This window comes from Maribacter sp., assembly GCF_039968975.1.
In the GTDB taxonomy this organism is placed as follows: Bacteria; Bacteroidota; Bacteroidia; order Flavobacteriales; family Flavobacteriaceae; genus Maribacter.
Genome location: NZ_JBDVOT010000024.1, coordinates 1 through 50480 on the forward strand (window position 1 = coordinate 1; position 50480 = coordinate 50480).

The following is a 50480-nucleotide window of genomic DNA, read 5'->3' on the forward strand; positions in this document are numbered from 1 at the left end:
AGTTATTGGAGTCTCAAAATTCAGAAATAGAAGAGCAAATTTAATCTACGCCAATAACACTACTACGTCGTTCAAAAAGTAGATTGTCTACCCACTTGCCATGTAATTTTCCAATACGCTCTCGTTTACCTATCATTCTAAACCCTGTAGCTTGGTGGACTTTTATACTGCCATAGTTTGTGGGGAATACGCCGGACTGTAGCGTCCAGATGCCTTCTTGTTCGCTAGTGGCAATCACATGTTCCAATAATAATTTGCCCAAACCTTTGCCTCTGCTATTTGAAGAGATATAGACACTTATTTCTGCGACACCACCATATACACATCTATTAGAAACAGGAGATAGTGCAACCCAACCTAAAATATCATCCTTATTTTCTGCAACGAAACGGCAAGTGCTCATATGTGCCGAATTCCAAGTTTCATACGTTGGTACGTTTGTTTCAAAAGTGGCAATGCCGGTTGCTATACCTTCTTGATAAATTTTGGCAACAGACTCCCAGTCAGTCGACAGCATGGTTCTAATTGTTATATCATTCATAGTACATTCTATTAGCAACAGTTACTTTTAGTGGTGTTAAAGAAAGAATTCAATAGGTCTTGTATTAATGCCCATTTTTCTAAATTAATACAATAGCATACTTTTTTACCTTCTATTTCACCTCTAATTAAATCTATACTCTTTAGTTCTTTTAAATGCTGTGAAATAGTAGGCTGAGCCAAACCTATTTCATCGACGATATCATTGCATATACAAGCAGATTGCTGACTTATGTATTGTAATATGGCAATACGGGCAGGGTTGGACAGTACTTTGAAAATGACTGCGAGCTCATTCTGCTCTGTATTGAATATTTGCGTTTTGGTTATTCCCATTTCAAATTTATATATTGCTATATTGCGATGATAAATAATATAAAAAAAGCCAGATGAAATTTCAACTGGCTTAAGTGATTTAGAACCAAGGTTTTTTACCTACTTGGTACGTATTGTAAAATTCTTCATCTGATTTTGTTAGGTATATGATACCTTCTATTAATCCTACTATTGCAGTAGCCGTTAATATGAAGCCTCCAATTACGAAGCAGACAGTAATATAGCCTATTGCAGTAGCTCCTAATAAAATAAACCCTTCTTTTTGATAACCTAGTAAGAATTTATGAACTCCTAAAGAACCAAGAATAATAGCTAAAATTCCAACTAAAACCTTTTTGTTTTCACCTCCAGCTCCACTGAAAGCTTCTCTTGCCCCTGCTGTAAATTCATCTGCGGTTTTTTTAGCTCCATCGCTAAATTCTTTTGCAGATTCTTCTGCCTTATCTCCGAAATCTTTGTTTTCTTCTGACATTTTAATTGTTGTTTGGTGATTATTTATGAGGGATAAATGTAGCGATTATTTTAACATCATAAAAACGCTTTATCTATTGGTTCCCAAAGTTCTAGCTTATTTCCGTCGGGATCTAAAATCCAACCAAATTTTCCGTATTCAAATTCTTGAATCTCACCGACGACAGTTACTCCTTCTTTTTTTAGCACTTTCAATAGTTCAACAAGATTTTCAACCCTAAAATTCATCATAAAACTAGATAGACTTGGTTTGAAATATTCTGTGTCTTCATTCATAGGGCTCCACTGTGTTGAGCAGTCGTTGCCTTCTTTGTCTTTCCACCAAAAAGTACAACCGTATTGGTCAGTGTTTAATCCTAAATGCTTGTTATACCAATTTTTAGAATGATTTGGGTCTTTTGTTTTAAAAAAGAATCCGCCTAAGCCTGTAACTCTGTTTTTCATAACTGTCTATTTTTTGATGTTATTCTCGTAAAAAGCAATCCACTGTAGGGGAGTCATTTTGGTGCATAGTTCTGCAATTAGTTTGAAAGGGATATCATCCATACTTTTAAATCGAACACAACTTTTGCCCATATCTAGTTTGCGTTTGCAATGTTTAGGGTATTCGCTCTTAAACCAGTTCATTAAAGTAATATCAGCATATATGCCAGAGTGATACAAGGCGATAAAATTCTTTTGTGAACCCAAATTAATAAAGGGTAACGGTAGTTCTGAATTAACATGATAACCTGCCGCATATATAGAATGTGGTACAACATAGCCCAACATGCCATAACTTAATTGCTCTTGAAAACCTTTGGGTAAATTCTTTAAAATAATACCTCTTAGTTTCTCAATTACCACTTTGCGTTCTGGTGGTAATTGGGCAATATAGTCATCTGGTGATCGGGCTTCGTATTTCATATCACTCTAAAAATTCAGCTTTTACTTTATCTACTACTGTTTGGGCTAGTTTTATTTTACTTTCTACCGTCCAACCTGCTACGTGTGGTGATAGAATTACTTGATCTGAGTTAATTAGATATTGAAATGCTTCGGGCAAATTGTCATCGGTAAACATGTTTTCAAAAGAAGCCTTTTCATATTCCAATACATCTAAACCGGCACCAAGTACCTTGCCCGATTTTAAGGCGTTGACCAAATCTGTGGTAACTATACATTTGCCTCTAGCAGTATTGATGATCCAAATAGGATTATTGAATTTTTCTAAAAATTCAGCATCTACCATACCTATGGTCAATTCTGTTTGTGGTACATGTAGACTTATAACATCAGCTCTATTTTGAAATTCCATAATACCTACTTGGCGTGCATTTTCATCTTCTACACCACCTTGAATATCATAACAAATAACCTCTTCTACATCAAAACCCTGTAATTTTTTAGCAAAGGCTTTGCCCATATTTCCATAGCCTATAATACCTACAACTTTGCCCTCTAATTCAATACCACGGTTGCCTTCACGGTCCCATTTGCCATTTCTAACTTCTTTGTCTGCGCTGTTCAATTTATTAAACAACGACAGTAACATACCTAAAGCATGTTCACCAACGGCATTGCGATTACCTTCTGGGGCGGCAGCAAGAAAAATACCAAGAGATTTGGCATGTTTTGTATCTATATTTTCGAGTCCGGCACCTAAGCGCCCTATAAATTTCAAATTCTTCGCCTTGTTTAGAAACTGCTCATCTATACTGAACCTACTACGAATAATTAGACCGTCATAGTCGCTAATTTTGGCTTCTATCTGTTCTTTGGTTGAACTATAATCTTCATCGTTCTGAAAACCTAGTTCAGAGAATTGTTCAATGATTAATGGGTGATTTATATCTACGTGTAATACTTTCATTTATGTTTAATTATATTTTGGGGTACTCTGTTTTAGTTTTTTCGTCTTTAATGTTTCCGGTGTGGGAAGTACTTAATTTTTCAAAAAGCATTATCTGTACTTCTTCATCGTTCTTGGTCATAGGACAATGCTCAACACCTTTGGGGACAATGATAATTTCGCCTTGTTGTACCTTTTCTATTCGATCTCTAAACTGCATGTACAAGGTGCCTTTTACTACTTGAAAAAGCTCATCTTCATTGTCATGGGAATGCCAAACAAATTCACCTTTTATCTTAGCCAGTAACACCTGCATATTATCTACAACACCTATTTGGTGTGGATGCCAATAACCATCTACAGCTTCGTATTTTTCTTTAAGATTGATGCTCTTCATGGGTGTGTCTATACTATCCTGAACTTTGAAGGAAAGAAAATTAATATAGTAATATACGGAAAGCCACAGTATTCTAAAAAGAAGACGGGCAGTTTATTATATACCTAAGATTAACTTGGCAATAGAGAAGTAAATTAAAATTCCAAAAATATCATTACTAGTAGTAATGAACGGGCCTGTTGCAATGGCCGGGTCAATACCTCTTTTGTCCAAAAATAATGGAACAAAGGTGCCAATGAAACCGGCAACTACGATAACTGCGATCAATGAAATGGAAATTGCTAAAGAGGTAAGAAAATCTCCTTTCCAAATCCATGTAAAAATCAATAATAGGCATGAAAGAATGAATCCGTTCAATAATGCCAAAAGCATTTCTTTAATTAATCTGCTACTTATACTTCCTCTAATATCATCATTGGCCAAACCCTGAACAATTATGGCGCTAGACTGTACACCAACGTTACCTGCCATTGCGGCTATTAATGGGGTAAATAAAAATAGTACGGTATATTCACGAAACATCTCTTCAAAACCGCCCATAATCAAAGCGGCGCCCGCACCACCAAAAAGACCTAAAATTAACCATGGTAAGCGCGCTTTTGTAAGATCCCAAATACTATCATCAGCTTCTACATCTTGTGATATACCAGCTGCCATTTGGTAATCTCGCTCTGCTTCTTCTTTGATGACATCTACAATATCATCAATAGTAATACGACCAACTAGTCTACCTATTTCATCTACAACAGGTATAGCTTCTAAATCATACTTACTCATGATTCTTGCTACTTCTTCTGGATCTTCATTAACATTGACAGAATCAACATTTTTAATGAAAACGTCTTTTATGTGGGTTTTGGTCGATGTAGTCAATAAATCTTTTAACGATAATCTTCCTTTTAATTTATCTTGGTCATCTACCACGTAAATGGAATGTACACGCGTAACATTTTCTGCCTGAGTACGCATTTCCTTAACGCAAGTAAGCACATTCCAGTTTTCATTGACCTTTACAAGCTCTTTTGCCATAAGACCACCAGCGGAATCATCAGCATATCTTAAAAGGTCAACAATATCTTTTGCGTGTTCTCTGTCTTCAATTTTAGAGATGACGTCTTGTATCTGGTCCTTAGGTAACTCGCCAATTATATCTGCGGCATCATCGGTATCTAGTTCCTCTAATTCGCCAGCAATTTCTTTTGTAGATAGGCTGCTTAATATGGCTTCACGAACATCTTCATCTAACTCGGTAAGAACATCCGAAGTTTTGTCACTGTCCAATAGCTTAATTAGATAGGTAGCTTTATCCTTATCCAATTCATTGATGATTTCAGCAACATCGGCATAGTGCACAGTACTCAACATAGAGTTCAGTTCAGTATCATTGTTTTGTTCAATGAGCTGTTCTATCTCTACTACAAGTTCTTCTGTAAGCTTAAAGGGTGTCATCTGCTATTTTGTTCGTCAATGCTATAAAATCGTCAACCGCCAACTGTTCTGGTCTAAGGCCAAATATAGTGTCTTCTCTGAGATTATCTGATAATGAAAATGTTTTTAAACTGTTACGTAATGTCTTTCTTCTTTGGTTAAAAGCTGTCTTTACTACTCTATACAACAATTGTTCATCGCAAGAAAGCTCAAAGTTAGCTTTACGCGTTAATCTTAAAACGCCGGATTGTACCTTTGGTGGAGGGTCAAAAACATCTGGTTCTACCGTAAAGAGATACTCCGCGTCATAGAATGCTTGTACTAGAACCGAAAGTATGCCATATGCCTTGCTACCTTCTGATGAGCAAATACGTTGCGCCACTTCTTTTTGAAACATACCCGAGAATTCAGGAATTTGATTTCTAAGCTCCAACATTTTAAAAACAATCTGTGTAGATATATTGTATGGAAAGTTGCCAGTAATGCCAAATTGCTCATCACCGAACAAAGTAGAAATATCAAAGTTTAGAAAATCAGCTTCAATAACTTTAAAAGAGCCTTCGCCCTCAAATGCTTTTGGGTGTTCTAGAGGGAAGGTTTCGTTTAGGTAGGTTATAGACTCTGTATCTAGGTCCATAGCCACCAAATTGCTATTGTTTAGCAAAAGGTATTTGGTCAAAACTCCCGTACCCGGACCAATTTCTATTACATTCTTATATCCTTTTTGTAATAAGGTTTCGGCAATTTTTCTTGCTATGTCCTCATCTTTTAGAAAATGTTGACCTAAATGTTTTTTAGCTTTTACAGGACCTTTTTCATGATGCTTTTTATGCGCATACTTATCACCTTTGTTCTTCTTTCTTTTTGTTCCCATACATCTTTTTTAACGACACCTTATTTTGCAATATAGGCCCAAGCATTTTTTCCGGACACCAATTGGATCTGAATTCTTTCATAAGCTTCCCCCTCATACTTATCAGCTTTTTGTAACTCTTGATGCGTAAGGGTATATACTTGACCTTTAATAGCATCTTCTTTTGACCCGGTATGTTGTAATGTAGGGTAGAGGTCTGCTACTTTGTTATCAGATATGGTATACAAAGGTAATTCGTCTTCAAAACCATTTAAAGGTCTGGCGAATACCCCAAGTTGTACATCTCTTTCTTGTAAAGTACCGTAGGTGAATAAAAAGTGGGTAGCCGCAGCTCTTTGTACAAAAAACTCATCTACAACTTCTAATTCAGTTTTAAAGGAAACCAACTGACCTGCAAATTTCTTTTGAATACTTTCTATCAATGCCGGGGCATCTTCTTTGTAATATCTTTCTAATGTGGCTTTGTCCGGTACGGTATATTGAACAGAGTATGTGAACCCTCCCATATCTTCTTCAACCAATACTTTGGTGAATTTTGCGCTTAAGAATTTACCTGTTGAAAGTACTTGCGGTATATGGCTTTCTTTCATCCATTGCAACCAAGCATCATGGGCAGATTCTTCTATATTGGTGGTAACGTTATAAATATACATGCGTTATATCTAGTTCTATTTGAATTGCAAAGTTAGTTCAACTAGGTCTTATAACGAATTGGATAACGTGCGATTTTAATTTATGGCGTCTCCTCTTAAAATTCTAAAGTTTTTTCTTGCTTCAGGAAAGTAGTAACTGTCTTGATAATTGTAGATAATTTTCTCGTACTGCTCTTTTGCTTTAGTAGAATCGTTGAATTCTTTTCGGTAAAGTTCTCCCAGTGCATAATACGCATCATCGGCAAGAATACCATTACCATAAAACGTGATGATCTTTTGATAGTTTAATTGGGCATCTTCGTATTTCTTTTGCCTTTCATATAGCTGTGCTTGTTTTAAAAGCGCCTCGTCTTCAATTTTTTCTCCCTTATGGTTTTCTAAAATATCGCTTAACGCAGTAATGGCTTCATCGGTTTTGTTTTGGTAGGCTAAAAAGTCTGCCCTTGCAAATTTTTTTAAGGCGGTTTGCGTAGAATCTTCTAGCGAATTATCCGATATCAGCAAGCTTAGCTGCATGGCATCGTTTGCAATTAATTGAGAAGTAGAGCTTCGTAATACTTTTAATTGTGTTAAGGCCCAGTCAAAATCTCCTTTGTAGAAACTTGTTTGCGCCACCTTAAAACGGGCATCTTGACCTAATACATCGTTCTTTAATTTCGATTGTATCTGTGAGAAATAGATGAGTGCTTCGTTAAATTTTTTATCATACACCAAAATATCGCCCAGTGCCAATTTTAAAAATGCGGTACCTCTATCGCTTAAAGGTAGTTCTAGACTATTTTTTAATAATTCCTCTGCAGGTGCTGGGTCATTCTTTTTAAAGGTTAGAAAATTTGCGTAGGCTACTTGTAATTGAAGTGATTGTGATTTGTACCCATAAACATCTACAAGTGCATCGTACTTTTTTTGAATAGCATCTAACTGTCCGTTTGTAGCATTTATTAAATCAATATCAATAAGGCTTAGCTCAGCATCTAGTATGGTTATTTTGTTACTGGTATTTTCAATGATATAACTAAAGATATCTTTGGCTGCCTCATATTCTTCGTTGTCTAATGCATCTTTACCTAAATTTTCTAATCTAGTGGTTGAACTGCCGTTCATGCGTTTATAAATGGCTTTTTCCTGTCTAAATGCGCTGCTGTACTGTTTCTGTTGAATAAAAAGCCAACTTAAAAGTTCGTTTAAAAGTATATCAGGATTTTTCTGAGCACGCTCTAAAAGTACTTTTTTGAAAAGGATGTTATTTTTATTCTCGGCATCTTCAGAAATGAAATCGTCTATGCTTCTTAGAATGTTAGATTTAGATGTTTTGCCATCAATAACAAGGTTTAAGTATGAATTGTACATGGCTTCAACATTACCCTGCTCACCGTAAATTCTTGCCATCTGGAAATTGAAGTTTAGTGCGGGATTCAATTCCATCGAATTTTTAAATGCCTTTATGGCTAGGTCTAAAAGGTTATATTTTTGAAATTGTAGCCCTAAAGCATATCCGTAATTGGGGTTTTTTGAGATGACGTCCAGTGCCTTATCATAATAGGTCTGTGCCATTTTCTCATTCTCCTGAAGCGTATAATTATAGCCCAGGTCAATTAATAGCGTAGGATATGGATTGCGGTCTTTTAGACGTTCGTTCAAAAATTCTTCTGCAACTTTATAGCGTTGTAATTGCTGGTAACAGGCAACCAAGTCTTGGGCATACTCAGTTCTTCTGGGATTTTTTTTAACTAATTTTTCATAGAAAACTACAGCTTTTTCAAAATCACCATCAGCAAAATATTGCTTTGCCAAAAAATCATCTTGGGCAAAGGCGAATGTAGATAACGTAATATATGCAAAAATAAAAATGATGAACCGCATATTCAAAGATACATAGAATGCTGTAAGATGTTGTTAATGCTTTGACAACATAAACAGTAGATACTAGTGAGATACTACTTTTAAACCAATAATAGAACCTATTAATGTGGTGATAAAAAGAATACGTAAAAACGTTGCCGGTTCTTTAAAGATAAATATGCCTACCGCTCCAATACCTGTCCAAACGGCATAAGCTGTGCCAATGGGCAAGGTTAGTGCTGTTTTTGCTCATCTTTTAAGTGAAAAATGACCAGTTATTACAGTATTGCTTTTGGCTTCAATGAACTTGTACCAGTAGTCGCTGGCAGGTAATCTTTTGCCGTTGAAAGTACCGTTCCAACCTCCATTTTCGGCATCGAATTGATAAAGGAGTTTTCCGTACCGGTCATATATAGTTATGGTTCCTGTTAAGATAAAATAGTCTTGGTCAACTTTCCATATATCATTAGTACCGTCTTCATTTGGAGTAAAGAAGTTCGGAAATTTTAGTTTAATGGCTTCATCAGAATTTTCACAGGCTATTAGATCTATAGTTACTTGAAAACTTGATTCTGAAAAGCAAATATCATTTTCATTATAAATGTATATTGTTTGGGTTTCTGTAATCGTGTCACCACTATTTAGTGCGATACCTGCACCATTACTTTCTGTAAAGTAATTGCCATTGTTAATTTGCGGTAAAATATAAACACCACATTCTGTTACGTCATCTAATTCATCTACAATAGCAGAAGGTTCTATAGTAATTGTAAAGTTAGATTGGTCGGCGCAATCACCACTTCCGGCATATATATAAATGGTTTGCGAACTAATTATGTTATCACCTGCTTGTAGTCTTGAGCCACCGGCATCTTGTTCGGTGTAAAAATTATTATTTGCACTTAATTCTGGTAAAATATAGTTATCGCAAGCTTCAACATCAGATAATATATCTGCTTGCGCTGGTGGTGAAGCAATAAGTTCAAAGTCTGTTTCCTGGTAACAACCACTTATGTCAGATACTCTGATGGTGACCAACTGTCTTTCTGCCGTTGTGTTGATGTAGTCTTGAGTTAAGGTAATCGGGTTTTTTAAAGTGTCATAATAAGAAAATAATAACCCTGTTTGATTTCCTGCAGCTTGAGATTCAATAGCGTTTATATCTACATTGAAATTAGTAAATCCGTCACCATCTAAATCACAGCCATAAATGTCATCTACGGTATAAGCAGTTGGTGCATTTTCGTTTACCGTAAGGGTAATAGGGTTACGTTCTAATGTTAACCCTGTAACTATAGTGCTTGTAATTTGACAAGTGTATATACCATCGTCCGATAAAATTAAGGGGTCAAACGTTAAGTTCTCGTTGGTTGCGCCAGTTATTGCGGTACCATTTTTGAACCATTGGTAAACATTTGCTGTGCCACTAACTTCAGTTGTAAGCGTGATACTAGATCCTGAACAGCCTTCAAAGCTTTCAATATCATTTACTTTGGCTTGGTCATTGTAGAAAAATCCGAAGAGCTCTTCATTATAGTGATTAAACTCATCTTCAAAATCTCCAAATTGAAACCTGTTATTGTTTATTTGTATGAATTCTCCAGATGAAGTATTGGTAAGCACTGCTGTAAAATCTGGTACTGTCCCTTCAAATTGGTTGTATTGAAAGTTAAGACCTTGAATATTGGTCCAATTAGTAAAACTCGGAGATAGAGTGCCACTAAATTGATTATGACCTAAATTAAAAATTTCTAAATTGACAAGATCGGCAAACGTATCTGGAATTTCGCCGCTAAATTCGTTATAATGTAAGGCAATAAATGTTGCACTGATCCAATTTGAAAAGAGAGGCGATAATTCTCCAGAGAGATTGTTATAGGAAACCTCAAAATTGGTCATATTAGTAAAGTTGGAATAACTTTCAGGAATTGCCCCGCTAAGTTGATTTGACCCTGCTTTAAAGGTTAATAATTGACTCCATTGTCCAAAGTCAGGCGACAGTTCGCCTGATAAATCATTATTGAAAACCTCAAAATTTCTTAATTGTGTAAGATTCGAAAGTGTGTTTGGTATTGTACCTGTGAGACCATTTATATAAAGACGTAAACTTTGTAATTGAGTAAGGTCTCCGAAAGATTCTGGTATGCTGCCAGATATATTAGCATCACTAATATCCATCGTCTCTAAATTACTTAGGTTGCCAAGATTGTCTGGTAGCGTACCGTTAAAATTGTTTCTGCCAATATTTAAAAACCTTAAACTGGTCATATTTCCAATCTCCGGTGGTATTGTTCCAGTAAGTGAATTACCAGATAAGTAGAAGGTTTCAAGATTTATAAGGTTTTCATATTCAGGATATAAAAAGCCTGTTAGTTGGTTAGAAGAAAGTTTTAGTGTTCTTAATTGAAGCATGTTAGTCAATTCAATAGGAATTTCTCCAGAAAGGTTATTACCTGATAGCTCTATGGAAACAAGATTGGTAAGTGTTGTTATTGAAACTGGAATTTCGCCTTCAAAATTATTATCATAAAGCTGTAAAGTGTTTAAGTTTACTAGTTGAGATATTTGATCGGGTATTTCCCCTGATAAGTTGTTTGATCTTAAATTAATAAAAACTAGGTCAGATAAATTAAAGAAACTATCAGGTAAGTTACCTGATAAGTTTTCTGCAGCTAAATTAATTGTGTTTAGAAATGTTAAATCGCCAATTTCATCAGGAATAGTGCCAGTTAAATTGTTTCCTTCAAAAGTTAAATTACCTGGGTTCATGTTGATGCTAATCACATTACCTCCAAAAATTGTTATGCCTTTCCAATTATCAGTTACAGGACCGGTAAAGTCCCAGTCATTTGTTAGGTCTGCATCATTTTCGCTAATCCAATTTGGTCCATCGGTAGCATCGTAAAAAGCTTGAAGTGCCGCTCTTTCTGCTGGGGTAACTTGGGCATGTGATAAGTGCACAAATGTTATAGCAATGAATAATAAGCAAAATCTCATGTAATTACGTTTGAATTCGTTGTAAGTAAACAACGTGAGTGAGCACAAGTTACAATTTTCAATTACTAATCTTTGTAGGGATTATCTTAATTTATTTGAGAGTGTAAAAAATTCGATGAACCGTTCGCATCTTTAGTTTTGCCAGTTTAAAAAGAAATTAAAATCAACATATATTACCATTAATCTTCGTCCAAATTGTAAACACAATCAGACCGCTCAAAATATATTTTAAGCCATAAAGTAAAGTAAAAAGAACTGGTATTAGTTAATCATATCAAAACCACAATAAGGTACTAATACCTCAGGAATTTTAATTCCGTCCGCAGTTTGGTAATTTTCTAGAATTCCAGCTAAAACACGCGGTAATGCCAAAGAACTACCGTTCAAAGTATGTGCTAGTTGGTTTTTGCCATTTTCATCTTTAAAGCGCAGCTTTAATCTATTGGCTTGGTATGTTTCAAAGTTTGAGACAGAGCTAATTTCTAACCATCTATCTTGTGCAGTTGAAAACACTTCAAAGTCAAACGTAAGTGCAGCTGTAAAACCTAAATCACCACCACAAAGTCTTAGGATACGGTAAGGTAATTTTAATTCTCTAAGAATATTTTTCACATGCTCGACCATGCCGTCTAATGCGTCGTAAGATTTTGAAGGATGTTCTACACGTACAATCTCAACTTTGTCAAATTGGTGTAAACGGTTTAAACCACGTACATGTGCTCCATAACTACCTGCTTCTCTTCTAAAGCAAGGTGTGTAACCTGTATATGTAATTGGGAAATCATTTTCGTTGACAATAACATCTCTAAATATGTTGGTTACAGGAACCTCTGCCGTTGGTATCAAATAAAGGTCATCTGCGGTTACGTGGTACATTTGTCCTTCTTTATCTGGCAATTGACCTGTGCCATAACCAGATAGTTCGTTTACTAAGTGTGGTACCTGAATTTCAGTATAACCTGCTTCTGTATTTTTATCTAAGAAATAGGCAATTAAGGCACGTTGTAAACGAGCGCCTTTTCCTTTATAAACTGGGAAACCTGCACCGGCTATTTTAACACCTAACTCAAAATCTATAATATCATATTTTTTTGCAAGCTCCCAATGAGGTAAGGCACCTTCTACTAATTTAGGTACTTCGCCTTCATTGAATATTTCTTCATTGTCCTCTTCTGTAGAGCCCTTTTTTACAGAAGAATGCGGAGCGTTGGGTAATTGGTAAAGTAGCGTTTGTAATTCTTCTTCCGCTTTGTTAAGATCTTCACCTAATTGTTTAGATTCTTCCTTTAATTTTACGGTTTTTTCTTTTAACGAATTGGCTTCTTGAGCTTTTCCGGTTTTGTACAATACGCCAATTTCTTTGGAAATTTTATTCGATTCTGCCAATACATTGTCCAAACTTGTTTGGGCAGCACGTCTATTTTCATCTAATTGAAGCACTTTTTCAATTAAGGGCTGTGCGTCAATGTTTCTTTTTCCAAGGGCAAGGATAATATCTTCTTGATTATCTCTTATGGTCTGTATTTGTAACATTGTAAAATTATATTTGACTGCAAATTTACATTAATCCTGCATTTATAAAGGGCACTTTCAAGTACTAAAAACGTATTGTACTAATTTTTAGAGTTTTCAAGGTTTGACGGTAGAATCCAGTCATGATGTTTTGTTCTGTACCAAGTCTCGGTAGCTAAATCTGTTTTAGCATCTATAAAGGGGACATACGGTTTGCGGTTGATACTGATTTTTGAATTTTCTAAATACACAGAAACGTTTCTGTTATCCTGTTTAAACTCCTTTTTTAAGTATTGGGCAAACTGCCAAGCAAAATCTGGATAGGCAAATATTTTACGCTCTTGACCTCTAGATACATAGTCTTTAGGTTTTATAATAAATACCTCTTTAGTTTCCTTGTCAACTACTTTAAATCTGCCTTTACCTTGCCTGCTGCGTAGCATCATTCGCCAGCTCATTCTATGACCTTCTTCCGTCCAAAGAACATTATCGTTAATTGCATGGTGCCTTACGGGCAGTAGTAGTTGTATTATAAAGTAGATGGTAGCTACTAGCAGCAATTTGTTTTTATGGTTTGGTAATGCTGTGTATGTTGCTGCAAATGCTGGTTTGTTTTTGAAAAATATTTTACGAATAGTTTCTGGTTCAAAAAAGAAAACACTGAACGCAATTGATAGGTAAGGGAAAATGCCAATTTGGAATATGATAGAGTTGAAAAGGTGAAAGAACAATGAAAGAAAAAATGCGGCTCTTCTAGTTGGTTTCCAAAGTAGTGCAGGTACAATGAGTAAATCAAATAAAATACCAACAGATCCAATGATACTATGGATCCATGGTTCTTGTAGAATATCGCCCACTAGCCAGTAATTCTTCTTGGAATGCATTAAGACGGCTATGGTACTAAAATCTAACCAGTCTCCATAAATTTTTGCGACAGATGCATATACATAAACGATGAATAATTGTAAAACAACTATCCATTTTATATAAGCATACATAGCGTTACTTTCTAGTTTAGGGTTTATTTTAACATCATATGACCGACTTCTTTCCGCAGGAAAGAAACACATTAAGAATGATATTAATATAAGTAAGTAGTAATGATTGTTGTACGCCGTTTTTTGCATCAAATACGTTGCGGTCCATAATACTGTAAATGATATGATGCTTGCTCGGTATTTGAAGCCGACGGCAATGCAAAGGCCAAGTAATCCCATTAATATAAAATAGAAATACATGCCGTTACCGGGTAATGGCTGTAAAAACTCAAAATCTATAAAAGGAAAAGTGTATTTAGGGGTGATTAAATTTCGTTTTACCCAACCCGTTGCAATAGCACCAAAACATTCAAGGGAAACGAGAATGCCAAAAAATATTCGGAAGATAATTAAAGGGCTATTATCTATGCGTTGAAATAATAACCGGTTGAGCATATTTACTTATTAATATAGTGTAACGATTTTTCTTTGTCTTTTGCCAATTGAGCTTTTAAAGCTTCAATAGATTCAAATTTATGTTCATCTCTCAAGCGAACCAAAATATTAACTTGAATTTTTAAGTTATACAGATCTGCGTTAAAATCGAAAAAGTTGATTTCTATAGATTTTTCAGTGCCATTTACGGTTGGGTTGTACCCAATATTCATCATACCGTAGACAATTTTACCATTCAATGAACTGTTTACTATATAAGCGCCATTTTTAGGTATTAACTTGTAGTCTTCAGCTATTGAAAGGTTTGCTGTTGGGTATCCTAATTGTTTGCCAATTCCTTTGCCTTTAATGATTGTGCCGGTAAGCATATATTCATAGCCTAAGTAGCTATTTGCAGTTTCAATATCACCGTTTTCTAGCGCTTTTCTAATTTTTGTTGAGCTAACAGAAACGTCGTCAATTTCTTGAGCAGGTATCTCATCTACAGTAAAATCATAAGTGCTTCCAAATGTGATTAAATCTGTGATGTTGGCATTTCTATTACGACCGAATCTATGATCATAACCGATAATTACTTTTTTAATCTTTAAAGTATTTACAAGTATATCACGAACAAATTCGGTTGCCGTAAGTCTCGAGAATTCTTTGGTGAAAGGGTGAATAATAAGTATGTCAAGACCAAGTTTCTCTAAGATACCTATCTTTTCTTCTAACGTATTCAATAATTTTATATTGGTGTCTTTTTGCAACACCATTCTTGGATGCGGAAAAAATGTAAGTACCGAAGATTTTAATTCGGTATTCTTGGCATGGTTTATGATTTTGTTAAGTATTTTCAAGTGACCTATATGTACCCCGTCAAAGGTGCCTATGGTAATAACCGTAGGGTGTTCTTCTTTGTATTTAGAAATGTTGCGGACTGTAATCACTTATGATAGAAAATAAAAAGACTTATATTTGATTTTGAGTTAAAAGCCTCTTAATGATTGCGAAATTACGCCTAGTTTTTACAATTACCATAGTATTTCTTTCCTTTTCCGGTTTGGCTCAAACTGTTTATTGGAAAAATACTGAATTAAACAGTACGGCGAAGCAATTCACTAAACAACAGTTAAAAGTAAATAAAGGATTAGGTTTTACCCTTGATCAGCAACAGTTTTTAAAAGCACTTACAAAGAAGGAAATTTCTAATATTATTTACTTTCCAGATGAAACCGGTAAGTTAATTCCGTTTTTAGTGGAAGATGCCCATCTATTTTCTGAAGGACTTGCGCTAAAATATCCGTCTATAAAATCATATAAAGGTATTGCCTTGTATGATGCTACTAAACAAATTAGGTTTAGTGTTTCTCAAAGCGGTATTCAAAGTACCATGATGACTTCTGGTGAAAATGGGGCGTTGTTTATGCAAAAATCTGCTGATGATACATACGTGTTGTATCGTAGAACAGATCAAGATGAACAAGATGTTGACTTTGTATGTAAAACTGTGCCCGAAATCAAAGAATATTCGCAAAATCTTACTGCTAAATTGGTAGATGATCAAACATTGCGAAAGTTTAGGGTTGCCATTTCAGCTTCAGGTGAGTATACAGAATTCCATGGTGGTACAAAGGCAGATGCTCTTGCGGCGATAAATGCTACGCTAACAAGAATAAATGCAGTCTTTGAACGAGATTTGGCAATAACTTTAGAGTTGATAGCCAACACTGATCTTGTAATTTATACAAATTCAGAGACGGATCCTTATACTGGTAGTTTAAGTTCACAGGTACAAAATACGTTGAGCAGCGTAATTGGTGAGGCTAATTATGATATAGGGCATCTTTTTAATCAGCAGGATAATACATTAGACGGTAATTCGGGTTTTATTGGTGCCGTTTGTATAGATAGTAGAAAGGGTAGTGGGTACACTACATTGTCTTCTCCCGTTGGCGATGCTTTTGATATTGACTTGGTTGCCCATGAAATGGGACACCAGTTTGGGGCAAATCATTCATTTTCTCATATTTCAGAAGGTACTACCGTTCAGGTAGAACCTGCTAGTGGTACCACCATTATGGGTTATGCAGGTATTACGGGGAATAACAATGTCGCTTCTAATAGTGATGATTATTTTCATTATGTAAGTATAGTCCAGATACGCGATTACCTTGAAACTATATCATGTGGGGAAACCGAGGTACTTTCTAATAACCCTCCTGTCATTACTCCTTTAACAGATTATGTAATACCGAAAGGTACTCCCTTTGTTCTTACAGGCGAGGCGACAGATGCCGATGCTACAAACGTATTGAGTTATACTTGGGAGCAAGTTGATAATGGAATAGTTACGCAAGCTACTTTTGGACCGGATAACCCTGCCGGAGCTAGTTTTAGATCATTGCCGCCTAAATTGACACCAGAAAGATATTTTCCCAATTTAAATAGAATTTTAAGTGGTGAGTTGACGCAAACAGTACCAACCTCTGGATCCGCTTGGGAAACCCTTTCAAATGTGGGTCGCGATTTAAATTTTTCATTGACCGTAAGAGATAATGCCTTAAATGGCGGACAGTCAGATTCTGACGAGATGACGGTATCTGTAAGTAATGAAGCTGGTCCTTTTTTAATTAGTTCACAAGCTACAGAAGAATCGTTTGAAGCGGGATCAATACAAACTATTACTTGGGATGTTGCCAATACTGATATTTCGCCGGTAAACGCTGAAACCGTTTCAATATTCTTATCTACGGATGGTGGTCTCACTTTTTCTGTCGCGCTGATTGAGAACACCTTGAATGACGGTAGCCAGACTATAATTATACCAAATATTGCTACAAGTACGGGTCGTATTATGATCAAGGCAGATGACAATATTTTCTTTGCTGTTAATGATGTTAATTTTGCTATTACTCCGTCAGAAATCGTACTTGATTTTGAAGAGGTGGTCTTTGATATTTGTAAACCAGACGATTTAAGTATAGATTTTACTTATGAAACTGATTTAGGCTTCGATGAAGAAAGTACCTTTAGTGTACTTGATTTGCCAATAGGTATAACGGCAACATTTACACCCGCAGTTGCAGATACCGATAATACTTTGGTTACCGTTGACTTTGAGGGGATATCTAGCGTAGATGCCGGTATTTATCCTATTAGGGTTTTAGCTACTGCTGCCACGGTTACAAAAGAAATTACATTACAGTTAAGAATTTATGACGACAACTTTGAAGAAGTAGTTTTAGTTTCTCCTGTAGATAATTTTGAAAATGCATCTACAGATGTATTATTGGAGTGGGAGACATCTATAGGCAATACGCAGTACGATGTTGAAATTGCAGATGATGTTAATTTTATCAATGTTATAGAGTCAAGTACTGTTAATGGTAGTTCGTTCTCGCCCACACTAATAGATAATAATAGTAGTTATTTTTGGAGGATAAAACCAAAAAATGATTGTGGCGAAGGTGTATTTAGTATTCCGTTCAGCTTTTCTACAGTGCAGTTCAATTGTACTACAAAGAGTGCTACGGGTATGCCAATTACTATATCAAGTAGCGGTACGCCAGTGATTACTTCTAAAATCGTATTTTTTGAAGATTTACCTATTGCGGATATTAATGTGCAATTAGATATTGAACATACTTTTTTGGCTGATTTGGTTGTTAGTCTAACATCGCCCGCAGGTACAACGGTGACCTTGGTGTCTAATTCTTGTGGAGATTCGCGCAATATCAACGCCATTTTTGATGATGATAGTCCTGCATTTACGTGTTCAGTAAGTCCAGGTATTAGCGGTTCAGTTAAGCCTTTGGGTAGTTTAAGTTCGTTTAATGGGGAGTCTATTCTTGGTGAGTGGACATTAGAGGTTAAAGATAATGCCCCTTCTGATGGTGGTAGTTTAAATTCTTTTGTTCTTGAGGCATGTGTAGAGGGAGAATTTAGACCAGATGCTGATAATGATGGAGTTTTTGATGATGGTGATGATTTGTGTTTAGGAACACCAATAGGTCAAGAAGTCGATGCTTCCGGTTGTGCTATATACCGTTTTCCGGTAGAGAATTTCATTGTAAGTCTAGAAAGCGAGACGTGTAGTGATAATAATGATGGTTCGTTGTCTATAGTGCCAAAGTTGGCACTGGACTATGAAGTAATTGTTACTGGTAATGGATTAAGTTTAACGCAGAGTTTCTCGAACGCTTTTAATTTAGCCAATTTAGAATCTGGTACTTATACTTTGTGTATAACTGGTACGGACGGTATTGTTGCCTATCAAGAGTATTGCGTTGAGGTACAGATTACAGAGCCTTCGCCGTTAAGTGTAGTTTCTAACGTTGCTGTAGATGGCTCTCTGGTATCACTTGAATTAAATGGCTCATCATTTTACACCATAGAATTGAATGGGATTGCCACACAAACCGAAGAATCAACTATAGCATTAGAATTGAATAAAGGATTGAATACATTGAAAGTATATACAGATATACCGTGTCAAGGTATTTATGAAGAACAAATTGGGTTCTATGTAGAGCCAGTGGTATATCCAAACCCAGTAAAAGATATTGTCGAGGTATATTTAGGTGCTCAACAAGAAGAAATTACCGTAAGTGTGTTTAGTGCAGATGGTAGATATATTTCAAATAGAACGGTTATGGTGTATGCCGGGGTAATGCAACTAGATTTAAGTTCACTTTCTACTGGTATTTATTATTTGAAGTATGAGGGTAAAACTATTAAAGGAACTTCTAAAGTAATTAAGGAATGATGCGTTTTTTAGTGCCTGTTTTGTGTTTGTTTATGGCTTTAGCCAGTTGCAAAAAGAAAAGTGATGGAAACCCGCCAGAAGCAGTTTTTTTAGTGTTTCCTGAAGAAAATTCTGAATGTACTACGGGTGTTAGCTTAGGTGAAGAAACCAGCCAGGTAGAGTTTAGGTGGAATTTAGCGGATAATACCGAGACGTATGAATTACGAGTTACTAATATAGCAACAGGTACTGTTCAGACTATAGTAACCGCTTCAAGTACAGCTAAATTACCTTTGGCTAAAGGTGAGCAATTTTCTTGGTTTGTACGTTCAAGAAATAGTGAAATAGAAGAAACTGTTTCTAGTCAAGAATGGTATTTTTATAATGCTGGTTCTAGGTCTACTTTTGCTCCGTTCCCTGCTACTATTATTGCTCCGGCGTCTTCAGATAATGTGTTTAAGGATATTAATAATGAGGTAGAACTATCTTGGTCCGCATCTGATTTAGATGATGATATTGCTAGTTACGAAGTCTATTTTTCTGTAGAAACACCACCAATAGATTTAATTAGAGAACTATCGTCAACTGCAACAAGCGTAAAGGTTTCAGTGACATCAGATACTGTGTATTATTGGAAAGTCATTGTAATTGACGAAGAGGGTAATAGATCAGATACTGGGGTATATAGTTTTAAAGTACTCTAAGAGTTATTGAATTGATTCATGGTTCTTGCTATTCCGGCAAGAGCAAATGAATTAATAATTTCTGTAGATTTTTTTAAACGTTCTGGCATCAATGTTTTTTCTTCATCGTTCCATTGCCCCAATACGTATTCAACTTGTCTGCCTTTGCCAAAATCTGCACCAACGCCAAATCTATATCTATTATAAAGAATAGTTTGGAGAAACAGCTCTACATCCTTTAATCCGTTATGACCTCCATTGCTTCCTTTTGTTTTTATACGAATAGTTCCAAAAGGTAAATTAATATCGTCGGTTATTACTAAAACATTGCTTTGAGGAATTTTTTCTTTATCCATCCAGTACTTTAGGGCTTTACCGCTACGATTCATATAAGTAGATGGTTTAAGGCAAATAATTGTTCTGCCTTTAATTTTATATGATCCTATATCACCAAGTTTGGCAGTTTCAAAAGTAAAGCTGTTTACTTTGGCTACTTCGTCCAGTACTTTGAAACCTATATTGTGACGGGTTTCTGTATATTCCTCTCCTATATTACCAAGGCCGACAATTAAAAATTTCTTCATGGGGTCTTTTTCTTCTGTAATTATGTTCTGTTTATTAAAAAGAGATTTTAAAAACTGGAACATTGGTAGTTTTATTTAGTGTGTAAAAATACAAAAGCATCCTGATACAAGTACCAGAATGCTTTAATGTATAATTTAGACTGTTAAGACTATTCTTGAGCAGCTTCTTCAGAAGCACCTTCAGCACCTTCTTCTCCATCTTCATCTTCATCGTCAGTAACAACAGCAGTACGCGCAGTTTTAACTTGAACAACAACTTGACTTTCTGGATGTAGAATAGTGAAATCTTCACTCATCAACGATGCTACAGAAATATTTTGACCGATTTTCAATTTAGAAATATCGACGTTAAAGAAATCTGGTAATTTGCTTGGTAGAGCTTTAATGGAAAGTTTACGTTTTCTGAACAATAAACGACCACCATTACGTACACCTGGAGAATTTCCTTCCAATGAAACAGGAATATTCATAGTAACCATTTTGTCATCGAATAATTGATAAAAATCAATATGGATGATTGCATCTGTTACTGGGTGAAACTGGATATCTTGCATAATAGCTTTTACCGAAGTTCCGCCATCCAATTCAATTGCAACTGTGTGTGCGTTTGGAGTGTAAACCAAATCTCTGAATGCTAATTCATCTGCTGAAAAGTGTAATGGTTTTTCCCCTCCGTATACTACGCAAGGAACCTTTCCAGCATTACGTAGGGCTTTCGTTGCCTTTTTGCCCACGCTTTCTCTTTCTGATCCTTTAATTGTAATTGACTTCATTATATGTATTAAAAATTAATATTCTTGTTTTGCTTCTAGGTTACATTAAGAACTTAGAAGAAATAGAGTTATTGTTATGAACCTTGTCCATTACCTCTGCAAATAAATTCGCACAGGTTAAAACTCTTACTTTATCACTCTTAACTTCAACCGGAATAGAATCGGTAATGATTAGTTCCGTCAATTTCGAGTTTTCTATTTTTTGATAGGCATCCCCAGATAATAAACCGTGCGTTGTTATAGCTCTTACACTAATAGCGCCACGCTCCATCATTAGATCCGCAGCTTTTGTCAATGTGCCCGCCGTATCTACCATATCATCTACGAGAACTACGTTCTTGCCCTGAACATCACCAATTAGTTCCATATGGGAAATTACGTTAGCTTTTGCTCTTTGCTTATAGCAAACCACTACATCGCTGTCTAAAGCTTTTGAGTAAGCGTAAGCTCTTTTAGATCCACCCATATCTGGTGATGCAATAGTTAAATTTTCTAAACCTAAATTCTTTAGGTACGGTAAAAATAAAGTAGATGCAAAAAGGTGATCTACTGGTTTTTCAAAGAAGCCTTGAATTTGATCTGCATGCAGATCCATAGTTATAATTCTTGTAGCACCTGCGGTTTCTAGCATTTTTGCTACAAGCTTTGCAGCTATTGGTACTCTAGGTTTGTCTTTTCTGTCTTGTCTTGCCCAGCCAAAGTATGGCATTACTGCAGTTATATGACGTGCAGATGCTCTTTTTGCCGCATCTATCATCAATAACATTTCCATCAAGTTCTCAGGTCCAGGGTGCGTAGAGCCAATTATGAAAATTCGTGTTCCACGTATAGATTCTTCAAAAGAAGGCTGAAATTCACCGTCGCTATATCTTGAAAAAGATATTTTACCTATTTCGGCACCATAGGCTTGGGCAATTTTCTCCCCTAAATCTTTACTCTGGGTACAAGCAAATATTTTTGGTTGTGGAACTTGATATGACATGGTTTTCTTGTTGTTTTCCAAACAGTTACTTAAATTATATTTTGAAGCAATTGTTTTTTAGGAGGTGCAAATTTAAAAATTAAATTTGGTTGCCTATGCATAAATCTTGATATTTTTGGTGTTGGAAAGAAAATAATTATTTAGTTTTGCAGTCCTGTTTTACAGGATACCGTTTTTTAAGGTATTATATATGCTCGAGTGGCGGAACTGGTAGACGCGCTGGATTCAAAATCCAGTTCTTCGGAGTGCGGGTTCGATTCCCGCCTCGAGTACTGATAAACCCTCTTAATCATCTGATTAAGAGGGTTTTTTAATTTCTGCTATTTGCTAATTATTTGTTGTTTTTTTCTTAAAATCTACACCAAAAAATATCTTTCCTCTATTTTAGTGCCTGTTATACTCGTACAAAAGTTTAAACTGAGATAATGGATAAACAGCGCTTGCTCATATTTAATAATTCATCTACGGCTACAAAAATGTTCAATTTTTTGAAGAAGTACGAGATATGGGTATTTTTAGCGCTTGCTCCACTTCTGAATTTTGTGATAACCTACGCTAAGAGCAAAGGTGTAATAGATTTTTTTCCATATACCAATGGTCGCTTTTATGCGCTGATGTTCTTATTGTTGTTTATAGTAAAGATTACACAGGGTAATGAGGGTATAAAGAATTTGTTTAGACCAATACTGGTTTGGAAGGTTCATCCCAAAGGGTATTTATTTAGTTTATTGTTTGCTTTTACAATTGGTTTAATAACATTATCAATTGTGGCTTTGTATAGTGGAGATATGTCTGTTCTTAATTTTGAATTGTATATACCAACATTAAAATTTACTTTGTTTCTTTTGTCTTGGGCATTTCTGGGTGAAGTTGTCTGGATTGGTTATGCCGTGCGTAAACTATCAAAAATAATCAACCCTTTTTACGCCACTCAGATTATTGGCTTCGTATGGTCTTTATGGTGGTTGCCTTCTGTTTATATAAACGTAGGAGTGATTGAAGATTTACCTGTTTGGCCCTTGTTTTTAAATATGATGGGTGCAGCGGGAATGTGTGCCATTGTTTATTCAAAGACTAAAAGTGGAATATGCGTATTGGTCATACAATCAATGTTAAATATGTCTCTGGTTCTATTGCCGATTTCACCAGATGCTGGAGACCATACCTATACTATTTTTGCAGTTTTATACTTTTTGATCATGTTAGTGTTTATGTACTTTATGCCACCTAAAATACATACAGAGCGTGAGTCAAAAGTGTATGAAATAAATTCTTAATATTATTCAACTACAGTGTAAGTATTAGCCTTCTTAGTTTTAGATATACTGGTGTCATGTGCTTTTAATTGGTCCATGATACTACTAGCCAAAAACTTTGCCAAATTAACAGGTACCGCATTTCCAATCATTTTGTAACCTGCTGCTACTTTTTTGTAATGAAAAATAAAATCGTTAGGAAACGTCTGTATTCTTGCGCATTCTCTTACACTAAGCCTTCTGTAAAGTTGTTCTTTGCCTGGTACGAATACTCTAACATCTTTTTCAATTAACTTCATTTTTGGTGCTTGCGGATGTAATGGTGCATGTCTGCCACCTGCTTGTATGGTGAAAGATTGCTCGTCCCAATTCCGAACACGGTTTCTTGACATGAACATTGTTGAAAAACCACCTATCATATATTCATGATTAGGAATAGTACATTGGCTACCATTGGTATTGTTAAACTCTAAAGCAGGAATTGCTTTTTTGTCCAAATCACCTATAGTGGATTTCAGTGTTATTTTCGGGAAGGTTTCAGTAGGAAATTCAAATTTGAAATCTAGATCTTTTCTGATGCCTATAAAGAAAACTCTTTTTCGATCTTGAGGAACATTATAGTCAGATGCGTTGAGCATTTTAAATGAGAGGTCGTAACCTGTGCCTGCATTTTTTAAGAGCTTTTTAATGCCGTCAAGTGCAGTACTGTGTTTGCCAATTAGCATACCGCTTACATTTTCTGCCAGAAAGAACTTAGGTTGTTTTGCTTCAAGTATTCTAATAAAATCATAGAAGAGCTGTCCTCTTTTGTCTTGAATGCCCCTTGCTGCACCGGCTGCACTCCAACTTTGGCATGGTGGTCCACCTATGATTCCGTCACAATCGGGTACATCATCCGCAGGTATGTCAACAATACTTCTTTTATCGAAAATGGTATTAGGATGATTTTTCTGGTAGGTTTCCCAAATATCCTTATCATATTCATTTGCCCAAATAACATTAAAGCCGGCTTGTTCAAAACCAAGGTCTAAACCGCCTGCTCCAGCAAAAAAGGATACTATATTCATTTTCTTAAGCTATTCTTTAATTCCAGGTTTTCTCAAGTAAGTTTTCGGAAACCGCATCACATCAAGACAAAAATACATTTTAGAATTTCAACTTCCTTTCAATTTAACCATCTATTTAACTTGTGTGGTTTCTTTCTTGTTTATTATTTTGGCTACATTGTTTTCAAAAGCCTTAACGGTATTTTGATCGTTAATGGCTAAATATATTCCTACTTCACAATGAATTCCGTTATAACTTAAATCTGGCATGTTTTTGAAATTGGAAATATTTACATTATCCAAATAAATAAATTGTGTGGGTGTAAAATTGAAGGAGCAACAAATAAGCGTATTATCTATAAGTATAAATTTTGAATGAATATTTTCATTGACAAAATATGCTATATTTTCAGTTTTATTGATCTGACTAAAGAACTGCTGAAAATTTTTGGTATTTACAGGTCTTCTGAATTTTGTCTCTTTAAAATTTTTCTCGTCTTCAGGTAAGGGTGCAAAGGTTTGTGATACGCAAGTAACTTTTACACCTTTGTTCGCCATAGTAATTACCTCGCCTAGTATGCCTTTACGGGTTTCATTTTTATTAATGGTAGAATGATGTTTCGCATTAAATTCATAATTGAATGCCGCCAAATGCTGTGCGCAAATAATAATTCTTTCTTTAGCTGTGCGTATATATTCTGATAAATATTTCTCCAATAGATTTGAAGAGTTATAATAAAAGGGAGCGGTAATACCTACTGAATCTGAGCATTTGAATTCTAGTTTCTTGTATGTGTTACGAGTTGTGTTTAAAGATGTCTTATAATTTTTAATATGGATGGAATTTCTAATCAAGTCTTCATAAAAAACTTTTATATTTTCCTCATAATTTGGTTCGTCTTCCACATAGATCATTGATTCGTTTTTAACCAAATCTCTAACTGCCAAATTAGAGGAGCTTAATAGTAGTATGTACCCGGTTTTCTTTTTAATGTATGCCAATTTAATATGTAAAGAATAGGGTAGGGCGCCTCTTGAGATTTTTTTTATGCGTGCACTTCTAACATATAAATGCGGAAAAATATAGAGGTTAAAATTTTCGTTCGTGGTTGATCTATACATCTCTCCATAAATCTTCCTAGCCAAATTATATTTAGTTAGGCTTTTGTTTGATTTCTCGCCCGTTGTAAGGTTTTCTATAATTTTTGGGTTAGAATTATCATAACCTTCTAATGGAATGGTAATGACATTAACTAGAATGCCATCTGCAGCTACTTCTTTAAGATACTCATGTAAATGTTGGTTGTTGTACAAATACCATGAAATGTTGATTTCTTTAATATCACTTCTTTGCTCTTCAATAGTCTCTATAAATTTTTGAAGGAGTAAGGGAGAGCCACCTTGTCCATAAAAGTCGAATCGATTTTTATAGTTTTCAGGTTCATCAAAAAATGATTTAAATGGCATTTATGCTTTAACTGATTGTTAGAACGTAATAATACGGAGTTTTAATTACTTCACACTAATCAATACTGCTTCACAACTCTTTAAATCTGAGTTAAGTACAATATTTTCAGATTTTTCGCCATCAGATATTTCAACCGAAACAGTATTTGGTGGCGAGTCTCCTAAATTATGGGCATAAAGAAATAGATCGTTAGATTTTTTTGGGTCTAGTTTAATTTTAAACTCCTTTTTCCAATAGGTTAGGTAGTACTTTTTAATCACCTGTACACCGTTGAGGTAAATAGAGACGATGTCACCATCTTGTCTGCCGTGATCCCAAATTTTTATGACCACATCTTCAGAGTTGAACTCAAACTCTTTGGTGTATGAAATTTTTCTTCCATCAAAACTATCTCTAACCTCAGGTTTGCTTTCAGTCGTCGTGTCAGGCTTGCTTTCAGCTTGCGCAATGGCGGTTTGCTTAGGTGCAATTTTCTCTTTTGCTTTTTTCTTTGCTCTAGACCTTTTCTTTTTTGGCGCTACGGTATTTACATTTGCCAGTTGCTGTTTTTTCTTTCTTTCGTCAGATGCGGCATTAATTATAGAAAAAAACGGAGTTACCTTTTTAGCAATGTTGAATTTGTCATCTGGGAACAACTCTATGGCAACTACTTGATATCTGTCTCCAGAACCAATGTTTTTTGCTAATTCTATTCCGTCTTCAAAACCATCGTTCTTAAATGAACCTAACTCTTGTACTACCATTTCATTTCGTACAAGAAAAAATCGAATAGACTTGCTAGTATCAATTTTTACGGTATTCCACTGTAAAGTTATTTTATCGGGAATGTTCCAAACGGAGTTTTCATTTGGGGAATCTATATTTATGGTAGCTATATCTTGCGCATTACTAATAGTGGATATTAGTAATAAAGCAGCTAATACTATAAAATGAATTTGGCGCATAAGTAATGTCTTATCTTAAAGATAGGCTTCAACTGTTATTAGTTTAATACCTGTATAATCTACAAGATCTATGACATTAAACGAAAATTATACACTTTTAATATAATCGGTAGTGGCTTTAAATTATGTTATGTAAAATCCAACCTCTTTTTAATTGCTGTTACCAATAATTTAGTTTTTATACTAAGCTTTTATTTTAATGTTAAAAAATGGAAATAATCCTGATAATTGGAAATAATCCATAATTTAGCTCTCCCGAATTTTAAGAGAAAGAACTATGAGCAATACCATACTTCATATAGATTTAGATACATTTTATGTTTCAGTAGAACGATTAAATAATCGTGAATTACAGTATAAGCCTTTATTGGTGGGTGGTACTGGTGACCGAGGTGTGGTTGCTGCCTGTAGTTATGAGACCCGTGGCTTTGGTGTACATTCTGGGATGCCCATGAAAATGGCCCGCGAACTGTGTCCTGATGCTGTTGTAATTCGTGGTAATGCGGGTGACTACAGTAAACATTCTGATGTAGTGACCGAAATCATAAAAGAGTTTGTGCCTGTATTTGAAAAATCTAGTATAGATGAGTTCTATGCAGACCTTACCGGTATGGATCGTTTTTTTGGTTGCTATCAGTATGCTTCAGAAATGCGTAAGAAGATTATAAGAGAAACAGGACTCCCTATTTCCTTTGGGCTATCGGCTAATAAGGTGGTGTCTAAAGTAGCTACTAACGAGGCGAAACCAAATAATCAATTAAAGATAGATGAGGGATTGGAAAAACCTTTTTTGGCACCTCTATCCATTAAGAAAATACCCATGGTAGGCGATAAAACCTATCAAACTTTACGAAACCTTGGTTTACGGCAAGTGCGTACCGTGCAAGAAATGCCCATGGAGGTTATGCAACGTGTGTTAGGTGCCAATGGCGGAGTCATTTGGAAACGTGCCAATGGCATTGATAATACACCCGTAATTCCGTTCAACGAACGAAAATCAATTTCAACAGAACGTACTTTTAATAAAGATACTATCGATGTAAATAGACTTAAGGGTATTCTTATTGCCATGACAGAAAATTTGGCTTATCAATTACGCAGAGGAGAAAAATTGACGGCCTGTATTTCCGTGAAGATTAGATATTCAGATTTTAATACCTATTCTAAACAAATGCGTATTCCGTATAGCAGTGCAGATCATATTTTAATTCCTAAAATATTGGATTTGTTTAAGAACTTATATAAGCGTAGGTTACTGGTACGGTTAATTGGTATACGTTTTAGTCACTTGGTTTCAGGTAATTATCAAATCAATCTTTTTGATGATACCGAAGAAATTCTAAGTCTTTACAATGCTATGGATACTATTAGAAAGCGCTACGGGGATAAAAGTGTGTTACGGGCATCGGGTATGGGAGCAAAAACAATTGGTAGAATGCATAACCCTTTTAACGGACTGCCGCCAGTGGTGTTGGCGCATCGGAAACTGTAAGTCCCTCGCCTCCAAAGGGGAACAAAGTGTTGGTTGTTGAGAAGAGAAAAGAAGTTAGCATATAGAGAAGAGAGAAAATGCCCAATGCCACACGCCATTTGCAAAATAGACCATTACATGAAGCATCCAGCGAAAAGTAAAAGAGAAAAATAAACAGCGCATAGCGTCTAGCGTGAAGCGCTCAGCGCAAAAAAACGAACAACCAACAACGAACAACGAATTTTGTACCTGAACTGTCACACATACTACAGCCTTCGCTACGGGACTTTTTCTGAGATAGAACTTTTGCAGTTGGCAAAAAATAACGGTATTACACAATTGGTGTTGACCGATATTAATAATACCTCTGCCTGCTTAAATTTTGTGCGTAAAGCACCTGAATTTGATGTTACTCCTATTTTGGGTATCGATTTTAGAAACGGAATAGAGCCTTGTTTTGTAGGTGTTGCAAAGAATAATGAAGGATTTCTAGAACTTAATAATTTCTTGTCGCATCATATTCATCAAGAAAAAGATATACCAGAAATTGCTCCGCAGTTTAAAGAAGTGTTTGTTATTTATCCCTTTGAAAAAGTTCTTCAGCACGAAAAAAAAACCTTTGCAGAAAACGAGTTTATAGGGGTTTCTGTAAATGAGTTGAAACGGCTGAGATTTTCTAAACTATTAGAACAGCGAGATAAAATTGTATTGCTGCAACCTGTAACGTTTAGAAATAAGCGAGACTTTAATGCACACAGATTGTTACGCGCTATTGATAATAATACCTTACTGAGTATGTTGCCGGTTACTGAGCAGGCACGTAATGATGAGCATATGTATGCTATACCCAATCTGGCGGCACATTTTTCTGAACACTCTTTTATTTTAGAAAATACCCAGCAGTTAATAAATTGCTGTTCTATTTATTTTGATTTCTCTGTAGATCGAAAAACGCAGAATTTAAATACCTACTTGGGCAGTAGAGAAGAAGATGAGATTTTTTTGGATCAGCTGTGTCAAGAAGGACTGCCGCATAGGTACCCTGAGGTAAATCAAGCAGTTTTAGATAGATTAGAGAAAGAGCTATGTCTTATTAAAGAAATGAATTTTGTTTCTTACTTTCTTATCAATTGGGATATTATCTCTTATGCCCGAAAGCAAAATTTCTTTTATGTAGGTAGGGGTAGTGGTGCCAACAGTATTGTAGCGTATTTACTTTTTATTACCGATGTGGATCCTATGGAGCTCGATTTGTATTTTGAGCGTTTCATTAATCTATATCGTGTGAATCCGCCTGATTTTGATATCGATTTCTCGCATAGGGACAGACCGGTTATGACAGAGTATATTTTTAACCGTTTTGATAATGTGGCGCTATTGGGCACCTACGTTACTTTTCAATCTAGAGGAGTAATACGTGAGTTGGGTAAGGTATTTGGGCTGCCAAAAGATGAAATAGATGTGCTTTGTAATGGTAATGTGGAGGCGAGTAGATTAGACAATATATCCGCTTTGGTATTGAAATACACTCAGTTGCTACACGGCATGCCTAATTACTTAAGTATTCATGCGGGTGGTATTCTTATAACCGAAAAACCTATTCATTGGTTTTCAGCAACCAATATGCCGCCAAAAGGATTCCCTACCACACAGTTTGATATGGTCATTGCCGAAGATGTCGGTATTTTTAAGTTTGATATTCTAGCCCAACGCGGACTCTCAAAAATAAAGGAGACACTAGATATTTTAGAACGCGACAGACCAGAAGAATTTGCCAAGTTTGATATTCATGATATCAAAGCGTTTAAAAACGACCCAAAAGTCAATAATCTGATAAAAACGGCGCAGTGCATGGGTTGTTTTTATGTGGAGTCTCCCGCTATGCGAATGTTATTGAAAAAGTTAGAGGTAGATACTTATTTAGGTTTAGTGGCGGCAAGTTCTATTATTCGTCCTGGAGTATCTAAAAGCGGAATGATGCGCGAATACATTCTTAGACATCGTAATAAAGGTAGAGCAGAAGAAAAGGCGCACCCGGTGATGTTAGAAATTATGCCAGAGACGTATGGGGTAATGGTCTACCAAGAAGATGTAATAAAAGTAGCCCATCATTTTGCGGATTTAGATTTGGGAGAAGCCGATGTATTGAGACGTGGTATGAGCGGTAAATTTCGTTCTCGAGAAGAGTTTCAGAAAGTACAAGATACCTTTATGGATAACTGCCGTAAAAAAGGTTATGCTGAAAAACTCATTCAAGAAGTGTGGGACCAAGTGGCAAGTTTTGCGGGTTATGCTTTTGCTAAAGGACATTCTGCATCATATGCAGTAGAAAGTTACCAGAGTTTGTTTTTACGGGCGTATTATCCGTTGGAATATATGGTAGCCGTACTCAATAATGGTGGCGGATTCTATAAACCCGAATTCTATGTGCATGAAGCACGAATGTTAGGTGCAACAATACATCCGCCATGCGTAAATAAGAGTAATGCAAGCAATTGTATTTATGGTAAAGATTTGTATTTGGGCTTAGGTTATCTGCGGGAATTAGAGCAAAGGGTAATGGAGCGTATTCTAAAAGAGCGCTTTGTAAAGGGATTGTTTAGTTCTTTGGAAGATTTCCTGGATAGGTTGATTATCTCCATAGAGCAAGTAAGCATTTTAATACGAATTGATGCATTTCGATTTACTGAAACCAATAAACATGAACTATTGTGGAAAGCACACTTGTTTTTGAATAAAACAAAAAAAGTAGATTATCCAAAATTGTTTGCGCCACGGCATCAACACTTTCAGATTCCATCATTGTATAGTACCAATTTAGAAGTTGCTTTTACGCAATTAGAATTGTTGAGTTTTAGTTTATGTAGCCCGTTCGAGTTATTGTTAGAACAACCCTTAAATGCTTCCGGGAGTAAAGATTTAGAGCGGTATTTAAATAGGAATATAGATATCTACGGGTATTTAATTACCGTAAAACGCACAAGAACACATAAAGGGAAAGCCATGTTCTTTGCTACATTATTAGATCAACAAGGGCAAGTTTTTGATACGGTGTTGTTTCCGCTAATAGCAGCAAAATATACGTTTAGAGGGAGAGGGATATATAGGTTCTACGGCAAAGTAGTCAGTGAGTTTGGATTCTTGAGTATAGAAGTCATTAAACTACAAAAACAAGATTTCATTCAAGACCCTAGATATGCCGATATGAAAACCAGTGTCAAGGTTTTTGATCAAAAGAAAACAGATCTTCGAGAAGAGAAAATAGAAGTTAGAGAATAGATTAAAGGAACAACAGAAAATAGAGTAAAGAAAATAGACAAGAGGGGAAGCTCCGTTCGCTATTCGCAATGCACTTTGCGCAGATTAGGCGTACATCGTGAGGCTTTCAGCGCTTGGCGCCGACAACCAACACTTGTTCTGAGCGTAGCCGTAGTAACCAGCAACCAAAAAGCGTATAGCGTTTAGCGAACAGCGCATAAAAAAACCATCAACCGACAACCAACAACTAGTAACCAATTTTCAAAAAGCCTCTAGCACATATCCTAAAATCCAAAATAATATCAAGAACACAAAAAAAGTTCCTATACATCCACATTTACCACCGCCTATTTTTTTAGCTCCATACCAAGCACCAAAGAATTGAATTAATTTTTTCATAAGAGCAATTTACGAGTTTGTTTGGTTGGTATTGGGGTGAAAGTTAGCTCGAAAAGGAATTTTATCTTTTAGCAGAGTTTTTGCAAAAAAAATGTGATGTTTTTGTTAACATTATAAGTTTTTATTTAATAATCATTTGTGACTTTGGTATACTTTTAGCTAGTATGGACGTAGCAATATTTATTTATATGCTGCGTTATCTTTTTTACATTATATACTCCGTATATAAATAAGTGCCTAGGTGTAATTTATTTTAAAGTAACTAATTAGTTCCCTATTTAATGCAACAAAACAATGTAACTCATATTAATTCATTGAAGTGGTTTGTTTTAGTCGTTAAGACTAAAAGAGAGAAACAAGTTGCTGAGATTTTAGAGCGCCATGGTTTTGAGATTTACTGTCCTGTAAAAAAAGAAACTAGGCAATGGAGCGATAGAAAAAAAACGATAGAAGTTCCGGTCTTTAATAATTACATATTTGTTAGACTAAAGGAGTCTGAAAGAGATACGGTATTTATCTCTTCGTATATAAAAAAATATATGTATTGGTTGGGTAGACCTGCTGTCGTACGTGATGTAGAAATAGAAGTTATTCGAGATTGGATGGCTAATGATTCTATATTTAATTTAAAATCTTCACAATTACAAAAAGGTAAGCTTATTACCATTGAAAAGGGGGCTTTTAAAAATAAAGAAGCTACAATTCAAGAAGTTCGTAAAAATGAACTTAAACTTGTTTTAAATGGCTTGGGTATTGTGCTTTTGGCTAAAATTAAGGAAGTGGCTTAGTTCTGTTCTAAAAAAACATTCTTTTTTTTGAAATTATTATAATGTTTATTCAATATCTAGGAAATTGACGACTATTCACTTTTAAGTTTATAGTTTTATTGGATTAATAATATCCATTTCTACATTTTTTTATTCCTTTCAAAATACTTTTATTTGCGAAACCATAACTATTGATTTGCTATAATAAAGTATTTGTAAGATTTTTATATCAAACTTCTACTTAGAAAACGGTAAATGCACTAAACACTAATCTGATTTAAGTTTTTCACTTTCTTAAAGTGTAAACTTTTTATGTGGGTTTAACGGCGGAGCCGTTGAATATTTCCAAGCAAAAATATTGAATCTGTTTCTTTGATTCAATAAATTAATTTTAAGTTATTCAGTCTGTGGTTGTTAGAATTTCTGTCTTAAAAGCCAGAAATTTTTTTTCAGGATTTGATATTTTTTTAGAATTATTTTCAGTTAATAGCATTTGTTATCAGATATAAGAACTCATCCGTCTATAGTTATTGTTTGTGAAAATTGATTTTATCAATTTTGCGTGCATAAAATAGTAGTTTTAAAATAACACACCATTGTCTGCCTTTCCATATAAATGAAATACCGTAATTCTGATTTTATAATTCCGATTTCTATATTCTTGCATTTATGTATCATAAATGGAGTGCTGTTTATTTTAACTCCAGAGACATACTTAAATGTATTTAATATAGGTTATTACAATATTAGTTGGTTGTTTATTGCATTTATTTTAAACTATTATACTACCGAAAGAAAAGAACTTTTTTTTACCAGGTTTCATAAAATCGTTCAAATTCTTTTTGTTTACTTTCTATCTTATTTTGCTTTGTTTGCTATAAAGGATAAGCGAATACCATCTGTTCAGTATCAATATTTGGTTTATGCAATTCTTTCCATTTGTCTTATTTGGTATAGAGTATTGTTTTTCTGGGTAAGAGGTAAGTTTAGGGTTAAGGGGCGTAATAGCGTAAAGGTAGTTGTACTTGGTCGTGATAGAAATTTAAAGAAAATTAGGAGAGTGTTTGATAATCCAACTTTTGGATATCACTATTCAGGATATTTTTCTGATAGAGTTTCTAAAAGTCCAACATATTTAGGTCAAATAAATGATTCATTTGGCTATATCTTAAATTATGATATTGATATTATTTACTGTGTAGCTTCTTATTTTAGTGAAGCTGAACTTAAAAATTTTGTCGACTTTGCTGATAATAACTTAATCCGTTTCAAGGTAATTTTAGATGATATGGATGTGTTTAACCGTGCTATGTCAGTTGAAACATATAATACTACACCGGTACTTAATTTACGAAATGTACCTTTAGATACAGAGTACGGACGAATAGTCAAAAGAGCTTTTGATATTGTTTTTTCAGGTTTAGTTATTTTATTGATTCTCTCGTGGTTAACCCCCATCTTATATATTTTGATTAAATTAGATTCTCCTGGAGATTTTTATTTTAAGCAAAAAAGGCATGGGTATAAAAGGCAAACGTTTTGGTGTTATAAGTATCGCTCCATGACCGTAAATAAAGAGTCTGATTCCCAAATGGCTAAAAAGGGTGATATGCGAGTTACACGAATTGGTAAATTTATACGTAAAACCAGTATAGACGAATTGCCTCAATTCATAAATGTTTTTAAAGGAGACATGAGTATTGTAGGTCCAAGACCTCATATGGTGGTACACACTACAGATTTTGAGAAGTCTGTAGATAAGTACTTAGTACGTCACTTTGTAAAGCCAGGTATTACAGGTTTAGCGCAAATAATGGGCTATAGAGGTGAAATAATTAAACCATCTGATATTAAGAACCGTACGCGTTTAGATATTTTTTATGTAGAAAGATGGTCTATGGGTTTAGATATACAAATTCTTTTTTACACCATATATAATGTAATTAAAGGGGAAGAAAAGGCATATTAATTAGTTTTTAAAATAGTTAAAACAAAAGCTTTAATTTAATTACAGTGGCAACAAATAAGTTATCTTATTTGTTGCCACTCAATACCATCAAACTGAAGCCAGATTGTGGTGTTTTTGTTTAAGAAAGTTTCGCTTTTATTTCTAAGATTTTTATATGCAATGTTTAATGATACATTAGTATTTCCATTGTTTTTTAAAATATATAGCAGTCCGGTTTGTTCAGAAGATGTGTAAGGGAAAATTAATTGTGTAACACCTGCTTCTATAATTAAAGTTTCATCAGATGTGGTCAAAGCTTCTTTTGATAGAGATAAACGTCTAATTGATTTATAAGAAGTAGTATTAGTTGCTGTATTGAAGGTTTTACCAGAAGATGTGGTTACTGTACCATCTACGATTAAATTGCCGCCAACGTGTAAGGTAGCTTGTGGATTTTGTACATTGATACCGACATTACCGTTTTCAATGATACGCATGGTTTCTTGGGCTGCGACAGAGAATGCTAAATTATTGGTTTGTGGAACAAACATGCCAGTAGATGTATTTGCTTGAAAATGGTAACCTGGGTAGCCGGCTGAACCTCTACCATTTTGAATTCTGCCAGACGTGATTACTCCAATTACTTCTAAAGGTGTTCTAGGTGTAATCGTTCCAATACCCATCCTGTTAGAGGCGTTATTAAAAAATAAATTATCTTGATCAAAGGTCGGTGCACCAGCGTTATCACCAAAGAAAAGTGCGCCGTTAGTTCCTGTGTGTCCAGCGGTTTCAATAATAAAAGTTTCATCATCGGTAGTTACGGTGTAAGTGCCATTTTCATTATTGGTAATGGTTATATTAGAACCAGAACCTGTTCCGTCTGATCCGGGTTCTCCTGGAATCCCTTGTTCACCTTGTGGTCCTTCAGGACCAGGTTCTCCTTGAGGACCTTGAGGACCAGTAATTACGTCAGAATTGGTATTTGTGTTTTCGCAAAGATTGTTCCATTGCGTACCATCAAAAAAGAAAATACATTCGGCATCTGTGTTATAGACCATTGCTCCTCTTAAAGGATTAATAGCTTGCATTTGGGTTGTATTAATACGGCTTACTACTAAAGTGCGGGTGGTACTTTCCAATTCTAAAATTGAAGAATTGTCAAGGTTTTGTGGGTTATCACCAATTTTTATTTGTCCAAATTGAAATTGTGTTATTAAGAAAAATATAAAATTGATTAAATAACGCTGTGGGGTTGTCATTTATCTTTTATTAAAATTAAAGTACGGCAAATGTATGATTTTAAATTTAAGACATGCTAATCAATAAATGTTTGATTTGTAGGGCTTGCACATTGATAAAACGTAATTTTTTGGTTAATATTTTAAAATTTGTCTAACTGTAAATTTTGAATTTTAATGTCGAATTAAATTAAAAAATCAAATTAAGTTTTTTTTGATAAACAGAATGCGGTTATTTGAACAATGAGAATTTTGTATATCATTTTAAAGAACTAAGTCTTTATTCAAATTTGATATAGCAACATTATTTAATAAAAAGATAAGTTAAAAATATGATTGTTGAATTTAAAGTAACCATTTTGGTTATATTATTTGGTCTATGACGCCAGCGAATAGAGTTATTGTCAATACGGCTATTTTATATGGTCGAATGCTATTGACTGTTGGGGTTTCTTTATACTCAACACGGTTAATTTTAGAAGCCCTTGGAAGTGCAGATTATGGTATTTTTGAACTGGTAGGCGGTATAATTGCTGTTTTGGCTTTTTTAAAGAATACAATGGCAACCTCTACCCAGCGGTTTTTATCTTTCTATCAAGGAAAAAATGATAAAGAGGGTCAAAAATCAGTTTTTGTAAATAGCCTTGTCATGCATATTGTAGTCGGACTTTTAATTGTTGTGGTCTTGGCTCTTTTGGAATCCTATTTATTTGAAAATTTTCTTAATATAGCGGCAGGTAGAATATACTCTGCTAAGATAGTTTATCGCACCATGCTGGCCTCCTTGCTTTTTAGTATGATAAATGTACCTTTTATGGGTACGTTGGTCGCTCATGAAAATCTACTCTTTGTAGCGGTTGTAAATATTTTTGAAGCTTTGTTTAAACTTGCTATTGCCTTTGTCTTGATTTCATTGCAGGACAATAAGTTAATTACTTATAGTTACCTTATAGCTGCATTAGCGTTAGTAACTTTATTATTTTACATAGGTTTCTGTTTTAAAAAATATGATGAGTGTTCTCTGCAAAATATAAAAATTGATAAAAAGCAAATAAAAGAACTATCTTCTTTTACAGGCTGGAATCTTTTTGGAGCTTTATGTGGCTTAGGAAGAACACAAGGTATGGCGGTGTTGTTAAATGTATTTTTTGGAACGGTTATCAATGCTGCATATGGTATAGCAAACCAATTGGCGGCACAAATGTATTTTTTATCAGCTACCATGTTAAGGGCTTTGAACCCTCAAATTATGAAAAGCGAAGGGGTAGATGATAGGGAGAGAATGCTTAGATTGTCTATGATAGCTAGTAAATTTGGTTTTTTTTTAGTGGCAATAATAGCCATTCCTTCTATATTTGAAATGCCGCAAATTTTAAAATTTTGGCTAAAAGAAGTTCCTGAGTACACTACTATATTTGCTCAGTTTATACTGATGGCAATTCTAATAAATCAATTAACTATAGGCTTGCAATCTGCTCTTCAAGCTACTGGAAAAATTAAATTTTATCAAACTGTAGTTGGGGGGGTGATTCTGATGACTTTGCCAGTTGCCTATATTTTCTTAAAAATGGGGTTTCCTCCCTATTATGTTTTTGTTAGTTATTTATGCTTAGAAGTTGTCGGAGTGATTTTGCGAATTTGGATAACGAAAAAGATAGCAGGATTATCTGTTCCTTTGTACTTAAATCGTGTATTGGTAAAAAGTTTTTTTCCTACAATTTGTTCTTTACTAATATGTTGGTTAATAACCAGAAATATTCACTTTGAATATAGATTTTTAATAACTGGGGTTGCCTCTGCTTTGGTACTATTGATAAGTATTTACTTTAAAGGTTTATATCTGGATGAAAAGATTTTGCTTCAAAAGGCTATTAAGATTATTAAAACTAAAATTTTTTAAACATAGTTAGTAAGTTATATTAAAGTAGTAGTGCTTTAGGTTACTTATTTAAATTTCAATTTGCACAAAAGAGTGACTTTTAATCTAAATACTAGAGAATAAATATGAATTATCTATATTATAAATCAGAATTAGGCAATTTTGGAGATGATATTAACCCTTGGTTATGGCCTAAAATTATACCGGAAACGCCAACTAACAAAGACACTTATTTTCTAGGTATAGGGTCAATTCTTCATGCGGAGAATCGACATTTTCATAACATAGAAAATAAGAAGAAAATTATCTTCGGCACAGGTATAAGACCTTCAAATACGTATAATAAATTTGCTCTCGACAAAAATTGGGAAGTGAGTTTTTTACGTGGACCTTTATCTGCCAAGTATTTAGGTAATTCATATGAATATATTACTGATGCCGCTTATGCGGTACGTCAGCTTAATTCGTTTGCGGATATTCAGAATACAGAAAAAAAATACGAAATAAGTATCATGCCTTACTTCAATTCGATGAAATACTTTGATTGGGAGAAAATTGCCAAGAATTTAGGGTATCATTTCATTTCTCCGTACTCAGAAAAAGGAGTTGAGCATACATTGAGAGAGATTGCTGCTTCTAAGTATCTTATATCTGAAGCTATGCACGGAGCAATTTTAGCTGATGTATTAAGAGTTCCTTGGCATAGATTCGTTTTGACTACACCGTATACAGAAGGAGAAAGAGTTTCTGATTTTAAATGGAACGATTGGATGGAGTCAATAGATATTTTTAGCCCAGACACATCGTTTATTCCATTTTATAAAAAAACAAAATTACACGATCCTATAAGAAGATTAACTAGAAATATGGTTTCAGCTAATTTTTTTGTAAAAGGACATGTTCAAGGTAAATTGATTAAATCTCTTAATAATATTTCAAATTACTCTCTATCAAATGATTCTTTAATTAGTATTGTAGACTCAAGAATTCATGCAAAGATTGATGATTTTAATTTTGTAAAATAATTACAGTTATAAAATGAATATACTATTCTTTACAAGAATATCTCCATTTCCTATAAATGGAGGTGAAAGAATTAGGTCATATGGATTGCTTAAAGTGCTTTCAGAATTAGGTCATAATGTTATTGCTGTAGTATCAAATCGAGATAAGGTAGATTTTGAGGATTACAAACTCAAAAACGTCAAATATTTTGAACTAAATAATCGGCCTTTTACATTACTAGAGAGAATAACCGGTAATTATTATTATTACACTTCAAATAATATTTGTGAAGTTCTAATCAAACTAAAAGAGCAATATAACTTTCATTTAGCCTTTTTGGATTATGCATTTATTGGACAATATGTAGGAATTTTTAAAAAAAGTGGTATACCCGTCGTTTACGGCACTCATAATGTAGAATCTTCTTTACTTTTACAGGAACCTGTCAGAGGAATTTTCAAAAATCTACGAAAGTATCAGTTTTATTTGCAAGCATATTGGCACGAAAAATTTTTTTTCCCTAAAGCGGATAAATTAATTTGTGTGAGTGAAGATGATTCGCTGTTTTACTCTAGTTATATAATGAAAGATAAGATTCATGTTATTCCAAACTTTCTAGATGAAACAAGGTATATCGCGAAATATAAAAAAGAGGACTATTTTGTCATGACAGCTAATTTCAATGCTTATATGAATAAAATGGGTTTGAAATGGATTGTTGAGGAAGTCTGGGATAAATCCATGGATGGAAATCATAAACTTATTCTTGTTGGTAAAGGTTCAAAAGAAGCATTCGAAGAAGTTTTAGGAGACAAAACATTTAAAAATATTATTCCTATTGGGGCTGTCGATGATATGGTTCCTTATATTGCTAAAGCGAAGGCAGTATTGATTCCTCTTTTGCAAGGTAGTGGCTCAAGGCTTAAATGTTTAGAAGCTATGGCGCTTAAAACCTCTATTATAACAACATCTAAAGGTGTTGAGGGAACAGTTGGTCAAGGTTTTATTGTTGCGGATTCCCCGAGCCAATTTAGAGAGGCTATTTCAAATTTCATAACAGATAAAGAAAGAGATAGATTACTTTATGAGTCATTTTTAGCTAACTATTCTCTGAGTAGAAATAAGTTGAGAATAAAGGGATTACTGGAGGAACTATAAATAGAAAATGATCAATGATTCTATGGCTTATAAGAAATTAATTTACGATACAGTAATTACGGGTCATCATTCGGAATATATAGGCCACTTGATTGATAGTTTATACGATAGACCTGGTGAAGAAGGTAAGTATATATTTGTGGTACATCCAAAATTTGCTTCGTTATTTCCTGAAATTTATGATAAAGGAGAGCAATGTGACCATATAAATTGGGTTGCAATTGAAGAGAATGAATTGAAAAGTATACAAAATGGAAATTTTATTATAAGGTCTATACGTTCTATGGATATAATGAGTAGCTACGCCAAAAAGTTTGACGTAAGTTCCGTTGTAGCGCTTGATTTTCATATAATTAAATACGGAGCAATTTATAAAAGTATACCATTTACACTTTCTTCAATTCTGTTCTTACAATTCTATAGATTAAAAAAGAAAACTTTTAAGCAGAAAATAGAATTTTACAAGCGTTATTATGTAACTAAACTAGTGAGTAGAAATTCTAGTATAAAAAACATCTTCGTATTAAATGATCAGGATACAGTTGATTATATGAATATGGAGTTTAACACAGATTGTTTTAAAATGTTACCAGACCCTATTCCGAAGCTTAAGCCATTGAACAATTTTGATATTTACGGGCATTATAACATAGAACGGCATAGGAAAATTTACCTACATATTGGAACATTGGGAGAAAGAAAGGGGACAGAAGAAGTTATTAATTCTGCATATCATGTGCCAAGTTCAGAACAGCACAATATTGCAATTTTATTAGTAGGAAGAGTTGGGGATAAAAACGATTTAGTTAGGTATAAAGATACAGTTGAACAAGTAGATAGTGCAACTAATGTTCAAATGGTTTGGGATAACAAGTTTATCGATTTTCAAATGATGAAGAGTATTTTTGATCAGTGCCATGCTGTTTTATTACCTTATAAGAACGCTGAGTTTTCTAGTGGTATTCTTGGACATGCCGCTGCCGCAAATAAAATAGTTATAGCTACTAACGAAGGTCTTTTAAGGGAGTTGGTAATTAAATATAAATTGGGAGAACTCTTAGAAGATAACAATGCTTTAAACTTAGCTTTAAAAATGGTGGAAGTGATTGATAAACAAATTATTACAGTGGGGCATCAGCAATTTGTTAGAAATCATGATCCTATGATGTTTTCAAAACTTCTATTAAGTAAATAATAAATTTTATGAATCTCTATAAAATTTACAAAGAGAATTTTCATTTTTCACTCAATTTTTACAGTATATTTCTTCTGGTTACTTTTATACCAGATATTTTAGGATTACCTCCGTCGATTGTAAACTATGGTTTATGGGTTATTAAATCTGCAACTGCAATTTGGCTTGTTATATTATATAAAAAAAAATGGTTTCTACTTAATTGGGGAGAACAACTATTTATTTTTGTTTCATTCGTATATTTAGTTAATATTTTTATTGATGTTTTTTGGCAGAAATATCCTGTTGATATGGGTACCCCTATTGATTTAATTGGTTTCTGTCTAAGTATTTTGATTGCATTAGCTTTTCGGTATGACAAAGCATTTGTATCTAAAAAGTCCTATTTTTTTTTTTTAATTAGCTTGTCTATTGGTTTGTTTATAGCTTTTTTTTTAGCAAAAGAAAGTCCTTTGCCTCTGATAGGACGGTTCGATGCAAATTCCACAGTCAATACAATTAATTATGGTCAGATGGGATGTAGTCTAGCTTTAATCTCTATTTACGGTTTTTTAAATTATCCTTTTAAATACAGTAGATTATTGTTCCCAGTTCTTTTTTTATTGGGAATTATTTCAATTATGAAAGCTGGTTCTCGTTCTCCGGTAGTTGTTTTGCTACTTGTGACTATTTTTTATTTTTTTGCTAAATCAGGTTTATTAAAAGGGTTTTTTTTAGTTGGTTGTTCGGTAATAGTTTTGTTTTTTTCTATTGATTTTTTAATTGAATTGTCTGAAGCATTAGGAAGCGAGATAGTTACTAGGTTATTGTCTGCCATTGAAACTGGAGAAACTAGTGGAAGGGATCTTATTTATGAAAACGCAATAGGTCATTTCTTAGATTCCCCTGTGTTTGGTAATTACTATTTGATACCATCGGGAATTGCAAAAGGTTATTATCCCCATAATTTTTTTATAGAAGCATTCATGACTACAGGTATTTTGGGAGGTATACCATTTACTATAATGATTGCAATAATTGTTTTTAAATCTTATAATTTACTTAGTAAACGTCATCCTTCTGGATGGATAGTATTACTGTTTTTACAAATATTAATATTTGGTATGTTTTCATCATCTTTATATAGTTCTCAGGATTTCTGGGCGCTTAGTTTTTTTATATTATCTATTAATTTTTCTGAGAGTCGTACTATTAGAAGTAAACAAGTAACCATTTAAAATACTTTTATAATAATTTATTATGGAACATACTTTTGAAAGTCTTAGCCCAATTATTCTTTTTACGTACAATCGTTTAGGAGAATTAAAACAAACTATATCTGCCTTACAGGAAAATAAACTTTCAAATGATAGTATGTTGTATATATATTCAGATGGTGCTAAGAGTGATAAAGATATAGTTGCCGTAGAGGCGGTTCGAGAATATTTACAAACAGTGTCTGGTTTCAAGGAGGTTATTTTAAAATTTTCAGATGATAACAAGGGTCTAGCCTTATCTATTATTAAAGGGGTTACTACTATACTAGAGAAACATGGAAAGGCGATTGTATTGGAAGATGATTTAATGGTAAGTTCTAATTTTTTGGACTATATGAATAGCGGACTGGATTATTATGACCAAAATCCGTCTATTTTATCCATATGTGGTTATAATATGAAAATAGAAAAGGAGAAGTCAGGAAATTATCCTTATGACTTTTTTTTCGCAAAAAGATCATCTTCATGGGGTTGGGCGACTTGGAAAGATAAATGGAATGGAATTGATTGGGATGTTGAAGATTTTGATATGTTTTCGAAGGATAAAGATCAACGTAAAGCTTTCAACGAATGTGGTAGTGATATGTTCAGCATGTTAAAAAGACAACAACAAGGCAAAATTAATTCTTGGGCGGTTCGCTATAATTATCATCAATTTAAGCATAATTTATGGAGCGTGTTTCCAATGACTTCGAAAGTTAAGAATATAGGCTTTAGTAAAGAAGCCACCCATACAAATCAAAAATATAGTCGTTTCGATGTTGATTTGGACATGTCTGGTAAAACTAAATTTGATTTTACAAATGAACTTGTTTTTAATAAGGAAATCCAGAAGCAATTTAAAAGCGTAAATAGTTTGAAAAATCGGTTTTTTTATAAAATAAAAAATTGTTTTTAAATTTTTAATAAATGCTTATTTCTATATTTCAAGATTGGAAAAACAACAAGAAAAATATTAAAGCGCGTATTGTGCTTATTGGTTTTAGAATTGCACATTTGGCTGTGTATCATAAAGCTTTATTTATTCTTTTAGTACCACATTTAATATTTTATAGAATTTTTGTAGAGTGGTTTCTTGGTGTTGAATTACCATATAAAACTAAAGTTGGAAAAGGGCTTAAAATCTATCATGGGCAAGCTTTAGTTATCAATGATGGAACTATAATTGGTTTAAATTGTACGTTGAGGAATTCTACTACTATAGGCAATAAGATAAATATTGATGGTAGTACATCAAAAAGCCCTCAAATAGGGGACAATGTTGATGTTGGCTGTAATGTAAGTATTATTGGACCTTTGATTATAGGTGATAATGTTATCATTGGAGCAGGGTCTGTTGTCGTAAAAAATGTGCCATCTGGCAGTATTGTTGTGGGTAATCCAGCGCGCGTAATTAAACAAATCAAATAATTTTTCTCTTAAAAATCCCTTATGATAATAAAACCAAAAGTATTGTTCATACTTCATTTTCCGCCTCCTGTAAATGGAGCTGCAATGGTAGGGCAATTTATAAAGGACAGTGAGGTAATTAAAACAAATTTTGATCCAGATTTTGTTAATTTAACAGCATCCTTTAATCTAAAGAGTATTGGTAAGGGCGGGTTAGGTAAAATTATCACTATTCTGAGGATTTTAAGAAATGTCTTTATTAAGCTTATAAATAAGAAATATGACCTTTGTTATATGACTTTGACAGCTAAAGGTGCTGGATTTTATAAAGACTTTTTAATCGTTTTACTTTTAAAATGTTTTAGAAAAAAAATTGTATTTCATTTTCATAATAAAGGTATTGAAAAGAGGAGTAAGAAAAAGTTTGATCATTTTCTTTACCGTTTTATCTTTAAAAATACTAGCAGTATAGTACTTGCCCCATCGTTATCAAAAGATATAGAGAAATACGTTGATGTAGCAAATATTTACATTTGCCCGAATGGAATTCCGATTGAAGTAGAAAGCGAAAATATTTTTTTAGAGAATACTAATAGATATGAAGGTCGCTGTAGATTTCTCTTTTTGTCAAATATGATGAAAGAAAAAGGTGTTTTCGTTTTATTAAAAGCTTTAGATGAATTAAAACGAAGAGATGTAAACTTTGAATGTCACTTTATTGGTGCATGGTCTGGAATTTCTGAACAAGAATTTAATAAGGTAGTTGAAGAGCTTGATCTTAATAATCATATATATGCTCATGGGAAGAAATATGGAGTAGAAAAATCTTATTTTCTATTAAATACAGATGTTTTTGTGTTTCCTACGTTTTATCATAATGAATGTTTTCCGTTGGTATTATTAGAAGCAATGCAGTATGCTCTTCCTATAATTTCTACGCCTGAAGGTGGTATAGCAGATTTGGTTGTAGATGGAAAAACAGGTCTTTTAGGGGAACAGAAAAATATAAACGTGTTGGTAAATCATTTGCAAGAAGTAGCTGAGAACGAAAACTTACGTATTGATTTTGGAAAAGCAGGTAGAAAACGTTTTGAAGAGTATTATACACTTTCTGTTTTTGAGAATAATTTGCTTGGTATTTTAAACAGTTTGGTATAGAGTATTTTTTCTAATTATATATTCACTCTTGTTGAACAAAAAAATAAGTAAAATTTAGTATGGAACTTGAATACAAAACTATTTCTTGTCTTGAATACAAGTTATATGCAGATGATTTACGGTCATTTCCATTAAATCAGAAAGTAGAGATTAATACAATCAATCAATATTCATATTGTATAGCCGAAAAGGATGCAGAATTTAAAAATGCCTTACTTAATTCAGAAGTTCTGCTTCCAGATGGAGTCGGTATGACATGGGCTTCAAATTTTCTAAATGGTCATAAGATTAGAAAAATAGCAGGGGCAGATATTCATGAATATTTGTTAGATCAAATAAATGAGGCAGAAGGCTCCTGTTTTTATCTAGGGGCGTCAGAGAGTACCTTGGTTAAAATTCAAAATAAAATAAAGAAACAGTATCCCAAAATACGAGTGGGAAGTTATTCGCCTCCTTTTAAACCCTATTTTACTAAAAATGATACTACTTTAATGATACAAAAAGTTAATAACTTTAAGCCAAATATACTATTTGTTGGTATGACAGCGCCTAAACAAGAAATATGGAGTCATGCTAATAAAAAACAGTTAAATGTAAATGTTATTTGCTCTATTGGTGCTGTTTTTGATTTTTATGCAGGAACTGTTGACAGACCAAGTCAATTTTGGATTAATTTAAAATTAGAGTGGTTTGGTCGATTAATTAAAGAGCCTAAGAGAATGTGGAAACGTTATATTTATTACGGCGGGGTGTTCCTTTTTAAAATATTAAAAATAAAAATTTTAAAGAGGAACTAGTACTTCATTATTTTTTCTGAATAGAATCAATTGTAAGTGTAACATATGGTATTAGTTTTTGTATAGTGTAAATAATTTTAAAATGAGTAAAGAAAATTACGAATATTTTTCTCCAGAAGTTGAAGGTCCTGACTTTAGAACTTTATTAGATCGTTATTTAAAGTTCTGGCCTTGGTTTGTAGCTTGTGTGGGAATATGTCTGGTTATTGGAATGATTTATTTATCATTTACCAAATCGACATATATGGCAGTAGCCACCATTATCATTGCAGATGAAAAAGGAAAAGGTAGTTCTGTTGATACTGGCTTTGGTGATTTGTCATTACTTGGTGGTATCTCAACTAGTAGTATTGAAAATGAATTAGGTTTGTTAAGATCAAAGAGATTAATGTATAATGCGGTTAAAGCATTAAACCTTAATGTCAGTTATATGGAACCAAGTAGTTTTTTTACAAAAGAATATTATAAAAATAGCCCTTACGAGATTCGCATTGCTTCATTCGATTCTGATTTGTTGAGCAAGGCTATACAACTTGAAATGAATAAGTTTACTATAAAATATGTCAATGAAAAAGAAGTTGAAATAAAATTACATAACACTGATACCATTATTGTTAGTGCAGTAGGTGAAATAGTAGATTTAGAGTTTGTTAAGTTTTTTGTTGAGCCCAATGATATGGATTATAGGGTTGACGATGAGGGGAATTTTAAAAGTGTTCAAGTTGTTATTTCTGCTATTGAAAGTGTAGCATCATCAATGAATTCTAGTTTAGATGTAGGACTTGTGGATAAAAATTCAACTATGATTAAATTATCATTAGTTAACCCTTTTCCTTTAAAAGCAAAAGATGTATTAGATCAATTAATTTTTGAATATAACCAAGAGGCACTAGATGATAAAGATTTAATTGCGCGCAATACAGCATTTTTTATAGATGATCGTTTAGCAATAATTAATTCTGAATTAGATTCAGTTGAAACAGGCAAAGAGCAATTTAAGGAGTCTAATTTATTGACAGATATACAAACAGAATCTCAGTTAATAGTAAAAAATGTAAGTGATTATAATAATGAACAACAACGTATAATTACAGAGCTAGAACTTACCAATGCACTAATAAGACATCTTAGAAATAATACGACTAGCCTGTTGCCTACAAATTTAGGAATTGATGATTCTGGAACCAATGGGCTTATAAATGAGTATAATCAAAACGTTCTTGAAAAGAATAAACTTTTAAAAAGTGCGAGTGAGCAAAATCCGTTAGTAGTAAGTTTGACAAATCAAATTGAGCAAATAAGGAAAAATGTTATGGAGAGCTTACTTAGAATGCAATCGAATTTGAATATTAAAAAAAATAATTTGGACAGGCAGTCAGGTATTTTAGCATCGCAAATATCTGATGTTCCCGCGCAAGAACGTGCGTATAGAGGTATTGAGCGTCAGCAAAATATAAAAGAATCTCTGTATCTTTTTTTATTACAAAAACGAGAGGAAAATTCATTATCCTTAGCGGCTAGTGCACCGAAAGCAAAAATTGTAGATAGTGCTTATACGTTAGGGGGAGCAGTTTCCCCTAACTCGAAAATTGTTCTGTTGGTAGCTGTATTATTTGGATTATTTATTCCATTTTCAATATTAAATGTAAAGTCATTATTAAATAATAAGGTACAGAATGGAGATGACTTGAAAAAGTCTATTAAAGATTTAACTTTTATAGGGGAGTTGCCTCACGTGTTGCCTAAGGAAGCGTCTGTCATAAATCCAAATATACGAAGTAAATTATCTGAGTCTTTCAATATTTTATCAACTGATGTTCAGTACTTTGCAAAAAGAAAGGATATAGAAGATAAGTCTTTGTGTATTTTTGTTACTTCTTCTTTAAAAGGAGAAGGTAAAACATTTACCTCTGTTAATTTAGGGGTGACTTTAGCTTCTGAGGCTAATAAAGTTTTGGTTATAGGAGGTGACTTAAGAAATCCACAATTACAGCGGTATCAGAAAGATGCTGTATATCTTAATGGATTAAGTAGTTATTTAAGTGAAAATAATTTCAACGTTAAAGAATTTATTCAAGACACAGATTTGCATAATAATCTCAAGTTTATGTATTCGGGTGCAATTCCTAATAATCCAATTCAACTTTTAAAAAATTCAAAGTTGTCAATTATGTTTGAAGAATTGAAAAAAGATTTTGATTACATTATTGTTGATACCGCCCCAGTACTACAATTAGCAGATACCTTCGTGATTAGTAAGTATGCAGATTTAACATTGTATATGTTAAGAGCTTCAGAAACAAAAAAGAACGTTATTGCTCTAGTGGAAGAAATGGAAAATACAGGAAAACTGAAGAATGTAGGTTTGGTGCTAAATGATGTAAAGCTTAAAAATTCTTCTTATGGTTATGGCTATGAGTATGGCGCTTAATTTTTATACTAGTTAACCATTTCAACTTTTAAGTATTTTATAAATAGAATTCTTATAAATGAAATGGTTAATTTATTTTTGAACAAAATTAGAAATACATGGCTTCAGGTTTTTTTGCAATTTTAGATGATGTAGCGGCACTTTTAGATGATGTAGCTGCAATGAGTAAAATAGCCACTAAGAAGACGGCTGGTATATTAGGGGATGACTTAGCCGTAAATGCCGAGAAAGCATCAGGATTCGTTTCTAAAAGGGAATTACCGGTATTGTGGGCGATTTCTAAAGGGTCTTTGTTAAACAAAATTATCATTCTACCAATTGCCTTTTTATTAAGCGCGTTTTTACCTTGGGCGGTGACCTTGGTTTTAGTACTTGGGGGTATTTATCTTGCCTTTGAGGGTGCTGAAAAGATTTACGAATTTTTTGTGCCACATGAACATGAATATATTACAGCTGATACGCAACCAATGACCAAGGAAGAAATTTTGGAATTGGAAAAAACTAAAGTAAAATCAGCCATTGTAACTGATTTTATTTTATCTATAGAAATAGTAATTATTGCGTTGGGTGCAGTAATCAATGAGCCTTTAGTGACTCAAATAGCCGTGGTGTCTGTAGTTGCTCTAATAGCAACTGTAGGAGTTTATGGCATTGTAGCCTTAATTGTACGTATGGATGAATTCGGTACTAGACTTATTAACCTTAATGAAGAGGAAAATAGTATTTCTGATATCATTGGTCGCTTCTTTGTAAATGCTTTGCCAAAGGTAATAAAGGCTTTATCTGTTATTGGAACGCTTGCGCTGTTATTGGTTTCTGGAGGTATTTTTGTGCATAATATTGACTTGATACATCATATATTACCTAACGTTCCTAGTATTATAGTTGAATTCTTAGCCGGATTAGTAGTTGGTTTTATAGCACTTTTACTTTTTGAAGCAACAAAGAAACTTTTTAAAAAATAAATATTTTTTTGTGGTTACTATTAATAGGCCTTGACCTCACCTTTTATGGCATTGTAGATGGTCAAAAACACAATTTTAGTATCTAAGCCCAATGACCATTTTTCCATATAGAAAATATCGTAGCGAACCCTGTTTACAATATCGGCTCTTTCGACGATTTCACCTCTACAGCCTTGTATTTGAGCCAAACCAGTGATACCAGGTTTCAGGAAATGACGTACTAAATATTTATCTACAGAACCTTCGTACTGTTGGGTGTGAACTACCATATGTGGTCTTGGACCTACAACGCTCATATCTCCTTTTAAAACATTGAAAAACTGAGGAAGCTCATCTATGCTTGTTTTTCTTAGAATTTTACCCAATTTGGTTATTCTTACATCATTTTTGGTAGCCATTTGAGTGTTGCTAGTGTCGCTTTTGCTCATAGACCTGAACTTATAACACCAGAATATTTCTCTATTGACCCCATGACGTTGCTGCTTGAAAAACAATGGACCTTTAGAATCTATCTTCATTAAGATATATACTAATGGTGTTAACCATGATAAAACAAAAACTATGGCAAAGCTTGAAACTAGTATATCAAAAATTCGTTTAATGAGGTTAGAGTAGTCTAAATCTAATGGCGAAGCTCTTAAATTTAAGATAGGAACTGCCCCATATAATTCTAAAGACATGGCTCTCGAAAATAATTCTTTATTATCAGGAATTATTTTGATTCTTTTGAGACTGTTGTCGGCTATTTTCATGACATACTGTATCTCTGCTTTAGATAATTTAGAGGCCATACAATAGACTTCTTCAATATCGTTTTCAAAGATGTAATTAAAGGAGCTTTCTATGTCTCCTAAACAAGTAGCGTGGTTAGATTTTACATTGTCAAAATAGCCCATGTATCTATAACCATATTCTGGATTATCAAAAATACGTTTAAGCTTTTGAAGGTTTTTATCTTTACCAATTACTACAACTCTTGTGCTATTGTACCCTTTTGAGCGGTATAGTTTTTTAGCCCAATAAAACAAGATTCTAAACAGTGTTAGTAAAACACATATCTGCAAATAGACCAAAGTTAGATATTGGGGGGTGTAAGAGTTGATTCCGAAGAACACAAATGAGGTGAAATAAACTAGCCCATAAATAATGAATAGTATTATAAAGCTTTTAAAGTTGGTCATAAAACCATCTCTTCTGGCAGTAGGGTAAAAGTTTAAACTGTATGTGGTAATAAGCCATGTTAGATTATAGTAGAGTATACTATAACCATTTAAATAAGTATCTAGTGTATACATATAAAGTGTCAAGTTAATGAACAGTATATGTACCACAAATGATACGGGAATAATGAAATTAGATTTCTTCATTGAAGCTTTTAATAATGGTTAAT

The 50480-nt window shown here is 33.9% G+C and carries 42 protein-coding genes, 1 tRNA gene and 1 pseudogene; 19 read left to right on the plus strand and 25 right to left on the minus strand.

Annotation, left to right across the window (positions count from 1 at the left end; all coding sequences use genetic code 11):
• Nucleotides 1–40: 40 nt before the first annotated feature.
• From ABJI11_RS01450 to ABJI11_RS01525, 16 genes and pseudogenes are all read right to left on the minus strand, one after another.
• Complete coding sequence (locus tag ABJI11_RS01450; RefSeq protein WP_348348768.1) at nt 41–541, minus strand: N-acetyltransferase family protein; 501 nt, start codon at nt 539–541, stop codon at nt 41–43.
• A gap of 11 nt (nt 542–552) precedes the next feature.
• A complete protein-coding gene (locus ABJI11_RS01455; protein ID WP_348348769.1) occupies nt 553–876 on the minus strand; it encodes a metalloregulator ArsR/SmtB family transcription factor in 324 nt (107 codons plus the stop codon).
• Nucleotides 877–955: 79 nt separating this feature from the next.
• On the minus strand, nt 956–1348 hold the full coding sequence (locus tag ABJI11_RS01460; protein ID WP_348348770.1) for an NINE protein: 393 nt from the start codon (nt 1346–1348) through the stop codon (nt 956–958).
• 56 nt (nt 1349–1404) lie between these two features.
• Nucleotides 1405–1791, minus strand: a complete 387-nt coding sequence (locus ABJI11_RS01465; protein WP_348348771.1) for a VOC family protein — start codon at nt 1789–1791, stop codon at nt 1405–1407.
• 6 nt (nt 1792–1797) lie between these two features.
• The gene (locus tag ABJI11_RS01470) at nt 1798–2253 is read right to left on the minus strand and encodes a DUF1801 domain-containing protein (protein ID WP_348348772.1); all 456 of its coding nucleotides are present in this window, start codon (nt 2251–2253) and stop codon (nt 1798–1800) included.
• A 1-nt stretch (nt 2254) separates the two neighbouring features.
• Nucleotides 2255–3199, minus strand: coding sequence for a 2-hydroxyacid dehydrogenase (locus tag ABJI11_RS01475; protein WP_348348773.1), 945 nt, complete (start codon nt 3197–3199; stop codon nt 2255–2257).
• A gap of 10 nt (nt 3200–3209) precedes the next feature.
• The gene (locus ABJI11_RS01480; RefSeq protein ID WP_348348774.1) at nt 3210–3575 is read right to left on the minus strand and encodes a cupin domain-containing protein; all 366 of its coding nucleotides are present in this window, start codon (nt 3573–3575) and stop codon (nt 3210–3212) included.
• A 96-nt stretch (nt 3576–3671) separates the two neighbouring features.
• Nucleotides 3672–5024 (minus strand): magnesium transporter, encoded by a 1353-nt coding sequence (mgtE, locus tag ABJI11_RS01485; protein WP_348348775.1) that lies wholly within the window; start codon nt 5022–5024, stop codon nt 3672–3674.
• Nucleotides 5011–5877: a 16S rRNA (adenine(1518)-N(6)/adenine(1519)-N(6))-dimethyltransferase RsmA gene (rsmA, locus tag ABJI11_RS01490; protein ID WP_348348776.1), complete on the minus strand. Its 867-nt coding sequence runs from the start codon at nt 5875–5877 to the stop codon at nt 5011–5013. The genes mgtE and rsmA overlap by 14 nt, the downstream gene beginning before the upstream one ends.
• Nucleotides 5878–5897: 20 nt before the next feature.
• The gene (locus tag ABJI11_RS01495; RefSeq protein ID WP_348348777.1) at nt 5898–6530 is read right to left on the minus strand and encodes a DUF4286 family protein; all 633 of its coding nucleotides are present in this window, start codon (nt 6528–6530) and stop codon (nt 5898–5900) included.
• Between the two features lie 75 nt (nt 6531–6605).
• The gene (locus ABJI11_RS01500; protein ID WP_348348778.1) at nt 6606–8393 is read right to left on the minus strand and encodes a tetratricopeptide repeat protein; all 1788 of its coding nucleotides are present in this window, start codon (nt 8391–8393) and stop codon (nt 6606–6608) included.
• 63 nt (nt 8394–8456) lie between these two features.
• Nucleotides 8457–8606 (minus strand): annotated as a pseudogene (locus tag ABJI11_RS01505) (SMR family transporter); the annotation flags it as partial.
• A gap of 15 nt (nt 8607–8621) precedes the next feature.
• Nucleotides 8622–11369, minus strand: coding sequence for a T9SS type B sorting domain-containing protein (locus tag ABJI11_RS01510; protein ID WP_348348779.1), 2748 nt, complete (start codon nt 11367–11369; stop codon nt 8622–8624).
• 261 nt (nt 11370–11630) lie between these two features.
• The gene (gene serS / locus ABJI11_RS01515; RefSeq protein ID WP_348348780.1) at nt 11631–12902 is read right to left on the minus strand and encodes a serine--tRNA ligase; all 1272 of its coding nucleotides are present in this window, start codon (nt 12900–12902) and stop codon (nt 11631–11633) included.
• A gap of 80 nt (nt 12903–12982) precedes the next feature.
• Nucleotides 12983–14314: an HTTM domain-containing protein gene (locus ABJI11_RS01520; RefSeq protein ID WP_348348781.1), complete on the minus strand. Its 1332-nt coding sequence runs from the start codon at nt 14312–14314 to the stop codon at nt 12983–12985.
• Between the two features lie 2 nt (nt 14315–14316).
• On the minus strand, nt 14317–15243 hold the full coding sequence (locus tag ABJI11_RS01525; protein WP_348348782.1) for a bifunctional riboflavin kinase/FAD synthetase: 927 nt from the start codon (nt 15241–15243) through the stop codon (nt 14317–14319).
• Between the two features lie 53 nt (nt 15244–15296).
• Here ABJI11_RS01525 and ABJI11_RS01530 point away from each other — a divergent pair, with 53 nt between their 5' ends.
• Both ABJI11_RS01530 and ABJI11_RS01535 read left to right on the plus strand, forming a co-directional pair.
• Nucleotides 15297–19061 carry a reprolysin-like metallopeptidase gene (locus tag ABJI11_RS01530; protein ID WP_348348783.1) on the plus strand — a complete coding sequence of 1255 codons (3765 nt, stop codon included), beginning with the start codon at nt 15297–15299 and terminating at the stop codon, nt 19059–19061.
• Nucleotides 19058–19744: a hypothetical protein gene (locus ABJI11_RS01535; RefSeq protein WP_348348784.1), complete on the plus strand. Its 687-nt coding sequence runs from the start codon at nt 19058–19060 to the stop codon at nt 19742–19744. Before ABJI11_RS01530 ends, ABJI11_RS01535 begins: the two co-directional genes overlap by 4 nt.
• On the opposite strand, the gene pth is transcribed toward ABJI11_RS01535, so the two are convergent.
• The 3 genes from pth to ABJI11_RS01550 all read right to left on the minus strand — a co-directional run bounded on the left by pth (nt 19741) and on the right by ABJI11_RS01550 (nt 22062).
• Nucleotides 19741–20370, minus strand: a complete 630-nt coding sequence (gene pth / locus ABJI11_RS01540) for an aminoacyl-tRNA hydrolase (protein ID WP_348348785.1) — start codon at nt 20368–20370, stop codon at nt 19741–19743. The genes ABJI11_RS01535 and pth overlap by 4 nt on opposite strands.
• 86 nt (nt 20371–20456) lie before the next feature.
• The gene (locus tag ABJI11_RS01545) at nt 20457–21080 is read right to left on the minus strand and encodes a 50S ribosomal protein L25/general stress protein Ctc (RefSeq protein WP_348348786.1); all 624 of its coding nucleotides are present in this window, start codon (nt 21078–21080) and stop codon (nt 20457–20459) included.
• Nucleotides 21081–21120: 40 nt separating this feature from the next.
• A complete protein-coding gene (locus ABJI11_RS01550; RefSeq protein ID WP_348348787.1) occupies nt 21121–22062 on the minus strand; it encodes a ribose-phosphate pyrophosphokinase in 942 nt (313 codons plus the stop codon).
• A 192-nt stretch (nt 22063–22254) separates the two neighbouring features.
• Between ABJI11_RS01550 and ABJI11_RS01555 the strand changes: the two genes are divergently transcribed.
• Together ABJI11_RS01555 and ABJI11_RS01560 are read left to right on the plus strand one after the other, a co-directional pair.
• Nucleotides 22255–22334, plus strand: a tRNA-Leu gene (locus ABJI11_RS01555).
• Between the two features lie 153 nt (nt 22335–22487).
• Nucleotides 22488–23339 carry a hypothetical protein gene (locus tag ABJI11_RS01560; protein ID WP_348348788.1) on the plus strand — a complete coding sequence of 284 codons (852 nt, stop codon included), beginning with the start codon at nt 22488–22490 and terminating at the stop codon, nt 23337–23339.
• A gap of 2 nt (nt 23340–23341) precedes the next feature.
• Here ABJI11_RS01560 and ABJI11_RS01565 read toward each other — a convergent pair whose 3' ends face one another.
• From ABJI11_RS01565 to ABJI11_RS01575, 3 genes are all read right to left on the minus strand, one after another.
• Nucleotides 23342–24385, minus strand: coding sequence for a DNA cytosine methyltransferase (locus ABJI11_RS01565; RefSeq protein ID WP_348348790.1), 1044 nt, complete (start codon nt 24383–24385; stop codon nt 23342–23344).
• Between the two features lie 111 nt (nt 24386–24496).
• The gene (locus ABJI11_RS01570; protein ID WP_348348792.1) at nt 24497–25831 is read right to left on the minus strand and encodes a hypothetical protein; all 1335 of its coding nucleotides are present in this window, start codon (nt 25829–25831) and stop codon (nt 24497–24499) included.
• A 45-nt stretch (nt 25832–25876) separates the two neighbouring features.
• A complete protein-coding gene (locus ABJI11_RS01575; RefSeq protein ID WP_348348794.1) occupies nt 25877–26776 on the minus strand; it encodes a hypothetical protein in 900 nt (299 codons plus the stop codon).
• A 277-nt stretch (nt 26777–27053) separates the two neighbouring features.
• Between ABJI11_RS01575 and dinB the strand changes: the two genes are divergently transcribed.
• Nucleotides 27054–28268: a DNA polymerase IV gene (dinB, locus tag ABJI11_RS01580; RefSeq protein WP_348348796.1), complete on the plus strand. Its 1215-nt coding sequence runs from the start codon at nt 27054–27056 to the stop codon at nt 28266–28268.
• Nucleotides 28269–28490: 222 nt separating this feature from the next.
• A complete protein-coding gene (gene dnaE / locus ABJI11_RS01585) occupies nt 28491–31526 on the plus strand; it encodes a DNA polymerase III subunit alpha (RefSeq protein ID WP_348348798.1) in 3036 nt (1011 codons plus the stop codon).
• Nucleotides 31527–31766: 240 nt separating this feature from the next.
• Here dnaE and ABJI11_RS01590 read toward each other — a convergent pair whose 3' ends face one another.
• The gene (locus ABJI11_RS01590; RefSeq protein ID WP_276471390.1) at nt 31767–31904 is read right to left on the minus strand and encodes a hypothetical protein; all 138 of its coding nucleotides are present in this window, start codon (nt 31902–31904) and stop codon (nt 31767–31769) included.
• Nucleotides 31905–32185: 281 nt separating this feature from the next.
• Here ABJI11_RS01590 and ABJI11_RS01595 point away from each other — a divergent pair, with 281 nt between their 5' ends.
• Together ABJI11_RS01595 and ABJI11_RS01600 are read left to right on the plus strand one after the other, a co-directional pair.
• Nucleotides 32186–32692: a UpxY family transcription antiterminator gene (locus ABJI11_RS01595; protein ID WP_348348800.1), complete on the plus strand. Its 507-nt coding sequence runs from the start codon at nt 32186–32188 to the stop codon at nt 32690–32692.
• Nucleotides 32693–33287: 595 nt separating this feature from the next.
• Nucleotides 33288–34640 carry an exopolysaccharide biosynthesis polyprenyl glycosylphosphotransferase gene (locus ABJI11_RS01600; protein WP_348348802.1) on the plus strand — a complete coding sequence of 451 codons (1353 nt, stop codon included), beginning with the start codon at nt 33288–33290 and terminating at the stop codon, nt 34638–34640.
• 59 nt (nt 34641–34699) lie between these two features.
• On the opposite strand, the gene ABJI11_RS01605 is transcribed toward ABJI11_RS01600, so the two are convergent.
• On the minus strand, nt 34700–35878 hold the full coding sequence (locus ABJI11_RS01605; RefSeq protein WP_348348804.1) for a collagen-like protein: 1179 nt from the start codon (nt 35876–35878) through the stop codon (nt 34700–34702).
• 358 nt (nt 35879–36236) lie between these two features.
• On the opposite strand from ABJI11_RS01605, the gene ABJI11_RS01610 reads away from it, so the two are divergent.
• The 11 genes from ABJI11_RS01610 (at nt 36237) to ABJI11_RS01660 (ending at nt 49090) form a co-directional block, all read left to right on the plus strand.
• Nucleotides 36237–37757 carry a hypothetical protein gene (locus tag ABJI11_RS01610; protein ID WP_348348806.1) on the plus strand — a complete coding sequence of 507 codons (1521 nt, stop codon included), beginning with the start codon at nt 36237–36239 and terminating at the stop codon, nt 37755–37757.
• Nucleotides 37758–37861: 104 nt separating this feature from the next.
• Nucleotides 37862–38761 carry a polysaccharide pyruvyl transferase family protein gene (locus tag ABJI11_RS01615; RefSeq protein WP_348348808.1) on the plus strand — a complete coding sequence of 300 codons (900 nt, stop codon included), beginning with the start codon at nt 37862–37864 and terminating at the stop codon, nt 38759–38761.
• Nucleotides 38762–38774: 13 nt separating this feature from the next.
• Nucleotides 38775–39899 carry a glycosyltransferase family 4 protein gene (locus ABJI11_RS01620; RefSeq protein WP_348348810.1) on the plus strand — a complete coding sequence of 375 codons (1125 nt, stop codon included), beginning with the start codon at nt 38775–38777 and terminating at the stop codon, nt 39897–39899.
• 7 nt (nt 39900–39906) lie between these two features.
• On the plus strand, nt 39907–41094 hold the full coding sequence (locus tag ABJI11_RS01625) for a glycosyltransferase (protein ID WP_348348812.1): 1188 nt from the start codon (nt 39907–39909) through the stop codon (nt 41092–41094).
• Between the two features lie 8 nt (nt 41095–41102).
• Nucleotides 41103–42311: an O-antigen ligase family protein gene (locus ABJI11_RS01630; RefSeq protein WP_348348814.1), complete on the plus strand. Its 1209-nt coding sequence runs from the start codon at nt 41103–41105 to the stop codon at nt 42309–42311.
• Nucleotides 42312–42333: 22 nt separating this feature from the next.
• Nucleotides 42334–43248: a sugar transferase gene (locus ABJI11_RS01635; protein WP_348348816.1), complete on the plus strand. Its 915-nt coding sequence runs from the start codon at nt 42334–42336 to the stop codon at nt 43246–43248.
• A gap of 11 nt (nt 43249–43259) precedes the next feature.
• Nucleotides 43260–43760: a hypothetical protein gene (locus ABJI11_RS01640; RefSeq protein WP_348348818.1), complete on the plus strand. Its 501-nt coding sequence runs from the start codon at nt 43260–43262 to the stop codon at nt 43758–43760.
• Between the two features lie 21 nt (nt 43761–43781).
• Entirely contained in the window at nt 43782–44897 is a 1116-nt protein-coding gene (locus tag ABJI11_RS01645; protein WP_348348820.1) for a glycosyltransferase family 4 protein, read from the plus strand.
• A 59-nt stretch (nt 44898–44956) separates the two neighbouring features.
• Nucleotides 44957–45694 carry a WecB/TagA/CpsF family glycosyltransferase gene (locus ABJI11_RS01650; protein ID WP_348348822.1) on the plus strand — a complete coding sequence of 246 codons (738 nt, stop codon included), beginning with the start codon at nt 44957–44959 and terminating at the stop codon, nt 45692–45694.
• A gap of 82 nt (nt 45695–45776) precedes the next feature.
• Nucleotides 45777–48125 (plus strand): polysaccharide biosynthesis tyrosine autokinase, encoded by a 2349-nt coding sequence (locus tag ABJI11_RS01655; RefSeq protein ID WP_348348824.1) that lies wholly within the window; start codon nt 45777–45779, stop codon nt 48123–48125.
• A gap of 98 nt (nt 48126–48223) precedes the next feature.
• The gene (locus tag ABJI11_RS01660) at nt 48224–49090 is read left to right on the plus strand and encodes a DUF808 domain-containing protein (protein ID WP_348348826.1); all 867 of its coding nucleotides are present in this window, start codon (nt 48224–48226) and stop codon (nt 49088–49090) included.
• 20 nt (nt 49091–49110) lie between these two features.
• Here ABJI11_RS01660 and ABJI11_RS01665 read toward each other — a convergent pair whose 3' ends face one another.
• Nucleotides 49111–50457: an undecaprenyl-phosphate glucose phosphotransferase gene (locus ABJI11_RS01665; RefSeq protein WP_348348828.1), complete on the minus strand. Its 1347-nt coding sequence runs from the start codon at nt 50455–50457 to the stop codon at nt 49111–49113.
• Nucleotides 50458–50480 lie beyond the last annotated feature (23 nt).

Excerpts from the sequence above, each read along its gene's own strand:
- ABJI11_RS01455 (WP_348348769.1), bottom strand. The coding sequence starts at position 876 with ATGGGAATAACCAAAACGCAAATATTCAATACAGAGCAGAATGAGCTC.
- ABJI11_RS01665 (WP_348348828.1), bottom strand. The coding sequence starts at position 50,457 with ATGAAGAAATCTAATTTCATTATTCCCGTATCATTTGTGGTACATATA.
- ABJI11_RS01575 (WP_348348794.1), bottom strand. The coding sequence starts at position 26,776 with ATGCGCCAAATTCATTTTATAGTATTAGCTGCTTTATTACTAATATCC.
- ABJI11_RS01595 (WP_348348800.1), top strand. The coding sequence starts at position 32,186 with ATGCAACAAAACAATGTAACTCATATTAATTCATTGAAGTGGTTTGTT.
- ABJI11_RS01495 (WP_348348777.1), bottom strand. The coding sequence starts at position 6,530 with ATGTATATTTATAACGTTACCACCAATATAGAAGAATCTGCCCATGAT.
- ABJI11_RS01600 (WP_348348802.1), top strand. The coding sequence starts at position 33,288 with ATGAAATACCGTAATTCTGATTTTATAATTCCGATTTCTATATTCTTG.
- ABJI11_RS01465 (WP_348348771.1), bottom strand. The coding sequence starts at position 1,791 with ATGAAAAACAGAGTTACAGGCTTAGGCGGATTCTTTTTTAAAACAAAA.
- ABJI11_RS01550 (WP_348348787.1), bottom strand. The coding sequence starts at position 22,062 with ATGTCATATCAAGTTCCACAACCAAAAATATTTGCTTGTACCCAGAGT.
- ABJI11_RS01625 (WP_348348812.1), top strand. The coding sequence starts at position 39,907 with ATGATCAATGATTCTATGGCTTATAAGAAATTAATTTACGATACAGTA.
- ABJI11_RS01620 (WP_348348810.1), top strand. The coding sequence starts at position 38,775 with ATGAATATACTATTCTTTACAAGAATATCTCCATTTCCTATAAATGGA.
- ABJI11_RS01470 (WP_348348772.1), bottom strand. The coding sequence starts at position 2,253 with ATGAAATACGAAGCCCGATCACCAGATGACTATATTGCCCAATTACCA.
- rsmA (WP_348348776.1), bottom strand. The coding sequence starts at position 5,877 with ATGGGAACAAAAAGAAAGAAGAACAAAGGTGATAAGTATGCGCATAAA.
- ABJI11_RS01510 (WP_348348779.1), bottom strand. The coding sequence starts at position 11,369 with ATGAGATTTTGCTTATTATTCATTGCTATAACATTTGTGCACTTATCA.
- ABJI11_RS01660 (WP_348348826.1), top strand. The coding sequence starts at position 48,224 with ATGGCTTCAGGTTTTTTTGCAATTTTAGATGATGTAGCGGCACTTTTA.
- serS (WP_348348780.1), bottom strand. The coding sequence starts at position 12,902 with ATGTTACAAATACAGACCATAAGAGATAATCAAGAAGATATTATCCTT.
- ABJI11_RS01535 (WP_348348784.1), top strand. The coding sequence starts at position 19,058 with ATGATGCGTTTTTTAGTGCCTGTTTTGTGTTTGTTTATGGCTTTAGCC.
- ABJI11_RS01590 (WP_276471390.1), bottom strand. The coding sequence starts at position 31,904 with ATGAAAAAATTAATTCAATTCTTTGGTGCTTGGTATGGAGCTAAAAAA.
- ABJI11_RS01630 (WP_348348814.1), top strand. The coding sequence starts at position 41,103 with ATGAATCTCTATAAAATTTACAAAGAGAATTTTCATTTTTCACTCAAT.
- ABJI11_RS01520 (WP_348348781.1), bottom strand. The coding sequence starts at position 14,314 with ATGCTCAACCGGTTATTATTTCAACGCATAGATAATAGCCCTTTAATT.
- ABJI11_RS01650 (WP_348348822.1), top strand. The coding sequence starts at position 44,957 with ATGGAACTTGAATACAAAACTATTTCTTGTCTTGAATACAAGTTATAT.
- ABJI11_RS01570 (WP_348348792.1), bottom strand. The coding sequence starts at position 25,831 with ATGCCATTTAAATCATTTTTTGATGAACCTGAAAACTATAAAAATCGA.
- ABJI11_RS01530 (WP_348348783.1), top strand. The coding sequence starts at position 15,297 with ATGATTGCGAAATTACGCCTAGTTTTTACAATTACCATAGTATTTCTT.
- ABJI11_RS01545 (WP_348348786.1), bottom strand. The coding sequence starts at position 21,080 with ATGAAGTCAATTACAATTAAAGGATCAGAAAGAGAAAGCGTGGGCAAA.
- ABJI11_RS01645 (WP_348348820.1), top strand. The coding sequence starts at position 43,782 with ATGATAATAAAACCAAAAGTATTGTTCATACTTCATTTTCCGCCTCCT.
- mgtE (WP_348348775.1), bottom strand. The coding sequence starts at position 5,024 with ATGACACCCTTTAAGCTTACAGAAGAACTTGTAGTAGAGATAGAACAG.
- ABJI11_RS01655 (WP_348348824.1), top strand. The coding sequence starts at position 45,777 with ATGAGTAAAGAAAATTACGAATATTTTTCTCCAGAAGTTGAAGGTCCT.
- ABJI11_RS01605 (WP_348348804.1), bottom strand. The coding sequence starts at position 35,878 with ATGACAACCCCACAGCGTTATTTAATCAATTTTATATTTTTCTTAATA.
- ABJI11_RS01480 (WP_348348774.1), bottom strand. The coding sequence starts at position 3,575 with ATGAAGAGCATCAATCTTAAAGAAAAATACGAAGCTGTAGATGGTTAT.
- ABJI11_RS01560 (WP_348348788.1), top strand. The coding sequence starts at position 22,488 with ATGGATAAACAGCGCTTGCTCATATTTAATAATTCATCTACGGCTACA.
- ABJI11_RS01615 (WP_348348808.1), top strand. The coding sequence starts at position 37,862 with ATGAATTATCTATATTATAAATCAGAATTAGGCAATTTTGGAGATGAT.
- ABJI11_RS01500 (WP_348348778.1), bottom strand. The coding sequence starts at position 8,393 with ATGCGGTTCATCATTTTTATTTTTGCATATATTACGTTATCTACATTC.
- ABJI11_RS01635 (WP_348348816.1), top strand. The coding sequence starts at position 42,334 with ATGGAACATACTTTTGAAAGTCTTAGCCCAATTATTCTTTTTACGTAC.
- ABJI11_RS01450 (WP_348348768.1), bottom strand. The coding sequence starts at position 541 with ATGAATGATATAACAATTAGAACCATGCTGTCGACTGACTGGGAGTCT.
- ABJI11_RS01460 (WP_348348770.1), bottom strand. The coding sequence starts at position 1,348 with ATGTCAGAAGAAAACAAAGATTTCGGAGATAAGGCAGAAGAATCTGCA.
- dinB (WP_348348796.1), top strand. The coding sequence starts at position 27,054 with ATGAGCAATACCATACTTCATATAGATTTAGATACATTTTATGTTTCA.
- ABJI11_RS01565 (WP_348348790.1), bottom strand. The coding sequence starts at position 24,385 with ATGAATATAGTATCCTTTTTTGCTGGAGCAGGCGGTTTAGACCTTGGT.
- pth (WP_348348785.1), bottom strand. The coding sequence starts at position 20,370 with ATGTTCCAGTTTTTAAAATCTCTTTTTAATAAACAGAACATAATTACA.
- ABJI11_RS01610 (WP_348348806.1), top strand. The coding sequence starts at position 36,237 with ATGACGCCAGCGAATAGAGTTATTGTCAATACGGCTATTTTATATGGT.
- ABJI11_RS01475 (WP_348348773.1), bottom strand. The coding sequence starts at position 3,199 with ATGAAAGTATTACACGTAGATATAAATCACCCATTAATCATTGAACAA.
- ABJI11_RS01640 (WP_348348818.1), top strand. The coding sequence starts at position 43,260 with ATGCTTATTTCTATATTTCAAGATTGGAAAAACAACAAGAAAAATATT.